Origin of the sequence: Luedemannella flava, from assembly GCF_039528515.1 — a bacterium.
GTDB lineage: Bacteria > Actinomycetota > Actinomycetes > Mycobacteriales > Micromonosporaceae > Luedemannella > Luedemannella flava.
This window is the reverse complement of the sequence record NZ_BAAALT010000004.1, coordinates 1-57671: the sequence shown is the minus strand read 5'-3', so window position 1 is coordinate 57671 and position 57671 is coordinate 1. Positions and strand designations below refer to the sequence as shown.

Below are 57671 nucleotides of genomic sequence, written 5' to 3'. Positions count from 1 at the left end.
TCGCGGAGCACCGTCTCCTACGCGCTCACCGGACGACGGGCCGTGTCGGACAAGACCCGCAAACGCATCGAACGGGTCATCGCCGAGTCGGGCTACCGGCCCAACGCGTCCGCCCGCGCCCTCAAGGAGGGCCGCACCCGCACCCTGGGCCTCGTCATCCCACCCGCCAGTCGGGCCCTGACCGACATGCAGCTGGGCTTCGTGGCCAGCGTCGTGGAGGCCGCCGCGCGCGTGGATCTCGACGTGCTGCTGTCCCCGTCGGGCGGCGACCACGACCGGTCCTTCGAACGCCTCGTCACCGGACAGCGCGTTGACGGCGTCATAGTGATGGAGATCCGGCTGGAGGACGCCAGGGTGGCCCGCCTCCAACAGACCCGGATCCCGTTCGTGACCATCGGCCGCACCGCACAGCCCGACAGCCTGTCCTGGGTCGACGTCGACTACGCCCACCTCATCGGCCGGTGCGTGCACCACCTGGCCGACCTCGGCCACCGGCACATCGCCCTGATCAACCGTTCGCAGGAGCTCGTCGCTTCGGGTTACGGTCCCGGCCACCGGGCGCTCGCGGGATTCACCGAGGCGATCACCGAGCGCGGCATCTCCGGCATGTCGCTGTGCTGCGCCGATGACGCCCCTGCCGGGCACGCGGCCACGCGGCGACTGCTCGCCGAGCATCCCGACGTCACGGCCATCGCCACCATCAACGAGGCCGCCCTGCGCGGCGTGCAGCGGGCGCTCGACAACGCCGGGCTGCGCATCCCGCGCGACTTCTCCGTCACCGGGGTCGTGGCACAGCACTGGGCCGAGGACTTCCATCCGCCGTTGACCGCGGCCGACGTGCCCGCCCACGATATGGGTTCCCGGGCGGTGGAGCTGCTGCTGGAGCGCATTGCGGAGCCGGAGTCGGCTGCACGGCACGTGCTGTTGTCACCACCGATCGCGCTGCGGTCCTCGACCGGCCCCGCCCGCTCCGGCTGACCGGCGCGGCTACGGCACCGCGCGGGTCCACTGCTGGTTGGCGCCGCTGCCGCAGGCGTACTGCTGGATGTCGGCACCGTCGGCGGTGTCGGCGGACACCACGTCGAGGCACTTGCCGCTGTGCCGTGCCACGAGCTGGAAGTAGCTGCCCGTGGCACGCCACTGCCACTGCTGGTTGGCGCCGCCGGTACAGGTGTACTGGATGATGTTGGCGCCGTCGGCGGTGGACGCGCCGGACACGTCGAGGCACTTGCCGCTGTTCTGGCTGACGACGCGGTAGTAGCCGCCGCCCGCGTCCTCGAACGCCCACCGCTGGTTGGCGCCGCCGTTCCAGCTCCACTGCTTGACCTCGGCGCTGTCGGTCGTGGACACGCCGTACACGTCCATGACCCTGCCGCTGTGCTGGGCCGTGATCCGGTAGTAGGTCGCGCCGCCGGAGCCGATCGACCCGGTCGCCGCGTCGATCGTCCAGCTCGTCTGGCAGGTCATCGACGCGGTCGTGCCGCTGATCGTCAGTGGCAGCCAGACGTAGCGGGAGTCCGTGAGGTTGCCGGGGTTCCACCGGTCACCCAGGTAGACGTAGCTGGTGCCGGCGCTGCCCGTCACCGGCAGGATGGTGGTGACCTGCGAGTTGCACGTGTTCGTCCCCGCCGGGGCGAAGCTGCGCCACGAGCTCCACGTGCCTTCGATCGAGGTGGCCGTGGCGTACTGGTTGTCGTTGGTGTTCCAGCCCGTCAGATGGGAGCCGAACAGGAAGTACGTGCCACCGACCTTGACCATGGCCGGCGACTCGTACTGCGGCAGTGTCTTCACCAGCGCCGCGACGCTGAGGAAGTCCGCGGACAGCCGGTAGATCTGCAACTTGGCGTTCGTGCGGTCCTCGCTGAGGAGGTACGCCGTCGAGCCGTCCAGGAACAGGTTGTCGTCGAGGCTGTCATGGCCGAGCGGCTTGAAGCTGCCCCGGTAGGTGTAGCTGCCGCACACGCTGGAGCTCGTCGCGACCCCGGCTTTTCGCTCCGTGTAACTCGAGTTGTCGATGTGCATGTACATCACGTACGTCGCGGTGGCGGCGTTGTAGATGACGTGGGGCCGCTCGACGACGCGGTTCGGGCCCAGGTCGCCGCTGGACTGGCGGGTCAACAGGTTGCCGACGAACGTCCAGTTCCTCAGGTCGGTCGACGAGTAGCACCGGATGTTCTGGAACGGCGAGCCGTTGGTCTTGTCCTCGCCGATCCAGTAGTACGTGCCGCCGACCTTCGTGACGCCCTCGCCGTGGGCCTGGATCACACCGCCGGAGGTGTCCGTCCACACCGCACCCGGCGTGATGGTCACGGTCGCCGCGTGGGCCGGCCCGACGCCGAGCGCCAGCACGGCGAGCGCCACCACGAGCAGTGATGCGGGTCGCTTCATCGTTGACTCCAGCGTCGGATCGGGACGTGCGCGCCAGCGGGCGCTGGTGCGCAACGTAGTACGTCATACGAGTGACGTCAACCAGTGACGACCGACGATGTATGGGGAGGTTGCGTGCCGAATCGATTCGTGGCGAGTCCCGCCCCTGGCGCCGTGCGCACACATCGACATTCTTGACACGTTCTGACGCCCTGCCCTACCGTTCGAACGAATCGATTCGACTATCAGGTCCGGTGACGTCAGCGCTCGAAAGTCCACCCGTACGTCGCTGGTCGACGGAGGAGATACCGGTGCATGTCCCACGAATCCACCGCTGGCGTAAGCCGGCCGTCATCGCCGCCGCGCTGTCCCTCGTCGCCGGGTACGCCGTGACGGTCGCCCAGCCCGCCCTCGCGGCCGACGAGTCCCTCACCGTCAACTTCGCCACCACGAGCGGCACACCGACCTACCGAGCGTCCGGCTGGATCTACGGCATGACCGAGAACGGCGCCAACCCGCCCGACAGCTACTTCCGCGACGTCAGGTTCCAGGCCATGCGGGCCGGCGGCGCGCAGCTGTCCGGCGGCGGCTGGGTCGGCGGCGGCTACGACCGCCGGTGGAACGCGACCGTCGCCCAGGCCCGGCGCACGAGCAGCCTGGGCGGCACGTTCATCCTGCTCCCCCACGACCTCTGGGGCGCCGACGGCGCCTCCATCAGCCGGTACCCGGGCGACAACGGCAACTGGACCGACTACGACAACTTCCTGACCCGGCTGTTCAACGACGTGAAGGCCGCCGGGATCACGGTCCAGTGGGACATCTGGAACGAGCCGAACATCACGATCTTCTGGAACCGGCCCCAGTCGCAGTACTTCGAGCTGTGGCGACGCACCTACCAGCGCATCCGCGCCACGTTCCCGAACATGCTCATCGTCGGTCCCAGTTTCGCCGGCGTGCCGTCGACCAGCGGCTGGTGGACGCAGTACCTGGACTACGTGAAGGCGAACAACGTCGTCCCCGACATCGTCAGCTGGCACTCGCTGCCCGGCGACCCGGTGTCCAACGTCGCCACGGCCAACACCACGTTGAACGCGCGCGGCATCGCCCACCCCAGGCCGTACCAGATCAACGAGTACGGCGCGGCCAGCGAGCAGAACCCCGGTGCGGGCGCGTGGTACATCGCCCGGCTGGAGCGGGCCGGCGCGGACGGCCTGCGCGCCAACTGGGCCGGCGGCGCCAACCTGCACAACGACCTCGCCAGCCTGCTGACCCGTAACTCCAGCGGGCAGTACCAGACCAAGGGCGAGTGGTGGGTGTACAACTTCTACGCCAACCAGACGGGCGAGATCGCGTCGGTCACCCCGAGCGGCAACTATGACGCGTTCGCCACCAGGGCGTCCGGTTCGGCGAAGGTGCTCGTCGGCGGCGCCCGCACGACCGGCAACGTCGCGGTCAACCTGCAGCGCCTCGACGCCGTCAGCGGCCTCGTGCAGAACAACCAGGTCCGCGTCGTCGTACAGAGCATCCCGTACAACAACGGGGGCGCCGTCACGGGTCCGTCCACGGTGCGCGACAGCGTCGTGACGCTGTCGGGCAACGCGACGACGGTCACCGTGGCGCACCCCAACGCCAGCGACACCTTCACGATCACGGTGCTGCCCCCGACGGGTGGCGGCGGCCAGGGCGCCCCGATCGTCGGTGCGCAGTCGGGTCGGTGCGTGGACGTGCCGAACAGCACCACGACCAACGGCACCCAGCTCCAACTGTGGGACTGCACCGGCCAGACCAACCAGGCCTGGACCTACACGTCCGGCAGGCAACTGCAGGTGTACGGCACCAAGTGCCTCGACGCGTCCGGACGCGGCACCACCAACGGCACCCAGGTCATCATCTGGGACTGCAACGGCCAGACCAACCAGCAGTGGAACGTCAACACCGACGGCACGATCACCGGCGTCCAGTCCGGCCTGTGCCTCGACGCCAACGGCGCCGCCACCGCCAACGGAACCAGGCTCATCCTCTGGCAGTGCAACGGCGGGGCCAACCAGAAGTGGACGCTGCGAACCTGAGCTCCGTCGTCAGGCCGCGTCGTCGCTCAGGTGCCAGATCTCGCGCATGGGAGCCCACCAGTGCCCGCTGCCGGGCTCCGCGACGGACTCCTGGCAGGGATCGGTGAGTTTCCACCACTGCTGGGTCTGCGGATCGGCGGCGATGCGTTCCATGTCAGCGTCGAAGTCGTCCCCCACGTACTCGTAATAGCCGATCAACAGGTCGTCGTGGAGAAAGATGGTGTAGTTGCGGATGTTCGCGTCGCGCAGGGTCTGCTCGACGCTCGGCCAGACCTCGGCGTGCAACTTGAGGTAGGTGTCGCGATGCTCCGGGCGCAGCCGGATGATGGAGCCGATCCGTTGCATTCCTCATTCCTTCCGGGGGCGTTGTCTTCCGGACGGCCGCTGGGGCCAGCGTGATAAACGTCCGATGTCTCTATAGTGATGTTCGGAATGTGCGACCCGGCTGAGAGGGACCTCGTGGCACTGACCGACGACGCCATCGCGAAGATCCGGCTCATGATCCAGAGCGGTGAGCTTCCGCCGGGCGCGAGGCTGCCACCCGAGCCGCAACTCGCGGCGCAGATGGGGCTCTCGCGCGGGGGCATGCGGGAGGCGGTGAAGGTCCTCGAGTCCGCCCGGGTGCTGGACGTGCGCCGCGGCGACGGCACGTACGTCACCAGCCTCGCTCCCCGGTTGCTGCTGGAGGGCGTCGGTCTCGCGGTGGACCTGCTGCGCGACGACACGTTGCTGGAAGTGATGGAGGTCCGCCGCATGCTGGAGCCGGTGGCCACCAGCGTGGCCGCCGTGCGGATGTCCGAGGCGGACCTCGACGAGTTGAGCACGATCCTCGACAACATGCGGGCCGCGGCGGACGACCACGAGAAGCTCATCGGATTCGACACGGCGTTCCATCACACCGTGGTCGCGGCCACCGGCAACGAGACGCTCACGTCCCTGCTGGACGGCCTGTCCAGCCGTACGGTGCGGGCGCGGGTGTGGCGAGGGCTCATCGAGGGCAGGGCGGCCCACAAGACGATCGACGAACACCACAGCATCTACCTGGCGCTGCGCTCGCGGGACCCGCTGCTGGCGCACGCCAGCGCCCTGCTGCACGTCAACACGTCCGAGGCGTGGCTGCGCGCCGTGGTCGCGGGCCGGGCCGACGACGCGACGTCGTAGGCCGATCATCGGTTGAGCCGGCCGGGCAGGCCGTAGACGCGGGTGGCCGTACCCGCGAAGATCTCCCGCCGGTCCGCGGCGGGCAGCGGGGGCAGCGCCTGCTCCAGTGCCGCCAGCACGTCGCCGTAGGACGCGGCGAGCAGGCAGACCGGCCAGTCCGAGCCGAACATCAGACGTCGCGGGCCGAACTCCTCGACCGCAGCGGCCACGAACGGCCGCAGGGCGTCGACGGTCCAGTCGGGGCCGGCCTCAGTGACCATCCCGGACAGCTTGCAGGCGACGTTGGGCTGGCCGGCCAGCGCCGCGAACGCGTCACGCCAGCCCCGCAGGCCGGCCGCGCCCTGATCGATGCGCGGCTTGCCCAGGTGGTCGAGCACGAACCGGACCTGCGGCAGCGCCCGCGCCGCGCGCGCGGCCGCGGGCAACTGGTCGGCGCGGATGACCAGATCGAAGGCGAGTCCCGCGGCGCCGATCTCGGCCAGACCGCGCCGGACCGCCGGCTGGTCGAGGTAGTCGGGATCGGCCTCACCCTGCACCTGGGAACGCAGGCCCACGAGCAGGTCCCCGCCGCGCTGGCGGCGGTAGCACGCGACGGTCGCGGCGAGGTCCGGCGCGGCGACGTCGATCCAGGCGACCACGCCGGCGATGGACGCCGTGTCCGCCGCGTACGCCAGGAACTCGGCCGCCTCGTCGGTGTGGCAGCGACCCCCTTCGACGAGAACCGTGGCGTCCACGCCGGCCGCGTCCAGTTCGGCCGTGAGATCGGCCGGGGTGAACGCGCGGCGGATGGACTCGAGGCCCGGCTCGTCGAGCCAACGGTAGCCGCGCTCGGGCCGCCAGAGGTGATGGTGCGCGTCGATGATCATCGCTGTCCGTCCGCCCACTCGGGGCCGTCCGGGAACCGGTAGGCGTCCCGCGAGGCCGGGTGGAGCTCGGCGCTCATGCCCGGCGCTGTCGGCGCCAGGTACCGCCCGCGTTGGACGCGTACCGGGTCCACGAAGTGCTCGTGCAGGTGGTCGACGTACTCGATGTAGCGGTTGTCGAGCGACCCGCTGACCGCCACGAAGTCGAACATGGCCAGGTGTCGCACCATCTCGCACAGGCCGACACCGCCGGCGTGCGGGCAGACCGGTACGCCGAACTTCGCCGCGAGCAGCAGGATGGCGAGGTTCTCGTTGACGCCGCCCACGCGGCACGCGTCGATCTGCACCACGTCCACCGCGCCCGCCTGCAGCAGTTGCTTGAACATCACGGCGTTGTGCGTGTGCTCGCCGGTGGCGACCCTGATCGGGGCGAGCGCCGCGCGGATCGCGGCGTGGCCGAGCACATCGTCCGGCGAGGTCGGCTCCTCGATCCAGTAGGGGTTGAAGGCGCGCAGTTCGCGCATCCAGGCGATGGCGTCGGGCACGCCCCACACCTGGTTGGCGTCGACCGCGATGCCGATCTTCGGCCCGACCGCCCGCCGGGCGATGTCCATCCGACGCACGTCGTCGGCGAGGTCGCCGCCCACCTTGAGCTTGATCAGCTCAAACCCCGACTCGACCGCCTCCACGCAGAGCCGGGCCAGCTTCTCGTCGTCGTACCCCAGCCAGCCCGGCGTGGTGGTGTACGCGGGATAGCCCTCGGCGCGCAGCAGCCGCTCCCGCTCGGCACGTCCGTCCGCGGCGCGGGTCACCAGGTCGAGCGCCTCGTCCTCGGTGAGCGCGTCACGCAGGTACCGAAAGTCGATCTGAGCCACGAGCTGTTCCGGGCTGAGGTCCGCCAGGTGCTTCCAGAGGGGCTTGCCGGCCCGCCGGGCCGCCAGGTCCCAGACCGCGTTGACCAGTCCCCCGGCGGCCATGTGGACGACGCCCTTCTCCGGGCCGAGCCAGCGGATCTGGCTGTCGCCGACGAGCCGGCGGGCGAGGGCGCCCGGATCCGCGACGAGTTCGGCGACCGGCTGGCCCAGCACCATGGAGGCGAGCGACCGCACGGCGGCGACCTGGATCTCCGTGCCGCGCCCGACGGTGAACACGAGCCCGTGCCCCTCGGCACCCGCCGTCGTGCGCAGCACGATATAGGCGGCCGAGTAGTCGGGGAACGGGTTCATCGCGTCCGACCCGTCGCGGTCCCGCGACGTCGGGAACCGGATGTCGTGGACGTCCACTGAAGAGACGCGCTCGGTCACGTCTGCGCCTTTCCGCCGGTGATGCGCGAGACGACCAGCGCGACGAGGATGACCGCGCCGTTGAGGAAGTTGGTCCACTGCGCGGGCACGCCCGCCAACGTCAACACATTAATGATCATAAAAAGCAGGAGTACGCCGGTGAACGCGCCGAACACGGTGCCCTTGCCACCGTTGAGGCTCACTCCCCCGATGACGGCCGCGGCGAAGACCTGAAAGATCGCGCCGTTGCCCTGCGCGGCCGGCACGGCCGCGAGCCGGCCGCTGATGAGCAGGCCGGCCAGCGCGGCGAGCATGCCCGCGACCACCAACGTCAGCCACACGATCCGGTCGGTGCGGATGCCCGCGGCACGGGCCGCGTCGACGTTGCCGCCGATGGCGTACAGCGCGCGACCGGGCCTGGTGTAGCCCAGGACGACAATGCCGGCCACGAACAGCAGCACCGAGATCCACACCGACGCCGGTACGCCGAGCCAGGTCGCCGAACCGAGGTAGGTCATCGACTCCGGCAGCGCGAAGAACGTCTTCCCGCCGGAGATGCCGGTCAACAGGCCCCGCAGCACGATGAGCATGCCGAGCGTGACGATGAAGCCGTTGAGCCCGAACCGGACGATGAGCAACCCGTTGAACGCGCCGACGAGCGCCCCGACCAGCAGGACGACGGGAACCGCCCAGACCGGGGGCACGGCGTGCAGACCGAGGCCATGGGTCACCGCCGGATCGACGATGAGCCAGGCCGCGACCCCTGGGGCGAGCCCGAATGTCGACTCGAGCGACAGGTCCATCTTGCCGCAGATCAGCACGATGGTCTCCGCGAGCACCACGATGGAGATCTCCGACATGCTCTGCAGCACGTTGACGATGTTGTCCGGCTGCAGGAAGACGGGGTTCACGATGAACCCGACCACGGCGACGGCGACGATGGCGGGCACGAGCGCGAGGTCACGCAGGCGCGCGAGCGCCGGCAGCCGTCGCGGCCGGTCCGGCGCGGCCGACGGAGACGGGACGGGCGGGGTCAGCGTCTCAGACATGGTCGAACCCGACCCCTTCCATCGCGGCCACCAGTTCGTTGTCGGTCCAGCCGTGGGCCCACTCGCCGGTGACGCGGCCGGCGAACATCACCACGACGCGGTCGCAGACGCGCAGGTCGTCCAGTTCGTCGGAGATGACCAGCACGGTCGCGCCGCGCCGGCGTACGTCGGCGACGACGTCGAGCAGGGTCTGCTTAGAGCGCACGTCCACGCCGGCGGTCGGGGCGATGAGCACGAGGAGCTTCGGGTCGCCGGCCAGCGCGCGACCCATGACGACCTTCTGCTGGTTGCCGCCGGACAGGTCGCCGACGCTCTCCTGCGGGCCCGAGGTCTTGACCGCGAGGTCGGCGATGGTCTGCCGGGCGAGCGCGTCGCGCCGGGCGGGCGAGATGAAGCCGTACCGCCCGACGCGGTGCGGCACCGTCATCGTGACGTTCTCGGCGACGGACAGCGCCGGTACGAGCCCTTCGCGGTGGCGGTCCTGCGGCACGAGCCCGACGCCGGCCGCGAGGGCGTCCGGCACGCTGCCGGGGCGCAACGTCCGCCCGTCGAGGACGACGGTCCCGCGCGCCGGGCGGGCGAGGCCGACGATCGCCTCCGCGACGTCGACCTTGCCGCTGCTGCCGCCGCCGGCGATCCCCACGACCTCCCCGACCTTGACCTCCAGTGACAGTTCGGCGCCGGATGTCGTGGCCAGGTCGCGTACCGACAGGCGGACCGGCGCGCCGGCCAGCGACGGCCGGTGGGCGACCTGCGGCAACGTGACGTCCTCCCCCGTCATCGCGGCGACGAGCGTGGGGCGGTCGACGTCGGCCACGGCGGCGGTGAGGACGTGGCGGGCGTCGCGCAGGACGGTGACCTGGTCACAGATCTCGTAGATCTCCTGCAGGTGGTGGCTGATGAACAGGAAGGTGACGCCCTGCGCGCGCAGGTCGTCGATCCGCCCGAACAGCCGGTTGATCCCGGCGGCGTCGAGCTGCGCGGTCGGCTCGTCGAGAATGATGAACCGGGCGCCGACGGACAACGCCCGCGCGATCTCGACGAACTGCCGCTGCTCCACCGACAGCATCGCGGCCGGCTGGCGCACATCGATGTCGAGCGACCACGCGGCCAGCAGCTTCTCCGCTTCCCGGCGCAGGGCCGGCCAGCGGATCAGGCCGCCGTACCCACGGGTGTGCCGGTTGAGGAAGAGGTTCTCCGCCACCGTCAGGGTCGGGATGATGGTTGATTTCTGGTACACGCACGCGACGCGTCGCCGCCAACCGTCGCGGTCGGCGGCGGCAGGGGCGGCCTCGTCGTCGAACGTGACGTGGCCGTCGTCGGGCGCGTGCAGGCCGGTGAGGATGCTGACGAGGGTCGACTTGCCGGCCCCGTTGCGGCCCACGAGCGCGTGGACCTCCCCTGGCCGCACCACCAGGTTGACCGCGGACAACGCGACGGTCGACCCGAACCGTTTGGTGACGTTGACGGCCTGCGCGACGGGCCGGTCGCGGACGACCGGCCCGTCGGTCCCGGTCGAACTCATGTGTTGTTGCCCCACAGGGACCGGTCGTCGAACTTGACCGTCGGCGCGCCGCCGATGGGAGCGCCGTCGAGGGTCACCAGCGGTGCGGCGAGCTGGTCCTCGAGCACGCCGTCGCGGACCTTGATGATGGTGCTGCCGTGGTCGGTCGGGCCCGGTTGGAAGGTCCTACCGTCGATGGCCGCCTTCACGTAGTACAGGCCGTACTTCGCGTACAGGTCGGCCGGCTGGCTCACCGTCGCGTCGATGAGGCCGGCGCCGATGTCCTTGAGCTCCTCAGGGATGCCGTCGTTGGAGACGACGAAGACGTGCTTCGGGTCGGTCGGCGGGACCTGCAGGTTGCGCTGTTTGAGGATCTGCAGCGTGCCCGACAGCGCGAACGAGGACTGCATGTAGATGCCCTTGATGTCGGGGTCGGAGGCGAAGCGCGTCTGCAGCTTCGACGCCGCGACGTCGGCCTTCCAGTCGGCGGCCTCGCCGAACACCGTGATGCCGGGGTAGTCCTTCTTCATGCACTCGTTGAACGCCTCGGTGCGGTCACGGCCGTTGATCGACGCAAGGTCGCCCTGCAGCATCACGACCTTGCCTTTGCCGCCGAGCTTGGTGCCCAGGAACTGACAGGCCTTCGTTCCGTACGACCGGTTGTCGGCCCGCACGACCATGAAGACGTTGCCGGTGTCCGGCCGCGTGTCGATGGTGACGACCGGGATCTTCTTCGTCGCCAGCTGGTCGAGGGTCGGCGCGATCGCGGCGGTGTCCTGCGGCGCCATGACGACGCCCTTGACCCCTTGGCTGATAAAGGCCTGCGTGTTGGAGATGAGGTTCGCGATGTCGTTCTGCGAGTTGCTGGTCTTCAGCTCGACGCCCAGGTCCTTGGCGGACTGCGGGACGTACTTGATGTAGGAGTTCCAGAAGTCGGTGTCCGAACGGGGGTAGTCGACGCCGACGGTGGGCGCCGAACTGCCGCCCCCGGACGGGTCCCTGGTGGCGCAGCCGGTCATGAACAGGGCGGCGGTAAGGACGGTCGCCAGGCCCGGGCGGAGCAGAACTCTGTGGTTCACGAATCTCCTTCCGTGGTACGCGGTGGCGGGTACATCAGATGTCTTTATAGACCACCAAAGATGGGCCGTCTAGTAATCGCACTTCACTGTGGACAGGCCGCAGACGGACACACACCGTGGGGAACAGTCATCAGATGACTGTGCCCCACGGAGCACCATCGTTGCTCCACCTGGGCGTGATCACGGTGTTCGTTGGTCACGTGCTGGGACTGTTGGTGCCGCGCAGGTGGACGGCGGCACTCGGTATCAGTGACCGGTTCTATCACCTGATCTCGGTCACTGCGGGCACGTTGGCCGGCGTCGTTATCGTCGCCGGGCTGGCGCTGCTCGTGGCCCGCCGGGTCCACCTGTCGGCGCTGCGCCGGAGCAGCACCGCGACGGACGTCGTCATGTACGCCCTGCTGGCGGTCGTGGTCCTGCTCGGCCTCTGGGCCAAGGCCGGGGTGAACATGCTCGGGCAGGGCCACGACTACCGGGAGACGGTGGCGGTCTGGTTCCGCGGCGTGCTGGTGCTTCGGCCCGATGCGTCGCTCATGACGGGCGTCCCGGTGCTGATGCAGTTGCACACGCTTGCCGCGCTCGCCCTGATGGCCATCTGGCCAATCACCCGGCTGGTGCACGCCTGGGCCGTGACAATCGGCGTGCTTTGGCGACCCCGGCCGGTCCGGGTCGACCGGCCCCATGCCGGGTGACGTCCGTCCCTTGTCGAGCGACGCGGGCCGGATCGACCGTAGAAGGATCGAGAGGAGGCGACCCATGGTGACGGTGAAGGTGGCCGCCGCGGAGTTCCTAGCGCACCGCCGCATCGCAGTGACCGGAGTGTCCCGCAATCCTCAGGGGCACGGCAGCAACGCTATATACCAGCGACTGCGTGAGCGCGGCTACGAGGTCTCTGCAATCAATCCGAACGCGAACGAGGTCGCGGGCGATCGGTGTTACCCGGATCTGGCATCGGTGCCCGGTGGGGTCGAGGCAGTGGTGATCGGCACCAGGCCCGATTACGCCGAGGCGACCATGCGCGAGTGCGCCGAACTGGGCATCAAGTACGTGTGGATGCACCGTTCGTTCGGCGCAGGCAGCGTCTCCGACGCGGCCACCGAGTTCGGACGCAAGCAGGGGATCACGGTCATCGACGGCGGTTGCCCGCTGATGTTCGACCCCACCGCCGACGGCGCGCACAAGGTGATGCGGTTCGTGTTCACGCGCACGGGCAAGGTCCCCAAGCGGGTGTAGAGGCCGGGGCTATGCGGTGGACCGTGCACCAGATCGGCTGACGAACACGTGCGGCGGCGGCCCAGCTTCGGCAGGTCGCCGTCCCGCTGGTCGTTACGGCGCTCATGGCGGCATACCTCGCGGGTCGCGACGGCCGGCCTGGTCCTGATCGTTGGCCTCACGCTCACGGCGCGGGCGGCCGCGATGATCGCCTGAGGGCCCTGAGAACGGAGGACCGGCGCACACTGTCCGGGTGCCGCCTATCGCGTCGGGCCGCCGAGTGGGCGCGGCGGCCCGACGCGCCGGTCAGGAGACCGGAGGATAGGCGTTCTGCACCAGCTGCGCGAACTGGGTCGCGAACCACTGGCCGGACAGCGGCGCGTCGGGCTGCGCCCCGGTCGGGCTGTTGCCGTTGAGCGCGTTTCCGGTGTACGTCGGGTCGCACATCCGGTCGAACTTCTTGCCCCCGTCATTCGGGATGTCGGTGCTCGCCCCGTCCGGTTTCGGCCGCTCGCCGAGGCCCGCCCCGGACGGGTTGCACCAGTTGCCCCGGTGGAACCGCCGGTCGATGCGGGTCTCGTCGACGAACGTTTCCAGCGACGTCGAGGTGCTCGGCCCGGTCGGTCGGGCTGAGCCGCCCCACCCGTTGCGGCTGGTGTCGATGAGCACGCCCAGGGTCGTCGGATAGCCCTTGGCGATCAGGGCCGTACGCATGGCCAGGGCGTAGCTCTGCTCGTCGATGTACTGGTTCCACTGGTAGTACTTCGCCGAGCGGACGGGGTTGCCGCCGACCATCTGGGTGGCGGTCATGTACGGCTCGATGGTGGGCGTGGTGTTGGCGGTGTTCGAGATGAACCCGTCGATCGCCGCGAAGCCACCGGCCTGCGTGGCGAGGTCGGTGAACAGCTGCACGGTCGGGTTGAGGTTGCTGTCCCACCCCAGCCAGCCGGAGTGGGCCATGTCCACGTACGTGTAGACGTTGCTCACCGAGTGCAGCTGTTCGAGCGCGTACGCGACACCAGCCATGTACGCCCCCGTCGACTGCGCCTCGGCGCACTTGGGGAAGCTCAGGTTCGTCACCAGGTTGGCAGCGAGTCCGGCTCGACGACCGTGACAATACGCAGGCTCGAGTACTTCGGCTGCTTGAGGATCGTCACGATCGGGTCGATGTACTCGGCCTTGTAGCGGGCCAGGCCGTTGTTGGCGATGAGCAGCTCACCGTTGGATGCCAGGGCCGAGCAGTCGCGGTTGGGCAGGTCGTAGATCACCAAGGTGATCGTGACCTGCTCTGGCTTCCGGCCGTGCCGCCGGTCGCGGCGGCCTGGTCCGCGGTCGTCAAAATCGCCGTGTGGTGGTGGTCGGTATGGGCCTGTCGCTGATCGGCATGGCGGCCGCCGAGGTGGGCCTGCTGCCCCCGGCCGTCGGTGCGCTGGCCCAGGAGGCGATCGACATCGTGGCGATCGCGCTCGCCCTGCGGGCGCTGCCGCCGATCCTGCGGCTGCACAACATGAAGGAGGAGGAAAGCGCCTTCAGCCTCATGCCAACGGCGGTGCCGCCCGCAACGTAGTCACAGGGACGCTGGACCGATCACAGCGTGTCGGCCGGCCCGGCGCGGGTGTAGTTGCTGGAGTTGAGATCGAGTCGGTGGAGCCGGTCGACCTGCCCTGTGAGGTGCCGGTGACCAGGACCGAAGTCCCTGGCGCCGGGCACCGCCCGGCGTTCGACTGAGGTTGCATCCGGCCAGCTACATGCTCGCGAAGGAGGCACAGTGATGAACACAGCGCGCCACTCAGCGTCGCGCAGGCCCGCGAGTACGCCGAGCAGCTACTCGCCCGTGAGATCGAAGAACTTCCGGCGTTCCAACGCGGTGGAGTGCCCATCGCTACCGAGGTGGGGAGGCCGCGCCGCGACCGTGCTGACCGCGGCCGCCCGCAGAGCGGACCTGCTCGTACTCGGCAGTCACGGACACAGCCGAACGTGGCACACCGTGCTCGGCTCCGTGACGGAGGAGTGCGTTCGGAACGTGACATGCCCGATCGTTGTCTTACCAGATCAGTACGAGCAAACGACGGGCTCGACGGAGCCGGGCGCACCGGCCCACGCCGAACCATCCTGAACGATCCGATCGGCACTTGGGCTTCAGAGGCTTTGGGCCCCTCCGCGCATACGGCGTGGTGGTTACGCTCGCCATGTGCCCCGATGGCGGGCCAACGGGCGACTTTGCGGGAGAGGAACACCGTGACCACCATTGCCGATGGCCGTACTGACCTGTTGTCGAGCCTGGCGGAACCCACCGAAGCTGAGGTCGCTGGCCTCGACGCCTGGTGGCGCGCCAACAACTACCTCACGATCGGCCAGATCTACCTGCAGGGAAATCCGCTGCTCCGGGAGCCGTTGACCGCAGCGCACATCAAGCCGCGACTGCTCGGTCACTGGGGCACCAGCCCGGGCCTGTCGCTGGTCTACGCGCACGTCTCCCGGCTGATCCGGCTCACCGGCCAGCAGGCCATCTACCTCGCCGGACCCGGGCACGGCGGGCCGGCCCTCGTCGCGGCCGGCTACCTCGAGGGGACCTACACCGACGTGTACCCGGCGGTCACCCAGGACGAGGCCGGGATGCTGCGGTTGTTCCGCCAGTTCTCCAGTCCGGGCGGCATTCCCAGCCACGTCTCGGTGACCACACCCGGCTCGATCCACGAGGGCGGCGAACTGGGGTACGTGCTGGTGCACGCCTTCGGCGCCGTGATGGACAACCCGGACCTGCTCGCGATCGCCGTGGTGGGCGACGGTGAGGCGGAGACCGGTCCGTTGGAGGGCTCCTGGAAGGGCATCTCCTTCATCAACCCGGCACACGACGGTGCCGTGCTGCCGATCCTGCACCTCAACGGCGCGAAGATCTCCGGACCGGCCGTGCTGGCGCGCAAGGACCCGGCCGAGGTCCGCGACCTGATGCGCGGGCACGGGTACGAGGTGATCGAGGTCGAGGGAGAGGACCTGCCCGGCATGCACCTGCGGTTCGCCGCGGCGCTCGCCCAGGCCTGGGGGCGCATCCGCGACATTCAGACCGCCGCCCGCGAGGGCAGTGACGCCGGACCCCGCCCCACCTGGCCGATGATCATCCTGCGCTCCCCGAAGGGCTGGACGGGACCGGCCGAGGTCGACGGCGTGACGGTGACCGGCACGTGGCGGTCGCACCAGGTGCCCCTGTCGGGGGTGCGCGACAACGCCGAGCATCTGGCGATCCTGGAGAGCTGGCTGCGCTCGTACCGTCCGGAGGAACTCTTCGACGCGGCCGGCGCGCCCACCGCGCTCGTCCGCGACGAAGCGCCGGAAGGCGACCTGCGGATGAGCGCGAGCCCGCACGCGAACGGCGGCCTGCTCACCCGCGACCTGGACCTGCCCGACTTCCGCGACTACGAGATCAAGGTCGACAGCCCCGGGACCAGCCGGGCCGAGTCGACCCGCAAGCTCGGCGAGCTGATGCGCGACATCTACACCCGCAACCCCGACCGGTTCCGGCTGTTCTGCCCCGACGAGACGAACAGCAACCGGCTCGGCGCGGTGTTCGAGGTGTCCGACCGCGCGTTCATGGAGCACGTGACGCCCGACGACGTCGCCATCAGCCGCGACGGGCGCGTCATGGAGGTGCTCTCCGAGCACAGCTGCCACGGCTGGCTGGAAGGTTACAACCTCACCGGCCGGCACGGCATGTTCGCCACGTACGAGGCGTTCGCCATGGTCAGCGCCTCGCAGACCGTGCAGCACGGCAAGTGGCTGCAGGAGGCCAAACACCTTCCGTGGCGGGCCAAGGTGCCCAGCCTGAACGTGCTGCTCACCTCGACGGCCTGGCGTAACGACCACAACGGGTTCTCCCACCAGGGCCCCGGGCTGATCCAGGTCGTGCTCACCCAGCGCGGCGACGTCGCCCGGGTGTACCTGCCGCCGGACGCCAACACCCTGCTGTCCGTCGCGGACCACTGCTTCCGGTCCCGCTCGTACATCAACCTGATCGTCATCGACAAGCAGCCGCAGTTGCAGTGGCTCACGATGGACGAGGCGGTCGAGCACTGCACCCGGGGCGCCGGCGTGTGGGAATGGGCGGGCACCGACGACGGCACCCGCGACCCCGACATCGTCCTGGCCTGCGCCGGCGACGTGGTCACTATGGAAACCGTCGCCGCCGCCCAGATCCTGCGGGAACGGCTGCCCGACATGCGGGTCCGCGTGGTCAACGTGGTCAACCTCATGACGCTGTCGCGTCCCAAGGACCACCCGCACGGCATGAGCGAGATCCAGTTCACGGAGCTGTTCACCGACACCGTCGACGTGGTCTTCGCGTTCCACGGCTACCCCGGCGCCATCCACCAGCTCGTTCACGGCCGTCCGGACGCCGACCGGTTCCGCGTGCGCGGCTTCATCGAACAGGGCACCACCACGACACCGTTCGACATGACGGTCCGCAACCGGACCTCGCGGTACCACCTCGTGATGGACGCGATCAACAACGCCAAGCGGCTCCCCCGCGGCGCAGCCGACCTGAAGGCGTGGTGCGAGGCCCAACTGGCGCGCCACGAGGCGTATGTCGTGGAGCACCTCGAGGACATGCCCGAGGTACGCGACTGGGCGGTCGGCAGCCCGTCCTGACCGGGTCCGTCCGGGCGGTGGCAGCACCACCGCCCGGACGGAAGCACGTCAGCGACGTCCGGGGTTATCCGCTTCGACCGCCGCAGCGAGTCCACATGTGTCAGCTCAAGAACGGACGGTCACCCAGGTTGGCTTCCGCCTCCGCCCAGTTCCGGTAATCGCCGAGCGGCGCCCCCAGGGCCGCGACGACCGCCCGCTCGCCGAGACCGAGCCGGTCACGGTCGAGCCTCCCCGCGAACACCCGGTGCTGACGGGCTCTGGCCAGCATCACGGCCGAGCCGGCGTCGACCGGGTGCTCGTCCGGTTTCGGCGGGTCGCCGATCGGCCCGCTGGAGAATAGCCATACCGGCCGCTCGCCGTGTTTGCTGGCGGCGCAGACCATCACGCGCATGACGTCTCCTCCCTGGTCGCGAAGGGTCCCACCTCACGGTGACACCGGTTACCGCTCGCTGAAAGGGCCGGCCGCCGCATCAACCGGGACCTTCGCCCCGCCCGTCGCCGATGGTCCTGCCGATGAGAGCCCAAGTCCCCTGCTACGGGTGATGCCCTCGGGTCACCATGAAATCGGATATCCATGACGTCCGAGGTGAGGTGAGAGCGCGATGGACCGGTCCTGGCACGGGATGGCGGGTTGGGGGCCGCTGTTCATGGGGATGAACACCGTACTCATCTGGCTGCTCCTGATCGGCGGCGCCGCGCTGCTGTACTACGCGCTGCGCCGGACCGACCGACCAGCAGACAGGGCGACCCGGGACGACGGGGCACAGCGGGTGCTCGCCGACCGGTACGCGCGCGGCGAGATCGACGAGGACGAGTACCACAAGCGCCTGCGGGTGCTGCGCGGAGCGTAAGTGGATGGAACCCGGCGGGCCGCTAGGCGGCCCGCCGGTCGTGTCATGTCAAGAGTCGGCTGGGCGGATGGAGCTGCACCCGCGACAATCTCAGCATAGGTCGCGAGTGGACGGTGGCGGTGGTGTGGCGCGTCAGGCGTCGGCAAGACGAGCGTGGCAATCGCGTTGGCCGCGCTGCACGGCGTACCCCTGGTTCCGGCTGACGACGTCGTCACAGGACTGCGGGCGATGACCACCACGCAACAGCAGCCCGAGCTGCATTACTGGGATGCCCACCCGGAGGCGGGTGAGTGGCCGCCAGCCAGGATCGCGCAGTTGCACCTCAGCGTGGCCGAGGTACTGCGGCCGGCGTTCGAAGCCATCGTGCGGGAGCATGCGGAGAACCTGGACCCAGTCACCCTTGAGGGCGATTACCTGCTGCCGGACTTTGCGCAACATCCGGGGGTACGGGCCGTGGTGCTCGCCGAGCCCGACACCGCGAGGCTCGTTGCGAACTACGCCGCACGGGAGCCAGGCCCCGGCGAGCAGCGACTGCGCGCGGAGGTGTCACGCCTGGTCGGCGCGGAACTGACGCGACGCGCGTCCGCTGCCGACGTCCCCGTGGTCGCCGCAGTGCCGTGGCGCGACGCCGCCGACCGCGTGGCCGCCGCGCTGGCGATGGCGACAAGACCGTGAACCCACTGCGGACTACTGGTCGCTAGGCAGCGGAGATCGTGGCTGGGTGTCAGCGCGCTTCCAGAATCGCACATGGCTGGTCCGCCGTGTCAGGTCTCCTGCGGGTCAGTTGCCTGGAGAGGTGGGGAGACCGTGGTGGTTGAGGTACAACACGATCCGCCGTGTGATCGAACGTGGACCGGTCGTGAAAGTCCACACGGATCGGGTTCGCGTGGCGCGGCCCGTCGATGGAGACGCTGATGTCGATGTCCGGCCACAGCTCGTCGATCAGGCGCAGCCACGCCTCGGACAGCAGCAGCTCTATCGCGCGCCTCCGCCAGCGTGGACAGCACTCTACGACGCTCACGTGACGCGTCGTCGACCGTGGTTCCATGCCGCGCCGACCGCCGACTGCTGACCGTCCACAGTGGCGCCGTGGCCAGGAGGCAAGCCGGACGTCCTGTCATCCATATCTGGCCCGCCGGAGCGTCGGACCCGACACCATAGTGACCCGGACCGGACCACACCCACTTGCGACATGAACATGGCGGTTGCCGGCATGTCGAACTGGTTGTTGACCCGTGCAGTGGCTTCGGTCGACGCGCCGGTCGAAATTCCTGGCGAAAACCGGGACCAAAGCCCCTGCTCAGCCCATCCGGGGTTACCTACCGTTCTCACGTCTATCAAATGTTGTACGCGCGACCGTTGCCCGCGGCCAGCCTGCGGTGAGCGCAGGCAGTTCACGTGGGCCAACGGGAAGGGAGCCGAGAATGGTAAACGGCGCGGTGGGTGCGATCACGGACCGGCCCGTGCGAGTGCTGGCTGATATCTGGCCCCGATCCGCCGGACGTGAGGTGGCACTGGTCGTCGGGGCCGCCGCCATGGTGGGCGTTGCGGCGCAGATCACGGTGCCCGTGCCCGGCTCACCGGTTCCCATCACCGGGCAGACCTTCGCAGTGCTGCTCGCCGGCGCGGCGTTGGGTCCGGCCCGCGGGGCAGCGGGCATGCTGCTCTATGTCGTAGCCGGTGCCGCCGGTCTGCCCTGGTTCGCCGGCGGCACCGCCGGTGTCCCGACCGCCACGTTCGGCTATCTGATCGGCTTCGTCCTTGCCGCTGGATGCGTCGGGCGGCTGGCCGCCGGCGGTGCCGACCGGCGGGCGTGGCGCACGATCGGCATGATGGCGGCGGGCACCGCGCTGATCTACCTGATCGGTGTTCCGTGGTTGATGGTCGCGGCGAAGGTGGACCTGTCGAAGGCACTGACCGTAGGCATGATCCCCTACCTTCCTGGAGACGCGGTCAAGGCGATGCTTGCGGCCGGCCTGCTGCCGACCGCCTGGCGACTTCTTGACCGGCGGTCCGGCGGGACGCAAGGGTGACAGCATCGGCAGCACTCAGTCATCGGGAGCTTTTCAGGGCGGGATGGCTGTCGGCGTCTCGAGTTGGCAGCTGGCCCGGGCCGTAGCTCTCACCGGACAACTCGGGGTGATGTCCGGGGTCGCTCTCGACGTCCTGCTCGCCCGCCGCCTGCAGGGTGGCGACGAAGGCGGGCACGTGCGGCGGGCGCTGGCCCGCTTCCCGGTTCCGGCCGTGGTCCATCGGGTGCTCGACCAATATTTCGTGGCGGGTGGCGTGCCGGTTGGACAGCCGTTCCGGCCCGTGCCCCGGCTCGCCCTGAAGGCCCGCTACGCTCTCGGCAGCTGTTGACGGCCGTTGCCAACGTTCGTCGAGGTGTTCCTGGCCAAAGAGGGCCACGACCAGCCGGTCGGGGTGAACTACCTGGAGAAGATGCGGCTGGCGACCCCGGCCGCGGTGTACGGCGCCATGCTGGCCGGAGGCGACTACGTCCTGATGGGCGCGGGACTGCCCACCGAAATGCCCCGCCTGCTGGACGCGCTGGCCGCCGGTCAGCCGGCACGGCTGTCCGTGGCGGTACACGGCGCCGAACCGGGCGACGACCACCACGTCGCCGTCGACCCGCGCGATCTCCTGGGCAACGCCGCACACAGCCTGCGCCGGCCGCAGCTGCTGGCCATCGTGTCGTCCGCCACGTGCCCTCGGGCAGGATGTCACGTTCCTGCCGCACCTGGACCGCGACGGTGACGGCTACTCGGCCGCCGACGTCGTCGCGTACCTGCTCGGGACCGGGACCACCTAGCTATTCCGGTTTGTTCGCCTACTGCTGGACGGCGGTGCGGGCACGGACGTGTCGCGCTGCTCGTTGAACCGCGTCTGCCTCCGGCACAGGCCTGCGACCGGCGTCGCGGACGAAGGGGCGCGGCCGGCGGCCCGCGGCCCGGCCAATCCGCGTGTTCTCAAAACGGGCTCCGACCCGGGCGCACGAAACTTCGTTACACGCACGCCCACACCGTTCGGGCTGTACACGGATTCTGAGTTGGCGAGCGGCTGCGACCACCGCGTGGACGCGGCCTCGACGCGATGACCTGCGCGTCCGCCGCGACGGCGAACGGCCGGTTGACCTGCCCGGACGGGCTTTCGGCACCCACGAGGTCGATTTCCCCGTACGGATGTCACTGATCGCCCGGTGGGAGTTGAACCGCGGTGGGTACCCCGGGTCTACCGGCCCATAGATAAGGGCCGTGACGCCGTTTCTCTCGCGTGCTCGCGGCCCGTAACGTCCGGCCAGGTCATCCATTGCTGACATGTCCCCACGCGGGCCCTACAAGCTGGCGAGAAGAGTACCGATGCCTGATATCAAAGGATCATTGAGTGCGGCGATCAACCTCCGGTTGGCCCAGCTCGGATTGCCCGTTACCGCGGCCTTCGAGGGGACGGAGGCCGCCCGCCTGGTCGGCCCTATCCTCGCTCGTCAACGTGAACTGAGCCGGCGCCTTTCCGACCGGCTCTGCGCCGCAGACGCCCGGATCAAGGCGTTCCTCGACGACTACCTGGCCGACACCGGTGTGCAGCCTGGCCTGCCCGGCCGGACCCTGGTGCTCGACGAGCCGGGCCTGGCCCGGGAACTGTCGCTCCCGTTCGGCTCCGACAGCTACGTCTCGTCGCTGCTGAGCAGCTACCGCGTAGTAAACGGCATTCTGCACAACCCTGCCACGGATCGGCGCACCACGGCAGGCGTCTTCCACATCGCCGAGGGCGGGCTACCTATCCCGGACGACAAGATCGCCGTTCCGAAGCTCGCCTTCGCGCGGCTGCTCGCGATGGCCTTCGAACCGCCGCCCGAGGACATGACACTTCCGTACACGGCCAACCAGCGGCAGCCGGCGTTGTGCTTCGCCTCCCTTTACCTGCGCCCGCTGGTCTCGCCCGAGGTGCCCGGTGTGGTACGGGAGAAGCGGATGGAGACCCACGTCATCGTTCCCGGCGGTCTCGTGGCCAGCCTCGACTTCATCGAGTCGATCTTCGGCAACTGGGGTGACCCGTACCTGCCCGAGAACGACGCCTCGCTCGAACCGTCCACCTGGACCGGCCATACAGGATGCATCATCCTGGCGCCGCACCTGACCCGGATAACGAAGAAGGAGCTGGGTCTGCCGCACGTGAGCGACGCGACCGAGCGTCAGCGGCGAGACGGAATGTGCTGGGAGACCTCGGATGAGCCGTACCACGGGGGGAAACCGTTCAAGATCTGCGCCCGGGACACGCGCGGCGTGATCGTCACGATCATCGCCGACCCGTACTTCGGCTACTGCAAGAAGGAGGTCAAGACCCAGATCTCGTACTCGGCCAACCTGTTCGGCAACTGCGAGGAGGAGCACTCCGGCGGCGCCCTCGTCTTCCCGAGCTACAACCTCGGCCAGGAGTACGTGGACACCCGTAGCGGCGATATCGAGCTGTCCGACGTGCTCGCCCGCAACCCGCGCTTCGCGGCCCAACTGCAAGGGCATGCGCTGGATCGGACGATCGAGGGAGTCGTCCTCGTGCCCGCAGGAGCCCGCTTCTCGCTCCGGAGTCTGCGCATCACCTGGACAAACGGTGGTATACCACTGCGGGCCGGACTCACCTATCTCACGCCGGGCGGCTACCGGGTGGAGCTGGTCCAAGACCCGCAGGACCGGACAGCGTGGTCGCTGATCGGCACCTCGCCGATCGCGACCTGCTGCCAGAAGCCGGCCACCGTCTCAGGTGGCGGCAAGTCCGAGATCTCCAAGGCCATAGCGGATGCCATCGTCGTCGGGACGGAACACACCGCAGACCTCGAGGGCGACATGGACAGGGTCGCCGAGCTCATCGGCCGCGACTACTCGGGACGCTTCGCGGCCGCCGACCGCAACGACGTCGACACCAGGCCAATTCTGTCCGAGCAGCGTTCGATCGGCTCCGTGATCAAGCTGTTCACCCCTTCGGCCGACTACACCGCCGAGTACAACGCCTGGCTCGACAGCGTGCCGCTGCGGGTGAAGAGCCTCCTGTATATGATCAAGCACGCGTACCGCCCCGACTGGGGGGACGACTGGCGCAGCCACTTCAGCGTGGTCGAGGTCGACGGCGCCCCGGGCACGCGTCTGCGTCTGGACGGCCGCAAGGTGCTCGTCAACCGGCTGCGTATGGGCTTCAACGCCGACGGATCATGGCGCCTGTTTAGCCTGCGTCACGATTTCTCCCCCGCGATGAAGGTGCAGACGGAGGACGACATCACCGCCTCGACCGTCGTGTCCGGCTCCTGCCTCGGCCTGGACCCGGCCCGCTCCTACAAGATCGTCGCGAACTGCGAGGACCGGCTGTTCCAACGCCCCGATGACGCGATCGTCCGCGGCTACGACGCGCGGGCCGAGCACGACATCGCCGGCCCCGGCGTGTTCCTGTCGAACTTCCAACCGCTGACCGCGGAAGACGTCCTCGCGATGCGCGACGACTCCGTGGGTTTCAGCGCCTTCACCGAGCCTATGGCCCGCCTACTGAACGATTTCGCCGACCACCAGTCTTGCGCGTACGCCGTCAGCTCCGCGCATCCCCGGCTGGTCGACGGCAAGCCCTCGAAGAACCCGCGCTACCTGCAGGACCGTCCCGACCGTGCGGATAGCCGAAGCTCGGCGATCGCCGAGCTGGCCAGTCGCCTGGCGCGCTGCCTGCCGGCCAACGCCCCGCTGTTCCAGCCGGTCGATGTGGTGGCGGCCGGACGGCGCAACAACCCGCCGACGGACACGATTCCAGCGTTGTGCTCGTACAACCCACTGCACTACATGGAACTGCCCGAGCTGCTCATGGAGTTCATCGCCTCGATGACCGGCAAATCGCCCTCCACGACGGGCGCGGGCTCCGAGGGGGCGATGACGAAGGGTCCGTTCAACGCCTTGCCCACGGTCATCGACCTCAACTCGGCGTTGCTGTCGTTCGCACTGACCGGCTATGACGGATGGGTGTCGGCTGCCGGCTACGTCGGCCCGCAGATCAAGGTAGAACACGACTTCTCGCTGCTCGTTCCCGAGGTGTTCGCCCGCATGGCCCCCACCGAACGGGACGCGGCGCATCTGATCGCCGAGGGCGCCCTGGAGAAGATCGTCGACTTCGAGTTCGAGGGCCGTACGGTCCGGGCCAGCCGCCTGGGCTACCGGATGACCGAGCGCTTCGCGACGAAGTACTTCGGGCGCATCTTCCTGCACCCAGATGTGGTCTTCACCGCCGCGATGCTCCGCCCCGAGTTGCAGGATCCTGCCGTGTTCGCCGATTCGGTCGACACGATCGTGCAGACCCACGAGCGGGTCGCGCGCGCCTACTTCGCCGATGGCACGATCGACATGGCGATTCCGCCGCTGCGGGCACTCCTGGAGATCATGGCCCACGGGACCTCGGCCGAAGGGTGGGACCTGGACTCGCCCGAGTTCCGAGCCGCGTTCAGTCGCGAATCGGTGGTCGGGTCGTCGTGGTACGCGCAGCGCCTGGACGCACGGCAGGCGGCCGGGGTCGCCCGCGCGGAGGCAGGATTGGCGGCGATCCAGAAGTTCTCCGCGACCCTCGGCAACGCGGAACCCTCGGCGCGTCTGGACATGCCGGCGCGGGTCGAGGCCGCTCAGCTCGAGGTCAAGCGCTTGGCGGGTACCGAGTTCCGCGAGCAGATAATCGGCGCCTCCGGAATCACTCCGCTGAGCTGATCAGGCCCGCAAACGGCCTTGATCGCCGACGCCGACGGGGCAGCCACATGGTCGTGGCTGCCCCGTTCGAACGCGCCCAGGACCGCGCCGGAACACCGCGGTGCTGATCCGCTCAGGCGGAACGTTCGTCGCGGGCAGGCGCCGGCGGCTCCACCAGCTCGACGAGAACACCGCCGGCGTCCTTAGGGTGTACGAAGTTTATCCGCGAGCCGCCGGTTCCTGTCCTGGCGGACGGATAGAGCAGTCGCATGCCGCGCGAACGCAGCTCCTCGCTGGTCGCGGCCACATCGTCAACGGTGTACGCCACCTGCTGGACCCCGGGGCCGGATCGTTCGAGGAACTTCGCGATCGCCGACTCCGGGGTCAACGGAGCCAGCAGTTGAACGCAGCCGCCGGCCGGATCCGGGCCGACCGACATCATCGCCTCACGAACGCCCTGCTCGGTGTTCTCCTCGACGTGTACGCAACGCATGCCGAACACGCGCTCGTAGAACTCGATAGCCACGTCGAGATCGGCAACCGCGACGCCGACGTGGTCAATGCGCCGCAGGCCCACCGACACCACGTCGGTCGCCCGGGCCGCGACTGGTTGCCGATCGAAGATGTCACTCATGGCGTCAGTCCGTTCTGTCGAAACCGGATGCGTATTGCGGGATGTGGTTGTCGAGCGGTGGCGGAAGGCGTCCAGAACCAGCTCGGCCGCCTGGGACGGGGTGATGGCGTCCGTGCGGAGCTTCTGTTCGACCTGTTCGGCGGTGGCGATTACCGCCGGCTCGTCGCGCAGTTCGTCCAACAAGCCGGCCCGCACCATGTCCCACATCCACCGGATCTGTTGGTTACGGCGGCGTTGGGCCAGCTCGCCGGTGGCGGCCAGCGCGTCCTGGTGTTCCACGAGCCGGTCCCATACCTGATCCAGTCCGGTGCCGTCCAGGGCACTGCAGGTCAGGACGGGCGGCAGTCTGCCGGGGTCGGCGCCGTGCAGCAGTCGCAGCGCCCCGGCGAGTTCGCGGGCGGCCATGAGGGCCTCGCGGGCGTGTGGCCCGTCGGCCTTGTTGACGGTGATCACGTCGGCCAGTTCCACCACGCCCTTCTTGATGCCCTGGAGTTGGTCCCCGGTACGGGCCAGGGCCAGCAGCAGGAACGAGTCGACCATCTCGGCGACGGCGGTCTCGGACTGGCCGACACCAGTTGTCTCGATCAGCACGACGTCGTAGCCGGCGGCCTCCACGACGACCATCGCCTCCCGGGTGGCCTTGGCGACCCCGCCCAACGTGCCGACGGTGGGCGACGGGCGCACGAACGCTGCCGGATCGTTGGCCAGCCGGCTCATCCGGGTCTTGTCGCCCAGGATGCTGCCGCCGGTGCGGGTGGAGGACGGGTCCACCGCCAGTACCGCGACTCGGCGCCCCGCCCCGGTGAGCCGCACACCGAGCGCGTCGATGAACGTGGACTTGCCGACGCCGGGCACCCCGGTGATACCGACCCGGCGGGCGCGGCCCGCGTGCGGGGCCAATGCCGCGAGCAGTTGTTGCGCCAGTGCCCGATGGTCGGGACGGGTGGATTCCACCAGGGTGATCGCGCGGCCGACCCACGAGCGGGTACCGGCGAGTACCCCCTCGACGTAGTCATCCAGGTTGATCGGCTTGCGCGTCATGCCGCGACGGACGGATGGCCGAGGCGGGCGGACAGGGTGGCCAGCAGATCCAGCGCGGCGTCGGCGATGACCGTGCCCGGCGGGTAGATCGCGGCTGCGCCCAGGGCGCGCAGCTCCTGGATGTCCTGCGGCGGAATAACGCCACCGACCACGATCATGATGTCGTCGCGGCCGAGCGTCGCCAGTTCGTCGCGCAGCGCCGGCACCAGCGTCAGGTGGCCAGCGGCCAGCGAGCTGACCCCCACGACGTGGACGTCAGCCTCGACGGCCTGCCGGGCGACCTCGGCAGGAGTCTGGAACAGCGGTCCCACGTCGACGTCGAAGCCGAGGTCCGCGTAGGCGGTGGAGACCACCTTTTGGCCTCGGTCGTGTCCGTCCTGCCCCATCTTCGCCACCAGAATGCGGGGCTGGCGCCCCTCGGCCTCGGCGAACCGGGCGACAGCGGCGCGGGCCTGCTCGATGTTGCTCACCTGGCCGGCCTCCTCGTGGTACACCCCGGACAGGGTGCGAATCTGTGCGGCGTGGCGGCCGAACACCCGCTCCAGCGCGCCGGAGATCTCACCGACGGTCGCTTTGGTCCGTGCAGCGGCGACCGCGCACGCCAGCAGGTTCTGTTCAAGACCTGGTGCCCTGGTGCCGTTCATCGCGGCCTCGGCCGCCGTGGTGAGGGCGGCGAGGGCCGCGTCGCACGCCGCCTGGTCCCGCTCGGCACGCAGGCGGCTCAGCTTGTCGATCTGCTGCGCCCGCACCGCCGTGTTGTCGACCTTCAGGATATCGATAGCCTCGTCTGCGTCCAGGCGGTACTTGTTGACCCCGATCACCGGCTGGCGGCCGGAGTCGATACGGGCCTGGGCCCGCGCGGCGGCCGCCTCGATGCGCAGCTTCGGGATGCCCTCGCCGATGGCCTTGGCCATCCCGCCGGCCTGCTCCACTTCCTGGATGCGATCCCAGGCCAGTCGGGCCAGATCATGGGTCAGCCGTTCCACGTAGGCGCTACCACCCCACGGGTCGATCACCCGGGTCGTGCCCGACTCCTGCTGCAACAGCAACTGGGTGTTGCGGGCGATACGGGCGGAGAAGTCGGTTGGCAGCGCCAGCGCCTCGTCCAGGGCGTTGGTGTGCAGCGACTGCGTGTGCCCCTGGGTGGCGGCCATTGCCTCGACGCAGGTCCGGGCCACGTTGTTGTAGACATCCTGCGCGGTCAGCGACCAGCCGGAGGTTTGGCTGTGCGTACGCAGGCTTAACGATTTTGGCGCCTTCGCGCCGGCCTGGCGCAACAGCTTGGCCCACAGCAACCGGGCCGCACGCAACTTGGCAACCTCCATGAAGAAGTTCATGCCGATTGCCCAGAAGAACGACAACCGTGGGGCGAACGCGTCCACGTCCAGGCCCGCCTCGACACCGGCGCGGACGTACTCCACGCCGTCGGCGAGGGTGTAGGCGAGTTCAAGGTCGGCGGTCGCTCCAGCCTCCTGCATGTGGTAGCCGGAAATGGAGATGGAGTTGAACCGGGGCATCCGTTGCGAGGTGAACGCGAAGATGTCGGAGATGATCCGCATCGATGGCTCGGGCGGATAGATGTAGGTGTTACGGACCATGAACTCCTTGAGGATGTCGTTCTGGATGGTCCCGGTCAGCTGTTCCGGCGCCACCCCCTGTTCCTCAGCCGCCACGACGTACAGCGCCAGGACCGGCAGCACCGCACCGTTCATGGTCATCGACACGCTCATCCGGTCCAGCGGGATCCCGTCGAACAGTTGGCGCATGTCGTAGATGGAGTCGATGGCCACCCCGGCCATACCGACATCACCGGCGACCCGGGGATGGTCGGAGTCGTAGCCGCGGTGGGTGGCCAGGTCGAACGCGACCGACAGGCCCTTCTGCCCGGCGGCCAGGTTCCGCCGGTAGAACGCATTGGACTCCTCCGCGGTGGAGAAGCCCGCGTACTGGCGGATCGTCCACGGCTGGGTGGCGTACATCGTCGGGTACGGGCCGCGCAGGAACGGCGGGATACCGGGCAGGGTGTTCAGGAAGTCCAGTCCAGCCAGGTCGGCGGCGGTGTACAGCGGGCGAACGTCGATTCCCTCGGGCGTCGCGAAGACCAGCTTGTCCGGGTCGATGCCGTCGTTCTCGCGTACCGAGGCCGCCCAGCTTTCGTAGCTGGCGCCCGGCGCGACCACCGGCTCCCCCAGCTCGAGCGTTGAGAAGTCGGGAATCATCACGCCACCCCCAGATCCGCCAGCGTCGCGTCGATGACCTCGACGGCGTCGCACCCCAGGTACAGATAGGAATCCACTCCGGCGTACCCGCCGCGCGGGCTGCCGGCCAGCCAGACGCGCTTCGCGCCGGCGGCGGCCAGCGCCGCCGCGACCGGCTCGGCCAGCTCCGCGTACGCCTTGTCCGCGCCGCAGATGCACGCCACCGGGCTCCCGCTCGCGGCGAACGCCGCCGCGATGGCCACCGGATCCGTGCCGATGGGGCCGCGCGCCGCCGCGATACCGCCGGCTGCGAACAAGTTGGCCGCGAACGTCGCCCGGGCGGTGTGCGCGGCCACCGGGCCGAGCGTAGCCAGGAACACCGCTGGGGCGACGCCGGTGGCCGCGGCATGTGCGTCGGCCCGGTCCCGGCGCGCCTCGAACACTTCCGCCAGGTGGTGCCGGGGCAGGCCTCCCGATGGCGGTGGCGCCGTCGAAGCACGGGCCGGCACCCGCTCGCCCAGATTCGGGAACTCGCTCACCCCGGTGATCGGATCCCGCCGGTGGGCCAGATTGTCCACCCGTCGTTGCCAGGTGTCGGCCAGCTGCTCCGCGACCAGCGCTGAGCTGAGTGCGGCGGCGAGACCACCGGCGCGTTCGATCTGTGTGAACTGCGTCCACGCCGCTCGCGCGAGGTCCTCGGTCAGCCGCTCGACGTACCAGCTGCCGCCGGCCGGATCGATGACCCGCCCCAGGTGGGACTCCTCCATCAGCAGCGCATGGGTGTTGCGGGCGACCCGGCGGGAGAACTCGTCCGGCAGGCCGAGCCGGGCGTCGAACGGCTGCACCGTTACCGCGTCGGCACCACCCACCACCGCCGCCAGACACGCCACCGTGGTGCGCAACATGTTCACCCACGGATCCCGGGCCGTCATCATCACCGAGGAGGTGACCGCATGCTGCCGCTGCGCTCCGGCCTCCACCGCACCACAGGCATCGGCCACCCGCGCCCACAACCGCCGGGCGGCTCGTAGCTTCGCGATCGTCAGGAACTGATCGGCCGTCGCCGCGTACCGGAACTCCAACTGGCCCAGCGCAGCCGGGACGCTCAACCCGGCTGCGTGCAGGGCACGCAGGTACGCCACCCCGGCGGCCAGCGCCAGGCCCAGTTCCTGCGTGTCGCTGCCGCCGGCGTCGTGGTACACCGTGGCATCCACCGTGATCGCCCGCAGCCTCGGATATGCGGCAAAGCACCGGTTGGCCAACCCGACCGCCGACTCCACGTCCGCCGGCGAGCCGGTGCGGGCCTGCCAGCCCAGCGGATCCGCACCGAGATTTCCGCGCACCTTGCCCGGTGACACCTGCCGCTCGCTGATCACGCCGAGGAATGCCCGGGCTGCCTCGAACGTGGCGGCGCCGGCATCCAGGACCACCCCGGCCAGGTCGAGATCCACCCCGTCCAGCACCTCGGTCAGCTTCGCCGCGTCAAGGCCGCCGGTCCCGACGTCGATCCACAGCGAGCTGACTCCGCCACCGAGATCGGCCAGAATGGCCTGTCTCATGGCAGCCGGATCGGGGCCGGTGTGACGCTGCCGTACATCCCACCCGCCGCGGACCGCACCATCGGCACGTCCGCCCCGGGTGAACGGCGCCGTACCCGGCACGCCGGTCGCCGGCAGTTCATCGGCTACGTATAACGCCGGTATCCGCACGCCGTCGTAGGTGACGACCGACAACAGCTCGTCAACGGCCTGCGGGGGGGTCTCCTCGGAAGCGACGCCGGACTTACGCAGCACCGCCAACGTCAATTCGCGCCACTGGTCCAGCGAGGTCGGCGCAAACTCGCCGGCCAGGTTCAGCGTCTCCGACGATGTGCTCATGATTTGACGCTAGGCCAAGCGGCCGTCCGGCGATATAGAACCCCCCGGTGACGTGAGTTACCAGACTATTAGCGCTCCCTCTTTTGCTGACAAAGCGAATTTCAGCGGTTACTTCCGGCGAGGCTTTGGTCCTGACCGGACAGGCCTTTCGTCCCGAGGTGCACGGACTATTTTCACTATTGGATCCGGCCATATTGGCTGACGAATCCAGCGTTAGCTACGGTACCCCCAGCTCAAGCTGGACGCGGTTCTCGCGGACATCTGCAGGACTTTCGCCAGGGGTCCTAGAACGCCCGGCCAAAAGCCCCTACTTGTGGGAGCGATGAAGTGCTCCACTGATGTCGAAGATTGAGCTCATCTGAGTGCGCGCGGTACTAACGTGATGGCTGATTAGAGATTCCGGCGGTCACTCGGCACCGTTGCGGCCACCTCAACCGCACGATGCGGAGGCAGACGTGGGACGCGCGATAGATGTGACGGAGCTGGTTCTCCGTGATGGTCACCAGAGCTTACTCGCGACCAGGATGGCCCTCGAGGATATGACCGGGGCTTGTGCCGACATCGACGCCGCCGGGTATTGGAGCGTGGAGTGCTGGGGGGGTGCCACCTACGACGCCTGTATCAGGTTCCTCAACGAGGACCCGTGGCACCGGCTGCGCACCTTCCGCGAACTGCTGCCCAACTCGCGGCTGCAGATGCTGCTGCGTGGCCAGAACCTGCTCGGGTACCGGCACTACGAGGACACCGTGGTCAACCGGTTCGTGGAGCGGGCTGCGGCCAACGGCATGGACGTGTTCCGGATCTTCGACGCGCTCAACGATCTCCGCAACATCGAGACCGCGCTGCGTGCGGTGCGGCGCACGGGCAAGCACGCCCAGGGCACGGTCTGCTACACGATCTCGCCGGTACACACCATCGAGCACTTCGTCGACCTCGCTGAGCAACTCGTGGAGATGGGCGCCGACTCGATCTGCGTAAAGGACATGGCCGCCCTGCTCAAGCCGCAGCCAGCCTACGACCTCGTCCGCGGCATCAAGCAACGGTGCGGTGAAGACGTGCGGGTCCACGTCCATGTCCACGCCACGACCGGAGTCACGCTGGTCAGCCTGATGCGGGCGATCGAGGCGGGCGCCGACGCGGTGGACACCTCGATCAGCTCCCTGAGCCTGGGCCCGGGGCACAACCCCACCGAGTCGCTCGTGGAGATGCTCGAGGGCACCGGGTTCTCCACGCGGCTGGACAAGGCCCGGCTTCTTGCGATCAAGGAGCACTTCGCCACAGTGCGACCGCGGTACGCGGAGTTCGAGAGCAACTTCATCGGGGCCGAGGCGGAGATCTTCGACAGCCAGATCCCGGGCGGCATGCTCTCCAACATGGAGAGCCAGCTCAAGCAGCAGGACGCGGCCGCGCGGATCAAGGAGGTCATGGAGGAGGTGCCCCGGGTACGCCGGGACGCCGGGTACCCGCCCCTGGTCACGCCATCCAGCCAGATTGTCGGTACGCAAGCGGTCTTCAACGTGCTCATGGGTCGGTACAAGGTCCTGTCCGGCGAGTTCGCCGATCTGATGCTGGGCTACTACGGCGCCGCGCTGGCCGAGCGGGACCCGGAGGTAATCGCGATCGCGACCCAGCACGCCAAGAAGGAACCGATCACGTGCCGCCCCGCGGACCTGCTCTCCGCCGAATGGGACAACCTCCTCAGCAGCACAAACGCGCTGGAGGGCAGCGATGGGACGGACGAGGACGTCCTCACCTACGCGATGTTCCCCCAGGTCGCGCCGAAGTTCTTCAGCACCCGCCCGGACGGGCCCAAGAACCTCACCCGACAGACGCCGGCACCGGTACCAGCGGTTATCGGGCCAGAACCGGTGCAGACGCCGGTCTCGTACGACGTCACATTCAACGGCCGAACCCACAAGATCACCGTAAAACCCGGATGAGACGAGCCGTAGAGGAGTCCCAGTGACAACGCAAGCGACAACGGCCCCGCAGAGGATGGACGCGTTGCTCGACTCGTTGCGCAGCACCCGCGACCGGCTCGCGGCCGGCGGTGGGCAGCAACGTATCGATAAACAGCACGAGCAGGGCAAGCTCACCGCTCGGGAACGTATCGACCTGGTCACCGACGAAGGCAGCTTCGAGGAGTTCGGCATCTTCGCCCAGCACCGCGGCGAGCACTTTGGCATGCGGGGCCGCGAGGTGCCGGCCGACGGGGTGGTCACCGGCGCCGCTACGGTCGGCGGGAGGCTGGTTCATCTCGCCAGCCAGGACTTCACCGTCATGGGCGGCGCCGCCGGCGAGGTGCACTCGCTGAAGGTCGCCGAGGTGATGGAGCGTTCACTCAAGACCGGCTCGCCATTCGTGTTCATCAACGACTCCGGTGGCGCCCGGGTGCAGGAGGGCATCGACGCGCTGTCCGGGTACGGCAAGGTGTTCCACGGCAACGTGATGCTCTCAGGCGTCGTACCACAGGTGTCGATCATCTGCGGTCCTTGTGCGGGCGGCGCGGCGTACTCGCCTGCCCTCACGGATTTCATCATCCAGACCCGCAAGGCGCAGATGTTCATCACCGGGCCGCAGGTGATCAAGCAGGTGACCGGCGAGCAGATTACCGCCGAGCAGCTCGGCGGCGCGGACGCGCACATGATCCACTCAGGCGTCGCGCACTTCATCGCCGAGAATGACGAGGAGGCGCTGGATCTGTGCCGGCGGTTGCTCAGCCTGCTCCCCTCCAACAACCTGGAGGACCCCCCGGAAGTGCCGAGCGACGGCAACGTGGAGCCGGACCCAACCCTGGCAGACATCGTGCCGGTCGACAGCAAGCAGGCCTACGACGTACGCGACGTGATCTTGCGGGTGGTGGACTCCGCGGACTTCCTCGAGGTACAGGCGGCATATGCCACCAACATCGTGGTGGGCTTCGCCCGCGTGCTGGGCCGCTCGGTCGGTGTGGTCGCCAACCAGCCGGCGGTACTGTCCGGCGTGCTGGACATCAATGCGAGCGACAAGGCCAGCCGGTTCATCCGGTTCTGCAACGCCTTCAACATCCCGCTGGTGACGTTTGTGGACTGCCCCGGATTCCTGCCCGGAGTGGACCAGGAGTACGGCGGGATCATCAGACACGGCGCCAAGATGCTGTTCGCCTACTCGGCGACGACCGTTCCCAAGATCCAGATCATCCTCCGCAAGAGCTACGGCGGCGCGCACCTGGCCATGGGCTCCAAGGATCTCGCCGCCGACCGCGTCTTCGCGTGGCCCACGGCGGAGATCGCGGTCATGGGCGCCGAGGGCGCGGTGGAGATCGTCTTCCGCAAGGAGATAGCGGAGGCCGCCAGCCCGACGCGACGCGCGGAGCTGATCGAGCAGTACCGCTCGACCTTCTGCTCCCCCTACGTCGCCGCGGGGCACCGGCAGGTCGACGACATCATCGAACCCGAGTTCACCCGGCAACGACTGGCCCAAGCCCTGGAGTACCTGCGCAGCAAGCGGGACCTGCGCCCGCCGAAGAAGCATGGGCTGATCCCGCTGTGAGCGCCGAAGCCGACGGGAGTCGCGAGGAGAGGGAGTTCGCCGCAGCGGTACATGCACTGCGGGAGGAGATGGCCCGGCTCGCTGACCGGGTTGCCGCGCTGGAGAGCGCCGCGGCGGCGACGTCCCCGGGCACCACCCAGACAGCAGCACAGGTCGCGGCGCCGGAGCCCGTGGCCGAGCTGAGCGAAGAGCTGATCCTCGTGATCAGCGCCGCGCTCGCGGCCTACCTCGGCAAGAAGCCGTACATCCGCCAGATCCGGCTGGTCAGCACCCCCACCTGGACCCACCAGGGCCGTATCACGATCCAGGGATCCCACCTGCTCGCCACTCACCATCGGTAGGGACTCATATGAGATTGAACATCACGATCGACGACCAGACCTACGAGGTGGACGTCGAGGTCTCGGAGCCGGAACCGGTACGGCCGGTAACGCTCGTCGCCGGTCAGGCGCGGATGCCGGCGGTAGCCGCGTCCGCGCCGCCCGGCCGCGGCGCGGACATGGAGACCGTCGCCGACGAAAGCAAGGTGTGCCGCAGCCCGGTCAACGGCCTGGTGACCCAGGTGGTGACCCATCCCGACCAGGTGGTGCAGATCGACGACGTGCTGCTGGTACTCGAAGCCATGAAGATGGAAACCAAGATCACGGCACCGGTCGCCGCGACCGTGGCAAAGGTCAATGTGACGGTAGGCGACGCCGTGCGCGCCGGCCAAGTCCTCGTGGAATTCGCATGAAAACGGTCTCTCTAGAATCGCTCGGCCGCGTGCTGTCCGCTCTGCCCTCGGCGCCCCGCGTGGTGGCCAGCGGCAACTTCGCGACTCCAGCCACCCTGCTCGCTACGTTGGACACGGCCGTGCCCGAGTACCAACTGTTCGTGCTCAACCCACAACGCGGATTGCCGGACCGGGAGGGCGTCACGTACGAGACCGCCTTCGTCGGCCCGGGCATGCGCAACAGTCCACGCCTGCGCTACTACCCGTGCCGCCTGTCCCGGGTGCCTCACCTGTTCCAGGAGGTGCTGCACCCTGACGTGGTCCTCCTCCACACGACAGTGCCTGACGACGGGACGCTCAGCCTCGGCTTGGAGGTCAACATACTTCCGGCTGCCGTGGAGGCGGCGCGGGCGCGCGGTGGCCTGGTGATCGCCCAGGTCAACCGGGCGATGCCAACGACGTTCGGCGACGCGACCATGCCATTGGACGCGGTGGACTACATCGTCGAGGTGGACGAGCCGATGGCGTACCACCACCCGATTCCACTGGACGACGTGTCCCAGGCCATCGGCGCGCGGATCGCTGCGCTCGTACCCGACGGCGCCACCCTGCAACTCGGCATCGGTGGTATCCCCGACGCCACCCTCGCCGCGCTGCTGCAACACCGCTCCCTCATGGTGTGGTCGGAGATGTTCAGCGACGGCGTCCTGGCGCTGGAACGGGCCGGCTGCATCGACCGCGACGTCCCTATCACCGCCTCGTTCATCTTCGGCAGCCAGGAACTGTACGACTGGGTGGACAACAACAAGCGCATCCAGATGCTGCGCTCGGAGAAGACCAACGCGCCGGGCATCATCGCTGAGCACCCGAACGTGTTCTCGGTCAACTCCGCACTCGAAGTGGACCTGTTCGCGCAGGCCAACGCGAGCCGGGTGCGGGGACAGATCTACTCCGGCTTCGGCGGTCAGACCGACTTCATCGTAGGTGCGCTGCACTCGCCCGGCGGGCAGGCGATCATGGCGTTGCGCTCCTGGCAGCCCAAGGCGAACGTCTCCACAGTCGTGCCCGTACTGACCGGACCGGTGACGTCGTTCCAGCACAGCTACATCGTCACTGAGCAGGGCGCCGCGGCGATCTGGGGCTACGACCAGGCGACGCAGGCACAGCACATCATCGACCACGCCGCGCACCCGTCGGTACGCGACGAGCTGCGCGACGCGGCGAATGCCATGGGCCTCGGCCCAACCTGAGCGCACCGGCGACGCGAATGCGCGGTCACTGGGCGACGTCGCGGCGCAGCGTGACCGCACCGCGCAGGTAGACGTGGCGGATCTCGCTCCGCTTCCGGTCGGTCTCCACGTGGGCCATCAACCGGACGACCCGGGGCAGCGCGCCCGGCACGTTGATCTCGCTGGCGCACAGCAGGGGGACCTCTTCGAAGCCGACCTTGCGCGCCGCGACCGCGGGAAACTCGGCGGTCAGGTCGGGCGTGGTGGTGAACACCACGCTGATGACCTCGTCCACCGTCAACCCGTTGCGGCTCATCACCTCGGCGATGAGTTCGCTGGTGGCCTCCAGGATGAGCTCCGGCTCATCGGCGTCCACCTGCGTCGCGCCCCTGATCGCTAGTACCGCCAACGGTTACTCACCTGGTTTCTGATCATGGGTCTGGGCCTCGATGAAGCTGGTCAGCCGGGCGACCCCGTCCTCGATCTCCGTCGGTGTGAGGTAGCTGACGGACAGCCGGAGGCCGCGCCGACCCCCGCCGGACGGGTAGAAGTAGGACATCGGTGTCCAGATCACGCCGAAGTCCTGCGCGGACCGGGTCAGCGCAGCGCTGTCGGTGTCGAACGATACCTGCATGGTCAGGAAGAAGCCGCCGGCAGGAACGTTCCACCGCACGCCCAGCGCGGCCCGGCGCGCGGGCGGCAGGTGCGTGTCCAGTTGCCGCAGTGTGGCCTGCATCGCGTCGCCGTAGTAGCTCGCGGCCTTGGCGTTCATCTCCGACAGGCGGCCGTCGGCGGCGATCAGCATGCCGGCGACGACGGCCTGGCTCAGCGAGGAGGTGTTGACCGTGATCATGCTCTTGATCTTGGCCAGTTCGTCCGCGAGCAGGCTGGTCCGGCCCTCGTCGTCCGTCACCTGCTGGTCGGCGATCACGAAGCCGACCCGGGCACCGGGGAAGGCCGTCTTCGAGAACGAGCCCAGGTGCACCACCACCCCGTCGCGGTCGAGCGACTTCAGCGTCGGCAACGGCGGCCCGGGACTGACCAGCCGGTACGGGCTGTCCTCCAGGATCAGGATGCCGTGGTGCGCGGCCAGTTCCAGCAGTTCGGTACGGGCGGCCAGGTCAATCGTCGTGCCGGACGGGTTGGAGTGGTCCGGGATCACGTAGAAGGCCCGGGGCGTGCGGCCCCTGGCCCGCTCGGCGGCGATGGCCGCTTCCAGCTCGGCACAGCACAGCCCACCCTCGCCCTCCTCCACCGGCGTCACCGGGATCTCCAGCAGCCGGGCCGCTCCGGTGATGCCCACGTAGCACGGGCTGGACGCGAGCAGGACATCGTCAGGACCTGCGAAGAGCGCCCGCAGGACGAGCACCATCGCCTCCTGCGCGCCGACCGTGACCACGATGGACGCGGCCGGCACATCGATGTTCTCGTCCACCCGCAGCGAATCGGCGAGGATTTCGCGGATCTGCCCCGCGGTCGGGCCGTACTGGTACATGGCGGTGCGGATCTGCTCCGGCGAGGCACCCTGGTCGATCAGGTGGTCCAGGTACCGCCGGATGTGTACGAAGATCTCTTCGCTGTCGAAGAAGCCGTCGTAGGGCCGGCCCGGCGCGAACGAGATCGCCTCCGGGTAGCGCAGGGTGATCTCGTTGAGAAAGTTCATCGTGTCGAGCACCGGGTCCGACACACTGGCATGCAGATTGGCTTTTCGCAGGCGTCGCGATGCCATGAAGTCCCCCGGCGATATCGACAATGGACGTTACGTACTGTTCAGAATGTCAGGACCATCCGTACCGGACAACGACGTCCAACCAACCAGGGCCGTTCAGCGCCCCGTCCAGACCGGCGGGCGCTTCTCCACGAACGCCCGGACGCCCTCGACCGCGTCGCTGCTGCCCCGCCGCCGCTCCTCCCACCGGTACGTGGCGGTGAACGCCTCGTCCAGCGGCAGATCGGCGGAGCGCAGCGCCGCCTCCTTGATCGCCGATACCGACAGCGGCGCGCTCTCCAGCAGGCTGTCCGTCCAGTCCCGGACGCATTGGTCCAGTTCGTCGGGTGGGACGACCTCGTTGACCAGCCCGAACCAGAGCGCGGTCGCCGCGTCCATCCAGCGCCCGGTCAACAGGTACCCCATCGCGATCTTCTGCGGGAGTTGCCGGAACAGCCGGAAAGCACCGCCGGCACCGGGCACCAGACCCAGCCGTACCTCCGGCAGGGCGAAGACGGCGCGGTCGGAGGCCACGATCAGATCGCACGCGAGCGCCAGTTCGAAGCCACCCCCGAACGCGTACCCGTCGACTCTCGCGATGATCGGTTTACACATATCGAACCGTTGGGTGAGCCGTGGCCAGCCGGGCTGGTCCGCGCTGCCGAAGGTGGACGCCTCGACGCCCGCGGCGTCCAGCCGGGACCGTTCCTTGAGGTCCTGTCCGACGGAGAAGGCCCGGTCGCCCGCACCGGTCAGCACGACCACCCGCATGTCGTCGTCGCGCTCCACGTCGTCCCAGATCTCCCCCAGCTCCGCATGCGTCTGCAGGTCCATGGCGTTGAGCACCTCGGGCCGGTTGAGCGTGACGTACGCGACGTGGTCCTTCTTGGCGTACCGCACGTGTTCGGTCATTCCGAGCGTCCGCTGAACCGGTCCACTTTATCGATGACGTCCTCGCCGTAGATGCGCAGCGCCTGCTGGACCGTGAACTCCCCGACGTAGGCGCGGAAGTCGGCCAGCGACTCCTCGGCGAAGTTCACCATCCGACGGTTGGCCACCACGGCCGCGCCGTCGAGCCGGGTCAGTGCCCGCTCCACCGCGTCGTCCATCGCCGCGGGCTCGACCACCTCGTCCACCAGCAGGTGGGCCTCGGGATCGGTGGCCAGGATCCGACGCCCCTGCAGAATGACCTGCCGGGACAGCCGGGCGCCCGCGATCCGGGTGAACCGCAGGTTCGCCACCCCCGGGATGATGCCCTCCCGCGCCGCGGGCAGGCTGAAGTAGGCGTCCGAGGCCGCGATCACATGATCAAAAAGCAGAGCCAGTTGGGTACCGCCGCCAATCGCGAACGTGTCGATCGCGCCCACCCACGGCTTGTCCAGGTACGGCGCGTGCCACTGCTCGGGTTCCCGGGGACACAGCCCGCGCCGGATCTTGTGCAGGTACCCGAGCTCGCGGCGGAGCAGGAAGCCCACCAGCGGGATCTCACCCGCGCTCAGCTTCTTCAGGTTGATACCGGCGCTGAACACCCGCCGGCCCTGGTACCGCGGATGGGTCATCTCCCCGCCCCGGATCAACCCGACCCGTACCGCCGGGTCGAGCAGGGCCAGGTCGACGGCGGTCTCCATGTCGTCGACCTGGCGCTCGTCCTCGGCGTTGAGACAGTCCTGCCGGCACATGGTCAGCCGGGCCACGCCGTCGCGCCGCTCCAGCCGGACCGCCTCCATCTCGATGAGGCCGGTGCGCTGGAAGTCGGGGAGCAGCAGCAGGGCCCGCGTGGTGGGCCGGAGCATGGCGGTCAGCAGGTGCGGGCCGGCCAGGTCGCAGCGCAGCACGCCACGCAGGAAGATGCCCTGGTCGATCTCACGCCCTTCCTTGTCGGCCTGCGCCCGCGACCGCTCCACGGCGAGCTGCCCGGCGGTCGGGACCAGACCCGGGAAGGCGCCGGCGGCGGCCTCGACGAGCTCGTCAAGGCGCAGGTCACGGGTCCGGCCACCGGTGAGTTCGTCGTACACCTCGGTGGCGTGGGTGGCCATGAAGTCCACCCGGTGGGCCCGTACCTCGTTGTGTGCGGCGGCGGCCCGGTCCCGCTGCTCGAGCGAGCGCAAACCCGGCACCGGCAGGGCGCCGAGGAGATCCTCGACGCGCTGCGCGGCCCGGGCCAGACTCTCCCGCGCGGTGGACAGGTCAGCGCCCGCTCGACTCAGGACGCTCGCGGTCACGACGTGGTGACCCGTCGCAGCGCCCGGTCGCAGGCCGCCAGGTGGGCGCCCAACGCGTCCTCGAAGGCGGTCCGGGACGCGTCGAAGATGAGTTGGCGGCGGATCGCCAGTTCCTTACCGGCGATACCGCTGGCCCGTTCGGCCAGTGCGGCAAGCGCCGGCGCCGGGTCGGCGGCCACCTCGTCGATCAGGCCCAGCTGCCGGGCCTCGGTCGCGTCGATGGGCACGCCCAGCAGGGCCGCCTGCCGGATCCGGTCCGGGCCGACCTGCCGGGCCAGCCGGTACAGGGACATGCCGGGCCAGGTGGCTTCCTGGTCGACGCTGACGATCAGCCGGGTGTCCGGGGTGGCGATCCGGAAGTCGGTGGCCAGCATGACGTCGGCCGCGGGGCCACCGCAGTCGCCCGAGGCCACCGCCACGGTGGGCACGTTGAGCCGTTCCAACCGGCGCAGGACACGTTCCCACTTGGACACGATGTCGACGCTGAGCCCACGGGTCCACCCGTCGGCCGGTACGCCACCGACACCGATGACGACCAGGCCGGGCAGGTCGCCGTCCTCGGCCCGGTCGCACAGCGTGCGCACGTTCTCGATCAGTGCGGCGGACAGCGGCGTACCGCCGTCGATCCGTACCGCCACGTCGTCCTTGAATCCCGCCGCGCTCACCATTGGACCAACGCCGTTTCGATCGTGGAGCCGGGTCCCATCGTCATAAGGGCACCGAAATCTCCGGGTCGGGCCACCTGCTCGTCGAGGAGGCGCTCGTAGGAGAAGAGGAAAGAACCGCTGGACACGTTGCCGTACTCGTTGAGCACGCCGACGGTGTGCCGGACGTCATGCCGGCTCAGGCCGAGGTTCACCACGACCGCGTCGATGACCTTCTTGCCGCCGGAGTGCACCAACCAGTGGGCGATGTCGCTGCGCCGCAGGCCGGTGCCGGCCAGCAGGTCGTTGACGACCCGTTCAGCGTCCGCGCCGACCACGTACGGAATCTGCGGATCGAGAAAGAAGCTGAACCGGCCCAGCGACCGGTCCCAGTCGTACCGCATGGCCTCGATGGCGTCGGTGATCAGGTAACTGGCGAACTTCAGGATGCGCGGGCCGGTGGGGGCATCGGCGCCCGCCTCGGGGGTGAGCAACGCGAGGGCGGCGGCACCGTCACCGAACAGGCTGTTGACCACGGCGGTACGCATGGTGCCGTCCATGGCGTACGCGGCGGAGCAGGCCTCGGTGCACAGCACCACGCCGAGCTCCCCCGGGTGGGCGGCGGACCAGCCCGCCACCACGTTCAGCGCGTTGAGCCCCGCGTTGCAGCCCATGCCGACGATGTCGCTGCGGCTGCAGCGCGGGTCGATGCCCAGTTCGCGGATGAGCAGTGCGCTGAGGCCCGGGGTGAGGAACCCGGTCGAGGTCACACAGCAGAGGTGGCGGAGGTCGGACAACGCCGCGCCGGCGCGCTTGAGGCAGTTCTGAAGTGCCTGCGCGCCCATCTCGATGGCGAGCTTCTTGTGCTTGGCCAGCAGATCGCCCTGCGGCTCCGCGACGCGCTGGCCCTGGTCGTCGGCGGGCGGGAGGGTCAGATGGCGCCGCTGGATCGCGCTGTTCAGATAGACCGAACGGACCTTCGGATCGGTCACACCCATGAGACCGAGCAGCTCCGGCTGGGTTATCGGGGTGCCTGACGTGGCGGTTCCCACACCGATCATTCGCGGATTCGCCGACATGCGCGACAGGACAGCAGCATTTTTCTGAACATCAATGGTGCCGGTGGTCATCGGTAGGTCCATCCCCAGCTGCGTGGCTTGCTGCGCAGCAGCACCTTGACTTTCTGACTGGTCATTTCCGCGTACCTTTCTCCGGTTGCCTCCACTGGCCTTCGGAACGGTAATTCGGCACGTTCGCACACGTCAATGACGTGTCCAACCAGGCAGAGCACTACGATTGGACAGCGCGCTAGAGGCCGCGGGTAAATCCGATCGGCAACTCGGAACGCCGCCGGACTTTGAGCTTGCGGTAGATTTTCGTCAAATGTTGTTCCACAGTGCTGACCGTGATCGACAGCTTTTCGGCAATCTCGCGATTGGTGTATCCGGCGGCCGCGAGTGCCCCGACCCGGCGTTCCGCGTCCGTGAGCTTTGATATCCGGGCCGCCGCGATCTCCGGTCCCGACGACAGGTGTCGGCCGCCGTCGCGAGGTTCCGGAATCCGGCCGCAGTCGTCGTGGGCCGGTTCTCCAGCGTCCGGCTCGTGGTGCCAGTCGGCCATGCTCGGCGCCTCCAGCCGCCACTTGGCCATCAGGTCCCGCCGGGACTCCAGGTGCGTCAGCGCGGTCTCCATGTTGCCCGCGGCCAGGTGGTAGCGACCCAACGCCTGCAGGTACGGCAGTGCGATCGGGGTGTCGAACATCGCCGGCGGTACCGGCACACTGAGGTACGACATCGCGGCCGGGAAGTCACCGAGGTCGGTCGCCGCGCGGACCGCCAGCGACAGTGGGATGCCTACCGTGATGCCCCAGGCCGGCGGCGCGACGAGGTCCAGTGCGGTCCGTACGCACGCCGCGGCCTGCTGCGGCTCGCCTTGCCGGAGGACCGCCACCGACTTGATCGTCTCAAGGAGCGCCCGCCGCATCGGGACCCGGACGATCCACGGCTCGTCGAGCAGGCGCTCACACCACCGCAACGCCTCGTCCACCCGGCCCGCCTGCACGAGTTCGACCAGGGCGAACAACGCGGGCGTGATCGGGCGGCCGGCACCGATCGGATGCAGTACCGCTTCCAGAGCCTGTACGTCGGTGCCGTTGAGCGTGAGTCCGGCCACCGACAGCAGGAGGTTGAGCGCGGCCATCGGACCTGACCAGGTGGGCGGCGCACCGACCGGAACCTCGGCCCGATCGGTCAGCTCATGCGCCGCCGCCTGCCCCGGGCAGCACAGGGAGAACCACAGCCGGGTCATGGTGGCGTCGGGCGAGGACACCGCCGGGGACCCGTCGGCGTGCGCCCGGCCCTCGTTCGCCTCGGCCGCCTTCAAAAGCTCCTCGACCTGGTCGAACTCGCCCCACCAGAGCAGGTGCTGGACCGGGACCATGGCGTCGCGTCCGGTCAGCAGGCCGGCCCGTACGTCTTCGCTGAGACCGGGCAGTTGGCGGGCGGCCTTGCGCGGATCGAGTTCCCACTGGGCGTCCACCAGCGCCGCGGTGATCTGCGCCTTCTGACCGGTGACCGTGGCGATGCTGAGGGCGCATCGCAGGTTGAGGATTGCCTCGGGGATCCGGCCGGCGGCCACCGCGTCCTGGGCCGCCTCGCGCAGGATCGGCACCCACCACGAGGCCTTGCCCAGACCGCGGGCGGCCACGAGTTGGCTGGCCACCGCCGCCGCCGGCGCGCCACTCTCGTGCAGCATCTCGGCGGCACGCCGGTGCACCTGCGGCAGGTCGTCCTGGTTGACATCGCCGAGGACCACCAGCCGGCTCTCCTCGCTGCGGAACCGCAGGCCGGTGAGCAGACCCATGGCAACCAGGTGGTTGATGGCCTGCCGGGTCGACGCGGTGTCCAGGTTGAGAAACTCCGAGATCAGCAACGAGGTGGTGGACTCACCGAGGATGGCGATCGCCACGGCCACCAGGGACACCTCGGGCTCGGACCGACGCAGACAGCGCAGCACGGCCGACCGGAAAGAGGCGCCCGGTTCGGGTACCTGCGAGACCGCGCCATCGGACCGGTAGTCCTCGATGAGCGCGTGCAGCAACAGGGGGTTGCCACCGGTGATGTCCATAACGGACGCGCTGAGACGCTCGGCCGCCGATGTGCCGAGCTGCCCGGTCAGCACCTCGACGATGCCGGTCGGCGCCAGCGGCCCGAGCCTGATCTGGTGGCAGAACGGCAGGTGCAGCGTCTCGGCGTGCAGCGTGCTGAGCTCGCGCTGGTGGCCCGAGCTCTCGGTGAGTATGACCATGATCCGGTGTCGACGGATGCGGCGGATCAGGTAACTGAGCAAGCGGGCCGACTGCGGGTCGGCGTAGTGCACATCGTCCACGCCGATGACCAGTGGGGTGGTGTCGGCGAAGTCGCACACCACCCGGCAGATCCGCTGGAGCAGGTCGATGGACGGGCTGCGGAACGCGTCGGGGGAACCGCCGTCCGCCGAGGTCTCGGCGTCCGTGAACGGATTCTCCGCGCCCGCCTCGCGCATCGCCCTGACCAACTGTTCAGCCAACGCGAACGGATGCGCCCGCTCGCTGGCGGCGGCCGTCACCAGGATGGACACGGCCCCCTGGCTGGTCGCGCGTTCGGCGAAGGCCTGCAGGAGGGCGGTCTTGCCACACCCGACCGGTGCGCTCGCGATAACGACGGTGCCGCGACCGTTGCGCCAGGCGTCATATAGATGTCCAATGACCCGGTACTCGTCGTCTTGGCCGCTGAGCCTCACAGACGCCCCCGAACCTGGTTCAGGCTCCCCGCTTTGCATGTGTCCCACTGGCGCGGCTGGTGAGCCGACAACTTATCGACTTTTTGATTCTAACGGAATCAGTTCATTGATGTGTGCCTAATATTCGACTACAAGAAAACAGACATCGATTTTGCTGGGCAACCGACACCGGCGGATACGTACTCCGGGAGTCACTCCGCTGACCTGCGGATATACATCCGTCCAATAGTGTCCAACCTGGACCCGTGACGAGCCTGGGTGGAATATCATCGGTGGCTTTCCATGCGTCACTCACGAAAGTCCTTCACATAGAGTCCCCGATCAGTAATGACGCGGCGGGAATACGATTTTCGTCGTTCAGTCCAGAGAGGATGACCCCAGTGCAAGCAGACTCGATCGAAGAATTCCGATGCGTGGCCGACCTGGAACGAGCCGCCGCGGCGGCGCTACCGGTCGACATCTGGGACTTCGTGGCGGGTGGCAGCGGCGCCGAGCTCACCCTGGCGGCGAACCGGGACGCGCTGAACCGGGTCCAGCTCGTGCCGCGGTTGCTGCGCGACGTATCCCGGTGCACGACCGACACCGTACTGCTGGGCCAGCCCGCCCGGGCGCCCATGGCGATCGCGCCGATCGCCTACCAGCGACTCGTCCACCCCGACGGCGAACTTGCCGCGGCCCGGGCCGCCCGCGACGCCGGCGTGCCGTTCATCGCCAGCACGTTGAGCAGCGTGAGCATCGAGGAACTCGCCGCGGTCGGCGGCAATCTCTGGTTCCAGCTGTACTGGCTGCGCGACACCGGGCACACGATGGACCTGGTGCGCCGGGCCGAGGAAGCCGGGTGCACGGGCATCGTGCTGACCGTCGACGTCCCGTGGATGGGCCGGCGCCTGCGCGACGTGCGCAACGCGTTCGGCCTGCCCGAAGATGTACGGGCGGCAAATTTCGGAGAACTCTCGACCGCGCACCAACGGCGGTCGTCGCAGTCCGCGGTGGCGGTACACACCAGCGAGGCGTTCTCGTCCGCGGTCACCTGGGCCTCGGTCGACCTGCTCCGGGCCCGCACCGCCCTGCCGTTGGCGCTGAAGGGGATCCTGGCGCCCGAGGACGCGCGGCAGGCTGTCGGCGCCGGCGTCGACGCGATCGTGGTCTCCAATCACGGCGGCCGTCAGCTCGACGGCGCGATACCGAGCATTGACGCGCTGCCGGCGGTGGTGCCCGCCGTCGACGGCGCCGTCGAGGTGCTGATGGACAGCGGCATCCGCACCGGCACCGACATCCTCAAGGCCCTCGCCCTCGGCGCTTCCGGCGTGCTGATCGGACGTCCGTTGATGTGGGGCCTGGCCATGGGCGGACAGGCCGGCGCCGAGCAGGTACTCCGGCTGTTGGCCGAAGAACTGCGCGACGCCCTCGGCCTGGCCGGCTGTGACAGCGTGGCCGCCGCCCCCTCGGTCAACGGCGCGCGGCCTGGTCGGCCACCTGCTGGCGCTCGACCGCCTCGTACAACGCCTTGATATTGCCGGTGCCGAAGGTACGCGCACCCCGGCGCTCGATGAGTTCGTAGAACAACGTGCGCCGGGGGTGTACCGACTCGGTGAAGATCTGCAGCATCACACCCGCGTAGTCCCGGTCGGCCAGGATGGACAGTTCGCGCAACGTCTCCAGTGGCACGCCGACGGAGCCAAGTCGCCCGGGTAGATCGTCGTAGTACGTCTCGGGCGTGGCCAGGAATCCGACGCCCCGGTCCGTGCAGTCGCGGACCCCGGCCGCGATGTCCTCGGTGAGGAAGGCGACGTGCTGCACGCCGGCACCATCGTGGTTGGCGATGAACCGGTCGATCTGCCCGGGCGCCCGGCTGGTGTCCGGTTCGATGATCGTGAAGGTCACGCCCCGGGACTGGCTCTGCACCACCTCGGACTCCATCGCCTGGGCCCCGACGATGATCCGCTCCTCGAACATCTTGGGCAGCCCGAAGATCTCGCGGTACGCCTCGACGGTCGGGCGTAGCGTACCCGCGGGTACGCATATGGCCAGGTGGTCGATGGTGCGCAGCAGACCGGTTCCCCGCAGGCCAGCACCGTGCTCGGCGATGACGCCGGGGGCGAACTGCCCGTCGGGTCGTTCCCGCGAGGTGAACCGGTGGGCGACGTCGCCGAACCCCTGCACCGAGGCGAAGGTTACCCGTCCGCCGGGCCCGTCCAGGGTCATCGGCGGCTCGACCGGCAGGGCACCACGCTCCACGGCCTCGGCGAAGGCCGCAGCCGCGTCCGGTACCCCGAGTCCGACGACCGCCACCCCGTCCCCGTGCCGCCGGACGTACTCGTCGGCCCGGTGTGCCCCGACCGACGACGTCACCAGCAGCGTGATCTCATGCTGCCGCAACAGGATCGACCGGCAGCCGGCGAGGCCGGTATCCGGATCGCCCTGGCCGTGCATCGTGAAGCCGAAGGAGTCGCGCAGTTCGCGGGCGGTCTGCTCAGCGTCCGCGACGTAGTACTCGAGATGGTCGATGGTCTGGATGTCCACGAACTGCCTCCGTCGGATCCGTGATCGATGGGGTGACTGGTCGTCCGACTGCCCGGTCAACCCGCCTTGGCCATGTCCTTGGTGGCGCGGGTGGCGAAGTCGGCCCAGAGGGTGGAGAACTGACGCGCCACGTCGGCGAGGGCTCCACTGCAGTGCGGTGGCAGGTTCTGGATGATCGATTCCCAGTCCTCGGCCCAGAGCGAGTGCAGGGTCAGCAGGCGGAGCAGGTTGCGCCCGGTTTCGCTGTACCGCAACGCGGGATCCGCCTTGAGTCGGTTGAGGATCGCGGCCTGGTTGGCGACCGGCGCTTGTTGCGGGCGGACCGGCGGTCGGGCGGGCGTCAATGTGCTGACCTCGGCGCGACGGTCGACGGCCGGTCCGACCCCGGCGGCCGCCCGACGGACCCGCCCGGGTACCAGATCCTCGCCGTTGCGCAGCCGGTTGCGCACGTCGCGGGCGGTCTCCGGGGAGATCGACGCCGCCTGCGCCACCTGACGCAGGGACAGGTGCGGCTTTTCCCGCATGAGCTGTCCGGCCAACCGACGGCCCGCGCTCCCGTCGAGCGGGCGCACCCGCCCGTCCTGCCCGACCCGGCTGGCCACCCGGTCGGTCGGATCGCCGATCCGGTTGCGGACGTCGGCCACCGTCCCCGGGGACAGCCCGGTGACCGCGGAGACCCGTCGGTCGGACCACTCCGGGTGGGAACGCACGATGCGCTCCGCGGCCCGCTTGCGGTCCGCCAACACGAGTGGCAGGCCGTGCGCGACGTTCAGTCTCACGGCGAGTACGAACGCGTCGGCGTCGGTGCCGTCGAAGAACCGGACCACGATCGTCTCGTCGCCGCGCAGCATGGCGGCCTTGAGCCGGTGCGCACCGTCGATGACGCGCATCGACGACCGGTGCACGATGATCGGCGGTACCGGGTTCTGTGTAGCCACCAAGGACTCCACATGCTCGAGGTTGATGCCAGACAGCCGCGGTGAGTCGGCAAAGGTCAACGAGTTGACGTCGATGCGGACCGCGGGCTGCTGCAGGATTTCTTCCTCCGGCGTCACTCCAGCTCCTTAGAAACCACCAGAATCTGAACAGAGAACAGCGACTTGAAGAATGCATCATCAAGTCAACAAACATAAATGGGTTGGGGTACCGGTCTTGTCGGCCGCCTTTGTTTGACGACTCCCGGACCGCATGGTTTTCCGGCCCGTAACAAGCGCCTGCGACGCTACCCAGCGAATTTATGTCGGTAAACCCCTGAGATGGGATTCGAACCCCCTGCCCGGAAACGCAAACCCCTACGTGACCCCTATACGGGTATCAATTACCGGGGATCTGCCCGACTGGTTCCGTTTCGCGGAATATTCGTGACGCCTACACGACATTTTCTAGGCACTTATTCACATAATGTCGATCACTACCGCAGAATGGCATTCGAACTAGGACACAACGGCCGGCTCGGCCACGGCCAAAGTGCGCCCCATCAGTGCCGACAGCACCGCGATGGCGTCGGCCAGCTCCGCGACATCTGCCTCATTGAGCGCCTGGTCGCCATCACACAACGCGACCTTCGGATTGGGATGGATGTCAATGATCAGACCATCCGCACCGACCGCGATCGCGGCACGGGTCAACGGCAGCACCAGGTCCCGGCGGCCGCCGGAGTGCGACGGGTCCACGATCACCGGCAGGTGGGACAACGACTGCGCGACCGGTACGGCACTGATGTCCAAGGTGTTGCGGGTGGCCGGTTCAAAGGTCCGGATGCCCCGTTCGCACAGCACTATGTCCAGGTTCCCGCGCTGCGCGATGTACTCGGCCGCGCTCAGCCACTCCTCGATGGTGGCGCTGAAACCCCGCTTGAGCAGGACCGGTCGGCCACTCTCGCCGACCGCCTGCAGGAGCGCGAAGTTCTGCATGTTGCGGGCACCGACCTGCAGCATGTCGGCGTAGGAGGCGACCAGGTCGACGTGGCCCGGGTCGATCACCTCGGTCACCACCGGCAGGCCGGTCTCGGCCCGCACGTCGGCCAGGATCCGCAGCCCGGCCTCGCCGAGCCCTTGGTAGGAGTAGGGCGAGGTGCGCGGCTTGAAGGCGCCACCCCGCAGCAGCGCGGCCCCGGCCGCCTTGGCCATCCGCGCGGCCACCAGCGTCTGCTCCGGAGTCTCCACGGCACACGGACCGGCGATCACGCTGAGCACGTCCGGACCGACCGGCACGCCACCCACCCGGACCACCGACCGCTGCGCGTGATGCTCGCGGCTGACCAGCTTGAACGGCACCGAGATCCGCATCACCCGCTGCACGCCGGGGCGGCTGCCCAGGTTGAGTGCCGCGAAATCGTCCAGATCCCCGACCAGTCCCACGATCGTCCGGGACACGCCCCGGCTGACGAACGCACTCCCGCCGGCAACGCGGACCAGGTCCACCACGGCGGCGAGGTCATCTTCGGTGGCATCGGGGGCCATCACCACAACCACGGAAACTCCTTCTTGTCGAGGGTTACCGTCGTCTTTCCGCACTATGAAATGCGCGACAGAATGGATCGGACGACGGTCATCGGTAAACAGGCAGACACAGCGTGGGTGATGCCCGGCATTCATTCAAGAATGGAAGCGGTCTTATTGCGCCGCGCTGTCCAACCGTCGGAGCCGCGCGGTTGGACAGCGATAGTCGCGACACACTGTTGCGCCACACTCGTCCTGGTTACCTTGTGGCGGGCGGCACCGTGGATGGCTCCGCCGTGACGTGTTCTATTCATTGCCGGAGGAGACCGTGCCCCACGTCAATACCAACGGCATCCGGCTGTCGTACGAGCGATCCGGCCGCGGTGAGAGCGTGCTGTTCATCATGGGCCAGGCCGCCGCCGGCCACGTCTGGTCCCTGCACCAGACGCCGGCCGTGCAGCGGGCGGGCTACGAGACGGTCATCTTCAACAACCGCGGCGTCGCGCCCTCGGACGTGCCGCCGGGCCGGTACAGCCTCGCCGACATGGTGGCCGACACCAGAGGACTCATTGAGTCGCTGGACCTGGCTCCGTGCCGGATCGTCGGCACGTCACTCGGCTCGATCATCGCCGAGGAACTCGCGATCGGCTGGCCGCACCTGGTCCGCTGCGCGGTGCTGATGGCCACCAGACCCCGCGCGGACGTGGCCCGGCTGGCCCAGACCATGGCGGAGCGGGCCCTGCGGGACAGCGGTATCCGGTTGCCCGCGAAGTACAACGCCGTCGACACGGTGACCAGGATGCTGTCACCGGCGACCCTGAACGACGAGGCCGCTGTCGCGTCCTGGCTGGAGATCTTCGAGCTGGCCGCCGAGTCCAGCACCGACGGCGCCGGTCAGGCCTGGGTGGACACCACCACGGACCGGCGGGCCGCGCTGGGCGCGATCACCGCACCATGCCGGGTCATCGCGTTCACCGACGACAGGATCGCTCCCCCGCACCTCGGTGTGGAGACCGCCGACGCCATCGGAAACTGCGACTTCGTGGAGATCCCCCGGGCCGGGCACCTCGGCTATCTGGAGCGCCCCGACGAGGTCAACGCCGCGATCCTCGAATTCCTCGGCAAGTACTGACCCACGATCACCGACAGCGAAAGCGAGGGCCGCTACATGGCCATGATGAGCGGCCCGGCCATGGGGCCTATGCCGATGCGACCCGGCTCGGACATCACCGGACGCGAACGGATCCGCAAGGGGACGTTCCGACGGATCCTCCCGTACGCCCGGCACTACCGCTGGTCGTTGACCGCGTTGGTGCTGCTCACCGCAGTACACGCGAGTCTCGCCGCGCTGAGCCCGATCGTGCTCAAGTTCATCATCGACGACGGCATCGTGCCCGGACGCCGCGACGTCGTCATCTGGTTGTCGCTGCTGATCGCCGGTCTCGCCGTGGTCGACGCGGGCGCTGTCTACCTGCAGACCCGGCTGTCCGGCCGGGTCGGACAGGGCCTGCTCTACGACCTGCGCACCACCGTCTTCGCCCACGTGCAGGCCCAACCTGTCGCGTTCTTCACCCGCGCCCAGACCGGGTCGCTGGTCAGCCGGCTCAACACGGACGTCCTCGGCGCGCAGCAGGCGGTCACCTCGCTGCTCTCCCAGACGACCTCCACCCTGCTGACGTTGGTCATCGTGCTGGTCACGATGTTCACCCTGTCCTGGCAACTGAGCATCGTGGCGCTCATGCTGGTGCCGATCTTCCTGCTGCCCACCAAACTGGTCGGCCGCCGGCTGCAGCGCCTCACCCGCCGCCGCATGCAGCACGACGCCGACATGGCGACGATGATGAGCGAACGGTTCAACGTGGCCGGCGCGATGCTCACCAAGCTGTACGGCCGGCCGGAGAAGGAAGCGGCTACGTTCGCCACCAAGGCGGGCGCGGTGCGCGACATCTCCACCAGGATCACCGTCTACGGACAGTTCATCGTCATCGTGGTCACCCTGCTCACCGCGTTGACCAGCGCGATCGTATACGGCTTCGGCGGCACCCTGGTCATCGGCGGCAACCTGCAGATCGGCACCCTGGTGGCCATGGCCGCGCTCCTGCTGCGGATCTACGGGCCGATCAACCAGCTGTCCAACATGCAGGTCAACGTGATGACCGCGCTGGTCAGCTTCGACCGCCTGTTCGAGGTGCTGGACCTCAAGCCACTCGTGCGGGAGAGCGCCGACGCCCGGCCGCTGGCCGTGGGCGGCGCCGCCCCCACCATCGAGTTCGACCAGGTCTCGTTCCGCTACCCCAACGTCGCGGAGGTGTCGTTGGCCTCATTGGAGTCCATCACCCTGCGCGCCCCGGAACGACACCACGACAACTACGCCCTGCGCGACGTGAGTTTCAGGGTGCCCGCCGGGACACTGACCGCGCTGGTCGGCCCGTCCGGTGCCGGCAAGACCACCATCACCCAGTTGGTACCGCGTCTCTACGACGTCACGTCGGGGACGGTACGCATCGGTGGCGAGGACGTCCGGGATCTGACGCTACGGTCGCTGCACGACACGGTCGGCGTGGTGACCCAGGACGCCCACCTGTTCCACGACACGATCCGCGCCAACCTGCTGTACGGGCGCGAGGACGCCAGCGAGCAGGACCTGATCGAGGCCTGTGACGCGGCCCGGATCTGGTCGGTGGTCTCCTCGCTGCCGGACGGGCTCGACACCGTGGTCGGCGACCGGGGGCACCGGCTGTCCGGCGGTGAGAAGCAGCGGATCGCGCTGGCCCGGCTCCTGCTCAAGTCGCCGCCGATCGTGGTGCTCGACGAGGCCACGGCCCACCTGGACTCCGAGTCGGAGGCGGCCATCCAGCGGGCGCTGCAGACCGCGCTGCACGGCCGGACCTCGCTCGTCATCGCCCACCGGCTGTCCACCGTGCGCGAGGCCGACCAGATCCTCGTCATCGAGGGCGGCGAGATCAAGGAGCGGGGCAACCACGACGAGCTGCTGGACGCCGGCGGCCTCTACGCCGACCTGTACCGCATCCAGTACGCCCGCCAGGACGACGGCGCGGTCCCCAGCCGCGCCGGCTGACCGGCTCGCGCCGCGCGCGGAGACTCACTCCGCTCGCGGCGCGGCGACGGCTCATTCAGCCCGCAGCGCGGCGGCCGAGTGCGTGCGGGCCGCCCAACCGGCCGGGACCAGCGCACTGAGCACAGCCAGTACCACGCCGGACAGACCCAGCGCGAGCAGTTCGAGCGGGTGGTAGACGGTGACCACGGAATGCGGCAGTTCGGTGCCCGCCGCCCCGGCCATGACCGGTACGACTGCCCGGTGCAGCAGCCAGCCGGCCGGGACGGCGAGTACCCCGCCCAACGCCCCGACCGCCACCATCGAGGTCACCACCATGAGCCGGACCTGCCGGGGGGTCATACCGATGGCCTTGAGCACCCCGATCTCGTGTACCCGCTCCCGGGTGTTGAGCACGACGGTGTTGAACACACCGAGCGCGGCGACCACGGACAGCAGCACGGTGAGCGTGGCGATCAGGCCCAGCATCACCGACACCGTCTGGTTCTCCTGCGCCTGCGAGGTGAGCTCCGGCACCGCGCCCACCGCGGCCAACGGCGTCGTCGCGTTCTCCACATAGGTCTCGATGTCGGTCCCAGCGGTCAGCTCGACCTCGAACCACTGTGGAGTGACGCTGCGCACCAGGCCGTCGAGGGAGTCCGTGGACATCACGATGGTGGCGCTGGAGCCGTTGGCGAACACCTCGCCGACGATGCGCACCCGGCGCTGGCCGAGTTGAGTGCCCACGGTGATGGTGTCGCCCACCTTCGTACCGGTCAGCCGCAGCATCCGCGACGTGCCCACCGCCTCATCGGCACCGGCGTACCAGCGCCCGGACAGCACCGGATAACCGGCCTGCGAGGCGTCCCGATCGTAGGCCCGGATCGTCAGCGGCTCGGTGGACCCACCCAGGTTGGCCTGCACTTCGGTGAGCCCGAGCGCCAGTGCCGTGCCAGGCTGCGCCTCGATCGCGGCGCGCACCGCCACCGGGTCGGGCTCCGCGCCGGGTGAGCTGCCCCCCGGGCCGCCGGGCGGGCGGTAGCCGACCATGACCGGGACGGCCGACGTCCGGTCGAACGCGGCCACCACCCGGAACAGCGTGGTGGCCAGCCCGACGGCGAACACCATGGTGGTCGCCCCGAGCAGCACGGCGACCAGGGTCACCGCGGTGCGGGCCGGCCGGGCGAACGGCGTACCGAGGCCGAAGCTGACCGCCCGCGGCAGCCGGGTGCCGGCGAGCGCGCGACGCACCCGGTAGCCCCGGCCGGTGCGCGGCGCCCGGCCGACCGTGATGGCCGACACCGCGGACAGCCGCCCGGCGCGTACGGCTGGGCCGAGAGCGGCCAGCCCCACACTCACGGTCACACCCAGTAGGACGACGGCCAGGGTCCAGCCGGGCACCGCGGCCGCGCCCGGGATGTTGTACGCCGAGGCCGTCTGCAGCAGCAACGGTTTGGCCGCCAGCCAGCCGAGCCCCACCCCGGCCAGCCCCGACGGTATGGACACCCCCAGGATCTGGCCCACGAACACGGCCGCCACCTGCGCCGGTGTGAAGCCCAGCGCCTTCTGGATCCCGATCGACTTGTACCCGGCGACGACCGCGCCGGCCACCACGTTCGCCACGATGAGCACCGAAATAACCAGGCCGAGGACGCAGAACGCGATCACGAACGGCACCATCGGCCGCAGGCTCTCGGTGGCCCGCAGCCGGACGGCCTGATAGGTGGACGCACCGGTGAGCGCGTCCGACGGCAGCCCATCGGTGGCCCCGGCCAGGCTGGCCCGCACGGCATCGTCGCTGTCCGCGGACGCGAACCGGTAGAGCATCTGCCATCCGGGCACCGCCCCACTCGCGTGCAGAACATCAACCTGGGAAGGCCACACCCAGGCATCGCCGGTACCGGTGATGGAGTCGGCGATGCCCACCACGGTGAGCCTCAGACCACCGGCCACATCGACCGTGACCTGGTCACCGACGTGTGGGGCGACCTCCCGCCCCGGCAGGATGTCCTCGGACAGCACGATCTGCCCCGGCCCGGTCAGCCAGTCGCCGTCGACGAGATACAGCTGGTCAATGCCGGAATCCGCCGTCTCGCGACCCACGATCAGGCCCGGTGGCAACGGCATCCGGTCGCCACGGATCTGGGCGGACACGGTCTCGTACGGTCCGGACGCGGCCGTGACGCCGGGCCGCTTCGCGGTCGCCGCGAGGTCCGCGCTGCTCACCTTTGCCGCGTCGAAACCGGCCGTGGCGTGCGCGCCATGCTGGCGGTCGAAGGCCCGGTCGAACGGCGCCGTCGAGGCCACCAACAAGGCCAGAGCCAGGACAGCGGTACCACTGGACAGCAGCACCACCGCGCCGATGATCAGACTCTGCAGCCGGCGCCGGTGCACCGCACCCCAGGCCAGTCTTGCCACTGCTCTCACGTCGTCACCTGTTCGGTCAGTCGGCCGTCGCGCACCTCCACGATGCGGGTCGCGCACTGGCGCGCCAGGGCCGGATCATGGGTGACCAGCAGGATGGTCTGGCCGCGTTGGTTGAGGTCCCGGAGGAGTTCGATGATGTGCGTACCGGCCTGCGCGTCCACCGCGCCGGTCGGCTCGTCGGCGAGCAGCAACGGGGGTCGGTTGATCAGCGCCCGGGCGACCGCGACCCGTTGGCGCTCGCCGCCGGAGAGCCGGGCCGGGTAGGCGTTGGCCCGCCCGGTCAGCCCGAGTGTGGCGAGCAGGTCGTCGGCCCGGGCCAGCGCGTCGCGCCGGGGTACGCCGGCCAGTTGCGCGGGCAGCAGCACGTTGTCCCGCGCGGTCAGATCGTCAAGCAGGTGAAAGAACTGGAAGACGATGCCGATGTGATCGCACCGGAACTTGGCCAGCGCGGTCTCGGACTGGCGGTTCAACACCGTGCCGGCCACCTCGACGTCACCCTCGGTCGGCCGGTCCAGGCCGGCGACCAGGTTCAGAAGCGTCGATTTTCCACTACCGGACGGGCCCATCACGGCGACCGCCTCGCCCGCCGACACGGTCAGGTTGACGCCCTGCAGCGCCGGCGGCCCGGCCGTCTCGTACCGCTTGCCGGCGCCGCGCAGCCGTACCACGTCAGTCATAGGGTCACCGTAGCGGCGGACGGGCGCATTACGCCGGCTCACCGGACAGCGTCAGCCGCTCCGCCAGGTAGTGCGCGAGTGCGGCCACCGTAGGGTGATCCCACAGCACGTCCGGGTCGATCTCGAATCCGACGCGGTCCTCCACATCGGTCAGCACGGCGACCGCCCGCAACGAGTCCAGGCCGTACGCCGACATGGGTTCGGCGGGGTCGATCGTGCCGCCGGGGACCTTCAGCGACACGGCCAGGTGCGCGCACAGAAACTCCCGCAGTTCCGCCTCGATCGCGGCCGGATCAGACATGGGCTCACTCCGTTCATCTCAGACCGGCGACCAGCGCGGGCGCCGGCGGGTCCTGGTAGAGGGCGGCGATCCGACCTTCGCCGAACAGCGTGCGCATCGCCGAGCGCTGCACCTTTCCGCTGGTGGTCCGCTGGACCGTGCCCGGCCGGAGCAACAGCACCGCGGCCACCTGGACCCCGAACTCCCGACCCACCGTGTGCCGCACCTCAGCGGCCAGGGCCGGCAACCGGTCATGGGCGGCCCTGGTCACCTCGAACGCCACCACCACGCCCAGCGCGTCGGCGTCCCCCGCGTCGCTGGCGAACACGGCGCCGATCCGGCCCAGGTCCGGGTGCTGCACGCGCAACTCCTGCTCCACGTCCTGCGGGTAGATGTTGCGACCGCGCACGATCAGGGTGTCCTTGAGCCGGCCGTGGACGTACAACTCGCCGTCGTCGAGCACGCCGAGGTCACCGGTCCGCAGGAAGCCGTCCTCGCCGTCGGCGGTGCTGTTGCCGAAGGCCGCCGCACCGCTGTCGCTGGCCCAGTACCCGCGGGAGATGCTCCGCCCGCGCAGCCAGATCTCACCCAACTGACCGTCGGCCCGCGCCTGGCGGGTGTCGGGGTCAACCACCCTGACCTCGCACGCGCGGGTCGGTCGTCCGCAGCTGACGATCTCGCGTACGGGCTGACCCGGCTGGGGGTCGGAGAAGCTACCGGCGGCGAGCGCCTCGGGATCCACCACCTTCACCTGCGGTGTACGGGCCGGGATGCCGCTGACGTAGCCGGTGGCCTCGGCCATGCCGTACACCGGGGCGAAGGCCTCCACCCGGAACCCGGCCGGCGCGAACCGGTCGGCGAACGCCGCGAGCACCGCCGGGTTCACCGGCTCGGAGGCGTTGCCGGCCATCCGCAGGCGGGACAGGTCCAGCGCGCGCAGCTCCTCGTCGGTGACCCGGTCCAGGCACAGCTCGTAGGCGAAGTTCGGCGCGAAGGTGAACTCGACATTGTGCTCGTCGATCACCTGCAGCCACCGCACCGGGCGCCGTAGGAACGTCATGGGCTCCATCAGCAGGGCCGATCCACCGTGCAGCAGGGCGTAGAGCAACACCGCCTGCAGGGCCAGGTCGTGGTACAGCGGCACCCAGCCGCAGGCCCGTGACGGGTTCGAGAAGCCGAGCTCCCGCGCGGCGATGTCCAGGTTGTACAGAATGTTGTCGTGATCGATGATCACGCCTTTGGGGTCTCCGGTGGAACCGGAGGTGTACTGCAGCAGGGCGACGGTCGACCGGTCCAGCCGCACCGGGCGCCAGTGGTCCGGGTCGCCCAGTCCGGGTTCGTCACTGGCCGCCACGATGGCGTGCTCCGCGCCGAAGGCCTGCGACCATTCCCGGACCTCGCCCAGCTTGGCCGAGGTGGTGAGGACGGCGGACACGTCGGCGTTCGCCATGATCGTGGCCACCCGGAAGCGGTGGTGCTGATGGCGACCCGGCAACGGCGCCGGGACGGCGATCATGCCGGCGTAGAGGCAACCGACGAACGCGGCGACGAACTCCAGCCCGTTGGGGTAGAGCAGGAGCACCCGCGATCCCACCGGCAGTCGCCGCTGCAACCACTCCGCGCAGCCGCGCGCCTCACGGTCGAGCTGCTCGTAGGTCCACATCGTCATTCCGTGCCGCACGTCGTCCGGGTCGGCGAGGAAGCCCACCACGTCCTGTTGAGGCCGTTCGGCGGCGCGCTGGCGGAACAACGTCACGACATCCGGTGCGTTGCCTAGGTCGTAGCTCATCGCTGGCCATCCCTGGTCATCGGCCGCAGTGCGGGGCGGGTTGACGTCCGTTCAGCAAGCTGTCCCGCGAGTTGCGCGACGGTGGGGGTGTCGAAGATCTGGCGGATGTCGAGCTCG

46 protein-coding genes and 3 pseudogenes (1 of these 49 running past the window's edge) are annotated in these 57671 nt (G+C 69.0%); 21 read left to right on the top strand and 28 right to left on the bottom strand.

All coding sequences use genetic code 11. The annotated features are described in order from the left end of the window. Window positions 1-978: the 3' portion of a LacI family DNA-binding transcriptional regulator gene (locus ABD211_RS01890; protein ID WP_344125489.1), read on the top strand. The gene continues 36 nt to the left of window position 1, outside the view; only the last 978 of its 1014 coding nucleotides appear in the window; the start codon falls outside the window, past its left edge; the stop codon is at window positions 976-978. 9 nt (window positions 979-987) lie between these two features. Here the strand turns inward: ABD211_RS01890 and ABD211_RS01885 are convergent, their stop codons facing one another. Beyond that, window positions 988-2388, bottom strand: a complete 1401-nt coding sequence (locus tag ABD211_RS01885; protein ID WP_344125487.1) for an RICIN domain-containing protein — start codon at window positions 2386-2388, stop codon at window positions 988-990. 290 nt (window positions 2389-2678) lie between these two features. Between ABD211_RS01885 and ABD211_RS01880 the strand changes: the two genes are divergently transcribed. After that, window positions 2679-4436: an RICIN domain-containing protein gene (locus ABD211_RS01880; protein ID WP_344125485.1), complete on the top strand. Its 1758-nt coding sequence runs from the start codon at window positions 2679-2681 to the stop codon at window positions 4434-4436. A gap of 9 nt (window positions 4437-4445) precedes the next feature. On the opposite strand, the gene ABD211_RS01875 is transcribed toward ABD211_RS01880, so the two are convergent. Further along, window positions 4446-4781 carry an L-rhamnose mutarotase gene (locus ABD211_RS01875; protein WP_344125483.1) on the bottom strand — a complete coding sequence of 112 codons (336 nt, stop codon included), beginning with the start codon at window positions 4779-4781 and terminating at the stop codon, window positions 4446-4448. 114 nt (window positions 4782-4895) lie between these two features. Between ABD211_RS01875 and ABD211_RS01870 the strand changes: the two genes are divergently transcribed. Continuing rightward, the gene (locus ABD211_RS01870; RefSeq protein ID WP_344125481.1) at window positions 4896-5597 is read left to right on the top strand and encodes a FadR/GntR family transcriptional regulator; all 702 of its coding nucleotides are present in this window, start codon (window positions 4896-4898) and stop codon (window positions 5595-5597) included. Window positions 5598-5602: 5 nt separating this feature from the next. On the opposite strand, the gene ABD211_RS01865 is transcribed toward ABD211_RS01870, so the two are convergent. From ABD211_RS01865 to ABD211_RS01845, 5 genes are read right to left on the bottom strand one after another with little or no spacing between them, the layout of a single operon-like run. Continuing rightward, window positions 5603-6463, bottom strand: a complete 861-nt coding sequence (locus ABD211_RS01865) for an amidohydrolase family protein (RefSeq protein ID WP_344125479.1) — start codon at window positions 6461-6463, stop codon at window positions 5603-5605. Beyond that, window positions 6460-7764: an enolase C-terminal domain-like protein gene (locus ABD211_RS01860; protein WP_344125477.1), complete on the bottom strand. Its 1305-nt coding sequence runs from the start codon at window positions 7762-7764 to the stop codon at window positions 6460-6462. Before ABD211_RS01860 ends, ABD211_RS01865 begins: the two co-directional genes overlap by 4 nt. Then, on the bottom strand, window positions 7761-8792 hold the full coding sequence (locus ABD211_RS01855; protein WP_344125475.1) for an ABC transporter permease: 1032 nt from the start codon (window positions 8790-8792) through the stop codon (window positions 7761-7763). The genes ABD211_RS01860 and ABD211_RS01855 overlap by 4 nt, the downstream gene beginning before the upstream one ends. Beyond that, a complete protein-coding gene (locus ABD211_RS01850) occupies window positions 8785-10317 on the bottom strand; it encodes a sugar ABC transporter ATP-binding protein (protein WP_344125473.1) in 1533 nt (510 codons plus the stop codon). The genes ABD211_RS01855 and ABD211_RS01850 overlap by 8 nt, the downstream gene beginning before the upstream one ends. Then, entirely contained in the window at window positions 10314-11375 is a 1062-nt protein-coding gene (locus tag ABD211_RS01845) for a sugar ABC transporter substrate-binding protein (RefSeq protein ID WP_344125471.1), read from the bottom strand. Before ABD211_RS01845 ends, ABD211_RS01850 begins: the two co-directional genes overlap by 4 nt. Before the next feature lie 134 nt (window positions 11376-11509). Between ABD211_RS01845 and narI the strand changes: the two genes are divergently transcribed. Both narI and ABD211_RS01835 read left to right on the top strand, forming a co-directional pair. Beyond that, window positions 11510-12067, top strand: a complete 558-nt coding sequence (gene narI / locus ABD211_RS01840) for a respiratory nitrate reductase subunit gamma (RefSeq protein ID WP_344125469.1) — start codon at window positions 11510-11512, stop codon at window positions 12065-12067. 64 nt (window positions 12068-12131) lie between these two features. Then, window positions 12132-12608, top strand: coding sequence for a CoA-binding protein (locus tag ABD211_RS01835; protein WP_344125467.1), 477 nt, complete (start codon window positions 12132-12134; stop codon window positions 12606-12608). Between the two features lie 285 nt (window positions 12609-12893). On the opposite strand, the pseudogene ABD211_RS01830 reads toward ABD211_RS01835, so the two are convergent. Continuing rightward, window positions 12894-13855, bottom strand: a pseudogene (locus ABD211_RS01830) (glycoside hydrolase family 6 protein). A gap of 80 nt (window positions 13856-13935) precedes the next feature. On the opposite strand from ABD211_RS01830, the gene ABD211_RS01825 reads away from it, so the two are divergent. The 3 genes from ABD211_RS01825 (at window position 13936) to ABD211_RS01820 (ending at window position 17231) form a co-directional block, all read left to right on the top strand. Continuing rightward, a complete protein-coding gene (locus tag ABD211_RS01825; RefSeq protein ID WP_344125465.1) occupies window positions 13936-14154 on the top strand; it encodes a hypothetical protein in 219 nt (72 codons plus the stop codon). Window positions 14155-14358: 204 nt separating this feature from the next. Continuing rightward, window positions 14359-14703 carry a universal stress protein gene (locus ABD211_RS33830; RefSeq protein ID WP_425560315.1) on the top strand — a complete coding sequence of 115 codons (345 nt, stop codon included), beginning with the start codon at window positions 14359-14361 and terminating at the stop codon, window positions 14701-14703. A 122-nt stretch (window positions 14704-14825) separates the two neighbouring features. Further along, entirely contained in the window at window positions 14826-17231 is a 2406-nt protein-coding gene (locus ABD211_RS01820) for a phosphoketolase family protein (RefSeq protein WP_344125462.1), read from the top strand. Between the two features lie 100 nt (window positions 17232-17331). Here ABD211_RS01820 and ABD211_RS01815 read toward each other — a convergent pair whose 3' ends face one another. Continuing rightward, complete coding sequence (locus ABD211_RS01815) at window positions 17332-17622, bottom strand: hypothetical protein (RefSeq protein ID WP_344125460.1); 291 nt, start codon at window positions 17620-17622, stop codon at window positions 17332-17334. Between the two features lie 211 nt (window positions 17623-17833). Between ABD211_RS01815 and ABD211_RS01810 the strand changes: the two genes are divergently transcribed. Together ABD211_RS01810 and ABD211_RS01805 are read left to right on the top strand one after the other, a co-directional pair. Then, the gene (locus ABD211_RS01810; protein ID WP_344125458.1) at window positions 17834-18082 is read left to right on the top strand and encodes an SHOCT domain-containing protein; all 249 of its coding nucleotides are present in this window, start codon (window positions 17834-17836) and stop codon (window positions 18080-18082) included. A gap of 153 nt (window positions 18083-18235) precedes the next feature. Next, window positions 18236-18757, top strand: a complete 522-nt coding sequence (locus ABD211_RS01805; RefSeq protein WP_344125456.1) for a hypothetical protein — start codon at window positions 18236-18238, stop codon at window positions 18755-18757. 49 nt (window positions 18758-18806) lie between these two features. Here ABD211_RS01805 and ABD211_RS01800 read toward each other — a convergent pair whose 3' ends face one another. Continuing rightward, entirely contained in the window at window positions 18807-19103 is a 297-nt protein-coding gene (locus ABD211_RS01800; RefSeq protein WP_344125454.1) for a hypothetical protein, read from the bottom strand. 403 nt (window positions 19104-19506) lie between these two features. On the opposite strand from ABD211_RS01800, the gene ABD211_RS01795 reads away from it, so the two are divergent. The 3 genes and pseudogenes from ABD211_RS01795 to ABD211_RS01785 all read left to right on the top strand — a co-directional run bounded on the left by ABD211_RS01795 (window position 19507) and on the right by ABD211_RS01785 (window position 24807). Beyond that, window positions 19507-20115: a biotin transporter BioY gene (locus ABD211_RS01795; RefSeq protein WP_344125452.1), complete on the top strand. Its 609-nt coding sequence runs from the start codon at window positions 19507-19509 to the stop codon at window positions 20113-20115. Window positions 20116-20158: 43 nt separating this feature from the next. After that, a pseudogene (locus ABD211_RS01790) lies at window positions 20159-20788 on the top strand (nitronate monooxygenase); the annotation flags it as partial. A gap of 653 nt (window positions 20789-21441) precedes the next feature. After that, entirely contained in the window at window positions 21442-24807 is a 3366-nt protein-coding gene (locus ABD211_RS01785) for a PPi-type phosphoenolpyruvate carboxykinase family protein (protein ID WP_344125450.1), read from the top strand. Between the two features lie 112 nt (window positions 24808-24919). Here the strand turns inward: ABD211_RS01785 and mce are convergent, their stop codons facing one another. From mce to ABD211_RS01765, 4 genes and pseudogenes are all read right to left on the bottom strand, one after another. Further along, the gene (gene mce, locus ABD211_RS01780; RefSeq protein ID WP_425560317.1) at window positions 24920-25411 is read right to left on the bottom strand and encodes a methylmalonyl-CoA epimerase; all 492 of its coding nucleotides are present in this window, start codon (window positions 25409-25411) and stop codon (window positions 24920-24922) included. Window positions 25412-25486: 75 nt separating this feature from the next. Beyond that, window positions 25487-26461: pseudogene (meaB, locus tag ABD211_RS01775) on the bottom strand (methylmalonyl Co-A mutase-associated GTPase MeaB); the annotation flags it as partial. After that, window positions 26458-28680 (bottom strand): methylmalonyl-CoA mutase, encoded by a 2223-nt coding sequence (scpA, locus tag ABD211_RS01770; RefSeq protein WP_344125448.1) that lies wholly within the window; start codon window positions 28678-28680, stop codon window positions 26458-26460. The gene scpA and the pseudogene meaB, both read right to left, overlap by 4 nt. Further along, window positions 28680-30536: a methylmalonyl-CoA mutase subunit beta gene (locus ABD211_RS01765; RefSeq protein ID WP_344125445.1), complete on the bottom strand. Its 1857-nt coding sequence runs from the start codon at window positions 30534-30536 to the stop codon at window positions 28680-28682. The genes scpA and ABD211_RS01765 overlap by 1 nt, the downstream gene beginning before the upstream one ends. 455 nt (window positions 30537-30991) lie before the next feature. Here ABD211_RS01765 and ABD211_RS01760 point away from each other — a divergent pair, with 455 nt between their 5' ends. From ABD211_RS01760 to ABD211_RS01740, 5 genes are all read left to right on the top strand, one after another. Further along, complete coding sequence (locus tag ABD211_RS01760; RefSeq protein WP_344125443.1) at window positions 30992-32476, top strand: methylmalonyl-CoA carboxytransferase subunit 5S; 1485 nt, start codon at window positions 30992-30994, stop codon at window positions 32474-32476. A 22-nt stretch (window positions 32477-32498) separates the two neighbouring features. Further along, window positions 32499-34067: an acyl-CoA carboxylase subunit beta gene (locus tag ABD211_RS01755; RefSeq protein ID WP_344125441.1), complete on the top strand. Its 1569-nt coding sequence runs from the start codon at window positions 32499-32501 to the stop codon at window positions 34065-34067. A gap of 68 nt (window positions 34068-34135) precedes the next feature. Continuing rightward, window positions 34136-34408 carry an OadG family protein gene (locus ABD211_RS01750; RefSeq protein ID WP_344125439.1) on the top strand — a complete coding sequence of 91 codons (273 nt, stop codon included), beginning with the start codon at window positions 34136-34138 and terminating at the stop codon, window positions 34406-34408. A gap of 14 nt (window positions 34409-34422) precedes the next feature. After that, window positions 34423-34800 carry a biotin/lipoyl-containing protein gene (locus ABD211_RS01745; RefSeq protein ID WP_344125437.1) on the top strand — a complete coding sequence of 126 codons (378 nt, stop codon included), beginning with the start codon at window positions 34423-34425 and terminating at the stop codon, window positions 34798-34800. After that, a complete protein-coding gene (locus ABD211_RS01740; protein ID WP_344125435.1) occupies window positions 34797-36029 on the top strand; it encodes an acetyl-CoA hydrolase/transferase family protein in 1233 nt (410 codons plus the stop codon). Before ABD211_RS01745 ends, ABD211_RS01740 begins: the two co-directional genes overlap by 4 nt. Window positions 36030-36054: 25 nt before the next feature. On the opposite strand, the gene aroH is transcribed toward ABD211_RS01740, so the two are convergent. The 7 genes from aroH to ABD211_RS01705 all read right to left on the bottom strand — a co-directional run bounded on the left by aroH (window position 36055) and on the right by ABD211_RS01705 (window position 44362). Then, entirely contained in the window at window positions 36055-36417 is a 363-nt protein-coding gene (gene aroH, locus ABD211_RS01735) for a chorismate mutase (protein WP_344125433.1), read from the bottom strand. A gap of 3 nt (window positions 36418-36420) precedes the next feature. Continuing rightward, a complete protein-coding gene (locus tag ABD211_RS01730) occupies window positions 36421-37695 on the bottom strand; it encodes an aminotransferase-like domain-containing protein (RefSeq protein WP_344125431.1) in 1275 nt (424 codons plus the stop codon). A 138-nt stretch (window positions 37696-37833) separates the two neighbouring features. Then, a complete protein-coding gene (gene dpgD / locus ABD211_RS01725) occupies window positions 37834-38628 on the bottom strand; it encodes an enoyl-CoA-hydratase DpgD (RefSeq protein ID WP_344125429.1) in 795 nt (264 codons plus the stop codon). Further along, window positions 38625-39938 carry a (3,5-dihydroxyphenyl)acetyl-CoA 1,2-dioxygenase DpgC gene (gene dpgC, locus ABD211_RS01720; protein ID WP_344125427.1) on the bottom strand — a complete coding sequence of 438 codons (1314 nt, stop codon included), beginning with the start codon at window positions 39936-39938 and terminating at the stop codon, window positions 38625-38627. Before dpgC ends, dpgD begins: the two co-directional genes overlap by 4 nt. Further along, complete coding sequence (gene dpgB, locus ABD211_RS01715; protein ID WP_344125425.1) at window positions 39935-40576, bottom strand: enoyl-CoA-hydratase DpgB; 642 nt, start codon at window positions 40574-40576, stop codon at window positions 39935-39937. Before dpgB ends, dpgC begins: the two co-directional genes overlap by 4 nt. 23 nt (window positions 40577-40599) lie before the next feature. Further along, window positions 40600-41643, bottom strand: coding sequence for a 3,5-dihydroxyphenylacetyl-CoA synthase DpgA (gene dpgA, locus ABD211_RS01710; RefSeq protein WP_344125423.1), 1044 nt, complete (start codon window positions 41641-41643; stop codon window positions 40600-40602). Between the two features lie 247 nt (window positions 41644-41890). Continuing rightward, the gene (locus ABD211_RS01705) at window positions 41891-44362 is read right to left on the bottom strand and encodes an AAA family ATPase (RefSeq protein ID WP_344125421.1); all 2472 of its coding nucleotides are present in this window, start codon (window positions 44360-44362) and stop codon (window positions 41891-41893) included. A gap of 371 nt (window positions 44363-44733) precedes the next feature. Between ABD211_RS01705 and ABD211_RS01700 the strand changes: the two genes are divergently transcribed. Then, the gene (locus ABD211_RS01700) at window positions 44734-45873 is read left to right on the top strand and encodes an alpha-hydroxy acid oxidase (RefSeq protein ID WP_425560316.1); all 1140 of its coding nucleotides are present in this window, start codon (window positions 44734-44736) and stop codon (window positions 45871-45873) included. On the opposite strand, the gene hppD is transcribed toward ABD211_RS01700, so the two are convergent. The 3 genes from hppD to aroF all read right to left on the bottom strand — a co-directional run bounded on the left by hppD (window position 45812) and on the right by aroF (window position 49482). Then, complete coding sequence (hppD, locus tag ABD211_RS01695; RefSeq protein WP_344125417.1) at window positions 45812-46885, bottom strand: 4-hydroxyphenylpyruvate dioxygenase; 1074 nt, start codon at window positions 46883-46885, stop codon at window positions 45812-45814. The genes ABD211_RS01700 and hppD overlap by 62 nt on opposite strands. 56 nt (window positions 46886-46941) lie before the next feature. Then, a complete protein-coding gene (locus tag ABD211_RS01690; RefSeq protein WP_344125415.1) occupies window positions 46942-47940 on the bottom strand; it encodes a ParB N-terminal domain-containing protein in 999 nt (332 codons plus the stop codon). A gap of 378 nt (window positions 47941-48318) precedes the next feature. Beyond that, window positions 48319-49482, bottom strand: a complete 1164-nt coding sequence (gene aroF / locus ABD211_RS01685) for a 3-deoxy-7-phosphoheptulonate synthase (protein WP_344125413.1) — start codon at window positions 49480-49482, stop codon at window positions 48319-48321. Between the two features lie 172 nt (window positions 49483-49654). On the opposite strand from aroF, the gene ABD211_RS01680 reads away from it, so the two are divergent. Both ABD211_RS01680 and ABD211_RS01675 read left to right on the top strand, forming a co-directional pair. Next, window positions 49655-50458: an alpha/beta fold hydrolase gene (locus tag ABD211_RS01680; protein ID WP_344125411.1), complete on the top strand. Its 804-nt coding sequence runs from the start codon at window positions 49655-49657 to the stop codon at window positions 50456-50458. 69 nt (window positions 50459-50527) lie between these two features. Next, the gene (locus ABD211_RS01675; protein WP_344125409.1) at window positions 50528-52405 is read left to right on the top strand and encodes an ABC transporter ATP-binding protein; all 1878 of its coding nucleotides are present in this window, start codon (window positions 50528-50530) and stop codon (window positions 52403-52405) included. A 51-nt stretch (window positions 52406-52456) separates the two neighbouring features. Here the strand turns inward: ABD211_RS01675 and ABD211_RS01670 are convergent, their stop codons facing one another. From ABD211_RS01670 to ABD211_RS01655, 4 genes are read right to left on the bottom strand one after another with little or no spacing between them, the layout of a single operon-like run. After that, window positions 52457-54808, bottom strand: a complete 2352-nt coding sequence (locus ABD211_RS01670; protein ID WP_344125407.1) for an FtsX-like permease family protein — start codon at window positions 54806-54808, stop codon at window positions 52457-52459. Further along, window positions 54805-55485, bottom strand: a complete 681-nt coding sequence (locus ABD211_RS01665) for an ABC transporter ATP-binding protein (RefSeq protein WP_344125405.1) — start codon at window positions 55483-55485, stop codon at window positions 54805-54807. Before ABD211_RS01665 ends, ABD211_RS01670 begins: the two co-directional genes overlap by 4 nt. Before the next feature lie 28 nt (window positions 55486-55513). Next, complete coding sequence (locus tag ABD211_RS01660) at window positions 55514-55786, bottom strand: acyl carrier protein (protein WP_344125403.1); 273 nt, start codon at window positions 55784-55786, stop codon at window positions 55514-55516. A gap of 13 nt (window positions 55787-55799) precedes the next feature. Further along, window positions 55800-57554: a fatty acyl-AMP ligase gene (locus ABD211_RS01655; protein ID WP_344125401.1), complete on the bottom strand. Its 1755-nt coding sequence runs from the start codon at window positions 57552-57554 to the stop codon at window positions 55800-55802. Between the last annotated feature and the right edge of the window lie 117 nt (window positions 57555-57671).

Excerpts from the sequence above, each read along its gene's own strand:
- ABD211_RS01855 (WP_344125475.1), bottom strand. The coding sequence starts at position 8,792 with ATGTCTGAGACGCTGACCCCGCCCGTCCCGTCTCCGTCGGCCGCGCCG.
- ABD211_RS01655 (WP_344125401.1), bottom strand. The coding sequence starts at position 57,554 with ATGAGCTACGACCTAGGCAACGCACCGGATGTCGTGACGTTGTTCCGC.
- ABD211_RS01810 (WP_344125458.1), top strand. The coding sequence starts at position 17,834 with ATGGACCGGTCCTGGCACGGGATGGCGGGTTGGGGGCCGCTGTTCATG.
- ABD211_RS01885 (WP_344125487.1), bottom strand. The coding sequence starts at position 2,388 with ATGAAGCGACCCGCATCACTGCTCGTGGTGGCGCTCGCCGTGCTGGCG.
- ABD211_RS33830 (WP_425560315.1), top strand. The coding sequence starts at position 14,359 with ATGAACACAGCGCGCCACTCAGCGTCGCGCAGGCCCGCGAGTACGCCG.
- ABD211_RS01785 (WP_344125450.1), top strand. The coding sequence starts at position 21,442 with ATGCCTGATATCAAAGGATCATTGAGTGCGGCGATCAACCTCCGGTTG.
- ABD211_RS01835 (WP_344125467.1), top strand. The coding sequence starts at position 12,132 with ATGGTGACGGTGAAGGTGGCCGCCGCGGAGTTCCTAGCGCACCGCCGC.
- ABD211_RS01815 (WP_344125460.1), bottom strand. The coding sequence starts at position 17,622 with ATGCGCGTGATGGTCTGCGCCGCCAGCAAACACGGCGAGCGGCCGGTA.
- ABD211_RS01850 (WP_344125473.1), bottom strand. The coding sequence starts at position 10,317 with ATGAGTTCGACCGGGACCGACGGGCCGGTCGTCCGCGACCGGCCCGTC.
- ABD211_RS01765 (WP_344125445.1), bottom strand. The coding sequence starts at position 30,536 with ATGAGCACATCGTCGGAGACGCTGAACCTGGCCGGCGAGTTTGCGCCG.
- dpgA (WP_344125423.1), bottom strand. The coding sequence starts at position 41,643 with ATGATCGGTGTGGGAACCGCCACGTCAGGCACCCCGATAACCCAGCCG.
- dpgD (WP_344125429.1), bottom strand. The coding sequence starts at position 38,628 with ATGACCGAACACGTGCGGTACGCCAAGAAGGACCACGTCGCGTACGTC.
- ABD211_RS01675 (WP_344125409.1), top strand. The coding sequence starts at position 50,528 with ATGCCGATGCGACCCGGCTCGGACATCACCGGACGCGAACGGATCCGC.
- ABD211_RS01865 (WP_344125479.1), bottom strand. The coding sequence starts at position 6,463 with ATGATCATCGACGCGCACCATCACCTCTGGCGGCCCGAGCGCGGCTAC.
- ABD211_RS01795 (WP_344125452.1), top strand. The coding sequence starts at position 19,507 with ATGGTAAACGGCGCGGTGGGTGCGATCACGGACCGGCCCGTGCGAGTG.
- ABD211_RS01700 (WP_425560316.1), top strand. The coding sequence starts at position 44,734 with ATGACCCCAGTGCAAGCAGACTCGATCGAAGAATTCCGATGCGTGGCC.
- ABD211_RS01750 (WP_344125439.1), top strand. The coding sequence starts at position 34,136 with ATGGCCCGGCTCGCTGACCGGGTTGCCGCGCTGGAGAGCGCCGCGGCG.
- ABD211_RS01740 (WP_344125435.1), top strand. The coding sequence starts at position 34,797 with ATGAAAACGGTCTCTCTAGAATCGCTCGGCCGCGTGCTGTCCGCTCTG.
- ABD211_RS01660 (WP_344125403.1), bottom strand. The coding sequence starts at position 55,786 with ATGTCTGATCCGGCCGCGATCGAGGCGGAACTGCGGGAGTTTCTGTGC.
- aroF (WP_344125413.1), bottom strand. The coding sequence starts at position 49,482 with ATGAATGCCGGGCATCACCCACGCTGTGTCTGCCTGTTTACCGATGAC.
- narI (WP_344125469.1), top strand. The coding sequence starts at position 11,510 with ATGACTGTGCCCCACGGAGCACCATCGTTGCTCCACCTGGGCGTGATC.
- ABD211_RS01665 (WP_344125405.1), bottom strand. The coding sequence starts at position 55,485 with ATGACTGACGTGGTACGGCTGCGCGGCGCCGGCAAGCGGTACGAGACG.
- ABD211_RS01875 (WP_344125483.1), bottom strand. The coding sequence starts at position 4,781 with ATGCAACGGATCGGCTCCATCATCCGGCTGCGCCCGGAGCATCGCGAC.
- scpA (WP_344125448.1), bottom strand. The coding sequence starts at position 28,680 with ATGATTCCCGACTTCTCAACGCTCGAGCTGGGGGAGCCGGTGGTCGCG.